This window comes from Kitasatospora sp. NPDC002543 (assembly GCF_053594915.1).
Map to the genome: position 1 here is coordinate 57,672 of NZ_JBSFWR010000002.1, position 55,141 is coordinate 112,812.

General features: G+C 74.7%; 56 protein-coding genes (2 of these 56 only partly in view). 28 read left to right on the top strand and 28 right to left on the bottom strand.

Annotation, left to right across the window (positions count from 1 at the left end; all coding sequences use genetic code 11):
- The 4 genes from ACWD4P_RS01335 to ACWD4P_RS01350 form a co-directional block, all read left to right on the top strand.
- Window positions 1-468 carry the 3' portion of an ABC transporter permease gene (locus ACWD4P_RS01335; RefSeq protein WP_359823949.1) on the top strand. 447 nt of this gene lie to the left of the window's left edge, so only the last 468 of its 915 coding nucleotides appear in the window; its start codon lies off the left edge, out of view; it ends in the stop codon at window positions 466-468.
- A gap of 16 nt (window positions 469-484) precedes the next feature.
- Window positions 485-1,537 carry an ABC transporter ATP-binding protein gene (locus ACWD4P_RS01340; RefSeq protein WP_359823937.1) on the top strand — a complete coding sequence of 351 codons (1,053 nt, stop codon included), beginning with the start codon at window positions 485-487 and terminating at the stop codon, window positions 1,535-1,537.
- Complete coding sequence (locus ACWD4P_RS01345; protein WP_449778177.1) at window positions 1,527-2,759, top strand: ABC transporter ATP-binding protein; 1,233 nt, start codon at window positions 1,527-1,529, stop codon at window positions 2,757-2,759. The genes ACWD4P_RS01340 and ACWD4P_RS01345 overlap by 11 nt, the downstream gene beginning before the upstream one ends.
- 155 nt (window positions 2,760-2,914) lie before the next feature.
- On the top strand, window positions 2,915-3,964 hold the full coding sequence (locus ACWD4P_RS01350; protein ID WP_449778178.1) for an ABC transporter ATP-binding protein: 1,050 nt from the start codon (window positions 2,915-2,917) through the stop codon (window positions 3,962-3,964).
- Between the two features lie 58 nt (window positions 3,965-4,022).
- On the opposite strand, the gene ACWD4P_RS01355 is transcribed toward ACWD4P_RS01350, so the two are convergent.
- The 5 genes from ACWD4P_RS01355 to ACWD4P_RS01375 form a co-directional block, all read right to left on the bottom strand.
- Entirely contained in the window at window positions 4,023-5,738 is a 1,716-nt protein-coding gene (locus ACWD4P_RS01355) for an ABC transporter family substrate-binding protein (RefSeq protein WP_449778179.1), read from the bottom strand.
- 138 nt (window positions 5,739-5,876) lie between these two features.
- On the bottom strand, window positions 5,877-8,333 hold the full coding sequence (locus ACWD4P_RS01360) for a hypothetical protein (protein ID WP_449778180.1): 2,457 nt from the start codon (window positions 8,331-8,333) through the stop codon (window positions 5,877-5,879).
- 244 nt (window positions 8,334-8,577) lie between these two features.
- Window positions 8,578-9,036, bottom strand: a complete 459-nt coding sequence (locus tag ACWD4P_RS01365; protein ID WP_359822948.1) for a DUF6113 family protein — start codon at window positions 9,034-9,036, stop codon at window positions 8,578-8,580.
- Window positions 9,033-9,941: an N-acetyl-1-D-myo-inositol-2-amino-2-deoxy-alpha-D-glucopyranoside deacetylase gene (mshB, locus tag ACWD4P_RS01370; RefSeq protein ID WP_449778181.1), complete on the bottom strand. Its 909-nt coding sequence runs from the start codon at window positions 9,939-9,941 to the stop codon at window positions 9,033-9,035. Before mshB ends, ACWD4P_RS01365 begins: the two co-directional genes overlap by 4 nt.
- Window positions 9,942-9,998: 57 nt before the next feature.
- Window positions 9,999-10,193, bottom strand: coding sequence for a DUF2304 family protein (locus tag ACWD4P_RS01375; RefSeq protein WP_049658010.1), 195 nt, complete (start codon window positions 10,191-10,193; stop codon window positions 9,999-10,001).
- Between the two features lie 315 nt (window positions 10,194-10,508).
- Here ACWD4P_RS01375 and ACWD4P_RS01380 point away from each other — a divergent pair, with 315 nt between their 5' ends.
- The 4 genes from ACWD4P_RS01380 (at window position 10,509) to ACWD4P_RS01395 (ending at window position 15,871) form a co-directional block, all read left to right on the top strand.
- Entirely contained in the window at window positions 10,509-12,710 is a 2,202-nt protein-coding gene (locus tag ACWD4P_RS01380; RefSeq protein WP_449778182.1) for a prolyl oligopeptidase family serine peptidase, read from the top strand.
- Between the two features lie 196 nt (window positions 12,711-12,906).
- A complete protein-coding gene (locus ACWD4P_RS01385) occupies window positions 12,907-13,881 on the top strand; it encodes an ABC transporter ATP-binding protein (protein WP_449778183.1) in 975 nt (324 codons plus the stop codon).
- On the top strand, window positions 13,878-14,600 hold the full coding sequence (locus ACWD4P_RS01390; protein ID WP_449778184.1) for an ABC transporter permease: 723 nt from the start codon (window positions 13,878-13,880) through the stop codon (window positions 14,598-14,600). The genes ACWD4P_RS01385 and ACWD4P_RS01390 overlap by 4 nt, the downstream gene beginning before the upstream one ends.
- 8 nt (window positions 14,601-14,608) lie before the next feature.
- Window positions 14,609-15,871 (top strand): sensor histidine kinase, encoded by a 1,263-nt coding sequence (locus ACWD4P_RS01395; protein WP_359822936.1) that lies wholly within the window; start codon window positions 14,609-14,611, stop codon window positions 15,869-15,871.
- A 43-nt stretch (window positions 15,872-15,914) separates the two neighbouring features.
- Here the strand turns inward: ACWD4P_RS01395 and ACWD4P_RS01400 are convergent, their stop codons facing one another.
- On the bottom strand, window positions 15,915-16,439 hold the full coding sequence (locus tag ACWD4P_RS01400) for a sensor histidine kinase (RefSeq protein WP_449778185.1): 525 nt from the start codon (window positions 16,437-16,439) through the stop codon (window positions 15,915-15,917).
- Window positions 16,440-16,460: 21 nt separating this feature from the next.
- Between ACWD4P_RS01400 and ACWD4P_RS01405 the strand changes: the two genes are divergently transcribed.
- The gene (locus ACWD4P_RS01405) at window positions 16,461-16,793 is read left to right on the top strand and encodes a hypothetical protein (protein WP_449778186.1); all 333 of its coding nucleotides are present in this window, start codon (window positions 16,461-16,463) and stop codon (window positions 16,791-16,793) included.
- A gap of 13 nt (window positions 16,794-16,806) precedes the next feature.
- Window positions 16,807-17,163, top strand: coding sequence for a hypothetical protein (locus ACWD4P_RS01410; protein WP_359822924.1), 357 nt, complete (start codon window positions 16,807-16,809; stop codon window positions 17,161-17,163).
- A 32-nt stretch (window positions 17,164-17,195) separates the two neighbouring features.
- Here the strand turns inward: ACWD4P_RS01410 and ACWD4P_RS01415 are convergent, their stop codons facing one another.
- Window positions 17,196-17,696 carry a GNAT family N-acetyltransferase gene (locus ACWD4P_RS01415; protein ID WP_449778187.1) on the bottom strand — a complete coding sequence of 167 codons (501 nt, stop codon included), beginning with the start codon at window positions 17,694-17,696 and terminating at the stop codon, window positions 17,196-17,198.
- Window positions 17,696-18,634, bottom strand: coding sequence for a MerR family transcriptional regulator (locus ACWD4P_RS01420; RefSeq protein WP_359822919.1), 939 nt, complete (start codon window positions 18,632-18,634; stop codon window positions 17,696-17,698). The genes ACWD4P_RS01415 and ACWD4P_RS01420 overlap by 1 nt, the downstream gene beginning before the upstream one ends.
- Window positions 18,635-18,695: 61 nt before the next feature.
- Between ACWD4P_RS01420 and ACWD4P_RS01425 the strand changes: the two genes are divergently transcribed.
- A complete protein-coding gene (locus ACWD4P_RS01425; RefSeq protein WP_359822917.1) occupies window positions 18,696-19,325 on the top strand; it encodes a response regulator transcription factor in 630 nt (209 codons plus the stop codon).
- Window positions 19,326-19,393: 68 nt separating this feature from the next.
- Here the strand turns inward: ACWD4P_RS01425 and ACWD4P_RS01430 are convergent, their stop codons facing one another.
- Both ACWD4P_RS01430 and ACWD4P_RS01435 read right to left on the bottom strand, forming a co-directional pair.
- On the bottom strand, window positions 19,394-20,266 hold the full coding sequence (locus ACWD4P_RS01430; RefSeq protein WP_359822915.1) for a transglutaminase-like domain-containing protein: 873 nt from the start codon (window positions 20,264-20,266) through the stop codon (window positions 19,394-19,396).
- Window positions 20,267-20,389: 123 nt separating this feature from the next.
- Entirely contained in the window at window positions 20,390-21,403 is a 1,014-nt protein-coding gene (locus tag ACWD4P_RS01435; RefSeq protein ID WP_449778188.1) for a GNAT family N-acetyltransferase, read from the bottom strand.
- Between the two features lie 130 nt (window positions 21,404-21,533).
- Between ACWD4P_RS01435 and fdxA the strand changes: the two genes are divergently transcribed.
- Entirely contained in the window at window positions 21,534-21,860 is a 327-nt protein-coding gene (fdxA, locus tag ACWD4P_RS01440; protein WP_030061559.1) for a ferredoxin, read from the top strand.
- A gap of 20 nt (window positions 21,861-21,880) precedes the next feature.
- On the top strand, window positions 21,881-23,029 hold the full coding sequence (gene dapC / locus ACWD4P_RS01445) for a succinyldiaminopimelate transaminase (RefSeq protein ID WP_449778189.1): 1,149 nt from the start codon (window positions 21,881-21,883) through the stop codon (window positions 23,027-23,029).
- Window positions 23,030-23,116: 87 nt separating this feature from the next.
- Here the strand turns inward: dapC and ACWD4P_RS01450 are convergent, their stop codons facing one another.
- Both ACWD4P_RS01450 and ACWD4P_RS01455 read right to left on the bottom strand, forming a co-directional pair.
- The gene (locus ACWD4P_RS01450) at window positions 23,117-23,920 is read right to left on the bottom strand and encodes a hypothetical protein (RefSeq protein WP_449778190.1); all 804 of its coding nucleotides are present in this window, start codon (window positions 23,918-23,920) and stop codon (window positions 23,117-23,119) included.
- A 302-nt stretch (window positions 23,921-24,222) separates the two neighbouring features.
- Window positions 24,223-25,224, bottom strand: a complete 1,002-nt coding sequence (locus ACWD4P_RS01455; protein ID WP_449778248.1) for a hypothetical protein — start codon at window positions 25,222-25,224, stop codon at window positions 24,223-24,225.
- Window positions 25,225-25,469: 245 nt separating this feature from the next.
- Between ACWD4P_RS01455 and dapE the strand changes: the two genes are divergently transcribed.
- Complete coding sequence (dapE, locus tag ACWD4P_RS01460; protein WP_359822901.1) at window positions 25,470-26,546, top strand: succinyl-diaminopimelate desuccinylase; 1,077 nt, start codon at window positions 25,470-25,472, stop codon at window positions 26,544-26,546.
- 111 nt (window positions 26,547-26,657) lie between these two features.
- Window positions 26,658-27,467, top strand: a complete 810-nt coding sequence (locus ACWD4P_RS01465; RefSeq protein ID WP_359822899.1) for an LOG family protein — start codon at window positions 26,658-26,660, stop codon at window positions 27,465-27,467.
- Window positions 27,468-27,469: 2 nt separating this feature from the next.
- Here the strand turns inward: ACWD4P_RS01465 and folP are convergent, their stop codons facing one another.
- Window positions 27,470-28,282: a dihydropteroate synthase gene (gene folP / locus ACWD4P_RS01470; RefSeq protein WP_359822956.1), complete on the bottom strand. Its 813-nt coding sequence runs from the start codon at window positions 28,280-28,282 to the stop codon at window positions 27,470-27,472.
- 181 nt (window positions 28,283-28,463) lie between these two features.
- Between folP and ACWD4P_RS01475 the strand changes: the two genes are divergently transcribed.
- Window positions 28,464-28,904, top strand: a complete 441-nt coding sequence (locus ACWD4P_RS01475; RefSeq protein ID WP_359822897.1) for a DivIVA domain-containing protein — start codon at window positions 28,464-28,466, stop codon at window positions 28,902-28,904.
- Window positions 28,901-29,500: a DNA-3-methyladenine glycosylase I gene (locus ACWD4P_RS01480; RefSeq protein WP_449778191.1), complete on the top strand. Its 600-nt coding sequence runs from the start codon at window positions 28,901-28,903 to the stop codon at window positions 29,498-29,500. The genes ACWD4P_RS01475 and ACWD4P_RS01480 overlap by 4 nt, the downstream gene beginning before the upstream one ends.
- Here the strand turns inward: ACWD4P_RS01480 and ACWD4P_RS01485 are convergent.
- Window positions 29,497-30,297: an enoyl-CoA hydratase-related protein gene (locus ACWD4P_RS01485; protein WP_359822892.1), complete on the bottom strand. Its 801-nt coding sequence runs from the start codon at window positions 30,295-30,297 to the stop codon at window positions 29,497-29,499. The two genes, ACWD4P_RS01480 and ACWD4P_RS01485, sit on opposite strands and share 4 nt — an antisense overlap.
- A gap of 297 nt (window positions 30,298-30,594) precedes the next feature.
- Here ACWD4P_RS01485 and ACWD4P_RS01490 point away from each other — a divergent pair, with 297 nt between their 5' ends.
- Window positions 30,595-30,762: a DUF3117 domain-containing protein gene (locus tag ACWD4P_RS01490; RefSeq protein ID WP_074001376.1), complete on the top strand. Its 168-nt coding sequence runs from the start codon at window positions 30,595-30,597 to the stop codon at window positions 30,760-30,762.
- 150 nt (window positions 30,763-30,912) lie between these two features.
- On the opposite strand, the gene ACWD4P_RS01495 is transcribed toward ACWD4P_RS01490, so the two are convergent.
- Window positions 30,913-31,545 carry an O-methyltransferase gene (locus tag ACWD4P_RS01495; protein ID WP_359822953.1) on the bottom strand — a complete coding sequence of 211 codons (633 nt, stop codon included), beginning with the start codon at window positions 31,543-31,545 and terminating at the stop codon, window positions 30,913-30,915.
- Window positions 31,546-31,833: 288 nt separating this feature from the next.
- Here ACWD4P_RS01495 and sigE point away from each other — a divergent pair, with 288 nt between their 5' ends.
- From sigE to ACWD4P_RS01515, 4 genes are all read left to right on the top strand, one after another.
- Window positions 31,834-32,565: an RNA polymerase sigma factor SigE gene (gene sigE / locus ACWD4P_RS01500; RefSeq protein WP_449778249.1), complete on the top strand. Its 732-nt coding sequence runs from the start codon at window positions 31,834-31,836 to the stop codon at window positions 32,563-32,565.
- Window positions 32,566-32,687: 122 nt separating this feature from the next.
- Window positions 32,688-33,569: a zf-HC2 domain-containing protein gene (locus ACWD4P_RS01505; RefSeq protein WP_449778192.1), complete on the top strand. Its 882-nt coding sequence runs from the start codon at window positions 32,688-32,690 to the stop codon at window positions 33,567-33,569.
- Window positions 33,570-33,717: 148 nt separating this feature from the next.
- Complete coding sequence (locus ACWD4P_RS01510) at window positions 33,718-34,152, top strand: sec-independent translocase (protein ID WP_359828650.1); 435 nt, start codon at window positions 33,718-33,720, stop codon at window positions 34,150-34,152.
- Between the two features lie 245 nt (window positions 34,153-34,397).
- Entirely contained in the window at window positions 34,398-35,066 is a 669-nt protein-coding gene (locus ACWD4P_RS01515) for a hypothetical protein (RefSeq protein ID WP_449778193.1), read from the top strand.
- A gap of 148 nt (window positions 35,067-35,214) precedes the next feature.
- Here ACWD4P_RS01515 and ACWD4P_RS01520 read toward each other — a convergent pair whose 3' ends face one another.
- From ACWD4P_RS01520 to ACWD4P_RS01535, 4 genes are all read right to left on the bottom strand, one after another.
- Window positions 35,215-36,375 (bottom strand): Mrp/NBP35 family ATP-binding protein, encoded by a 1,161-nt coding sequence (locus ACWD4P_RS01520; RefSeq protein WP_030061543.1) that lies wholly within the window; start codon window positions 36,373-36,375, stop codon window positions 35,215-35,217.
- Window positions 36,376-36,431: 56 nt separating this feature from the next.
- Window positions 36,432-36,980, bottom strand: coding sequence for a DUF1003 domain-containing protein (locus ACWD4P_RS01525; protein ID WP_449778250.1), 549 nt, complete (start codon window positions 36,978-36,980; stop codon window positions 36,432-36,434).
- A 76-nt stretch (window positions 36,981-37,056) separates the two neighbouring features.
- The gene (locus tag ACWD4P_RS01530) at window positions 37,057-38,352 is read right to left on the bottom strand and encodes a magnesium transporter MgtE N-terminal domain-containing protein (protein WP_359828652.1); all 1,296 of its coding nucleotides are present in this window, start codon (window positions 38,350-38,352) and stop codon (window positions 37,057-37,059) included.
- A gap of 128 nt (window positions 38,353-38,480) precedes the next feature.
- Window positions 38,481-39,020, bottom strand: coding sequence for a hypothetical protein (locus tag ACWD4P_RS01535; protein ID WP_449778194.1), 540 nt, complete (start codon window positions 39,018-39,020; stop codon window positions 38,481-38,483).
- A 149-nt stretch (window positions 39,021-39,169) separates the two neighbouring features.
- Here ACWD4P_RS01535 and ACWD4P_RS01540 point away from each other — a divergent pair, with 149 nt between their 5' ends.
- Window positions 39,170-40,117, top strand: coding sequence for a DMT family transporter (locus ACWD4P_RS01540; RefSeq protein ID WP_449778195.1), 948 nt, complete (start codon window positions 39,170-39,172; stop codon window positions 40,115-40,117).
- Between the two features lie 13 nt (window positions 40,118-40,130).
- On the opposite strand, the gene corA is transcribed toward ACWD4P_RS01540, so the two are convergent.
- Window positions 40,131-41,252 (bottom strand): magnesium/cobalt transporter CorA, encoded by a 1,122-nt coding sequence (corA, locus tag ACWD4P_RS01545; RefSeq protein WP_359828654.1) that lies wholly within the window; start codon window positions 41,250-41,252, stop codon window positions 40,131-40,133.
- A 451-nt stretch (window positions 41,253-41,703) separates the two neighbouring features.
- Between corA and ACWD4P_RS01550 the strand changes: the two genes are divergently transcribed.
- Entirely contained in the window at window positions 41,704-42,345 is a 642-nt protein-coding gene (locus tag ACWD4P_RS01550; RefSeq protein ID WP_359828655.1) for a suppressor of fused domain protein, read from the top strand.
- Window positions 42,346-42,457: 112 nt separating this feature from the next.
- Here the strand turns inward: ACWD4P_RS01550 and ACWD4P_RS01555 are convergent, their stop codons facing one another.
- From ACWD4P_RS01555 to ACWD4P_RS01575, 5 genes are all read right to left on the bottom strand, one after another.
- On the bottom strand, window positions 42,458-43,318 hold the full coding sequence (locus ACWD4P_RS01555) for a PHP domain-containing protein (protein WP_359828656.1): 861 nt from the start codon (window positions 43,316-43,318) through the stop codon (window positions 42,458-42,460).
- Between the two features lie 49 nt (window positions 43,319-43,367).
- Complete coding sequence (locus ACWD4P_RS01560) at window positions 43,368-44,006, bottom strand: DUF6758 family protein (protein ID WP_355257481.1); 639 nt, start codon at window positions 44,004-44,006, stop codon at window positions 43,368-43,370.
- A 308-nt stretch (window positions 44,007-44,314) separates the two neighbouring features.
- Entirely contained in the window at window positions 44,315-44,473 is a 159-nt protein-coding gene (locus ACWD4P_RS01565) for a hypothetical protein (protein WP_359828661.1), read from the bottom strand.
- 410 nt (window positions 44,474-44,883) lie between these two features.
- Entirely contained in the window at window positions 44,884-45,762 is an 879-nt protein-coding gene (locus ACWD4P_RS01570; RefSeq protein WP_449778196.1) for an alpha/beta fold hydrolase, read from the bottom strand.
- Window positions 45,763-46,042: 280 nt separating this feature from the next.
- The gene (locus ACWD4P_RS01575; protein WP_449778197.1) at window positions 46,043-48,148 is read right to left on the bottom strand and encodes a DEAD/DEAH box helicase; all 2,106 of its coding nucleotides are present in this window, start codon (window positions 48,146-48,148) and stop codon (window positions 46,043-46,045) included.
- 690 nt (window positions 48,149-48,838) lie between these two features.
- On the opposite strand from ACWD4P_RS01575, the gene ACWD4P_RS01580 reads away from it, so the two are divergent.
- Window positions 48,839-49,567: a ferritin-like fold-containing protein gene (locus tag ACWD4P_RS01580; RefSeq protein ID WP_449778198.1), complete on the top strand. Its 729-nt coding sequence runs from the start codon at window positions 48,839-48,841 to the stop codon at window positions 49,565-49,567.
- A gap of 42 nt (window positions 49,568-49,609) precedes the next feature.
- Here ACWD4P_RS01580 and ACWD4P_RS01585 read toward each other — a convergent pair whose 3' ends face one another.
- From ACWD4P_RS01585 to ACWD4P_RS01595, 3 genes are all read right to left on the bottom strand, one after another.
- Window positions 49,610-49,936 carry a hypothetical protein gene (locus tag ACWD4P_RS01585; RefSeq protein WP_449778199.1) on the bottom strand — a complete coding sequence of 109 codons (327 nt, stop codon included), beginning with the start codon at window positions 49,934-49,936 and terminating at the stop codon, window positions 49,610-49,612.
- 165 nt (window positions 49,937-50,101) lie between these two features.
- The gene (locus ACWD4P_RS01590; protein WP_359830036.1) at window positions 50,102-50,329 is read right to left on the bottom strand and encodes a DUF3107 domain-containing protein; all 228 of its coding nucleotides are present in this window, start codon (window positions 50,327-50,329) and stop codon (window positions 50,102-50,104) included.
- A 131-nt stretch (window positions 50,330-50,460) separates the two neighbouring features.
- Window positions 50,461-51,123 carry a TetR/AcrR family transcriptional regulator gene (locus tag ACWD4P_RS01595; protein WP_359830037.1) on the bottom strand — a complete coding sequence of 221 codons (663 nt, stop codon included), beginning with the start codon at window positions 51,121-51,123 and terminating at the stop codon, window positions 50,461-50,463.
- 221 nt (window positions 51,124-51,344) lie between these two features.
- Here ACWD4P_RS01595 and ACWD4P_RS01600 point away from each other — a divergent pair, with 221 nt between their 5' ends.
- The 3 genes from ACWD4P_RS01600 to ACWD4P_RS01610 form a co-directional block, all read left to right on the top strand.
- The gene (locus tag ACWD4P_RS01600; protein WP_449778200.1) at window positions 51,345-52,259 is read left to right on the top strand and encodes an alpha/beta fold hydrolase; all 915 of its coding nucleotides are present in this window, start codon (window positions 51,345-51,347) and stop codon (window positions 52,257-52,259) included.
- Between the two features lie 500 nt (window positions 52,260-52,759).
- Entirely contained in the window at window positions 52,760-54,274 is a 1,515-nt protein-coding gene (locus ACWD4P_RS01605) for a glycosyltransferase (protein ID WP_449778201.1), read from the top strand.
- On the top strand, window positions 54,274-55,141 hold the 5' portion of the coding sequence (locus ACWD4P_RS01610) for a hypothetical protein (protein ID WP_449778202.1). Its footprint extends 203 nt past the window's final position; the window shows 868 of its 1,071 coding nt (coding positions 1-868); the start codon lies at window positions 54,274-54,276; its stop codon lies off the right edge, out of view. The genes ACWD4P_RS01605 and ACWD4P_RS01610 overlap by 1 nt, the downstream gene beginning before the upstream one ends.

The window sequence follows — 55,141 nt, forward strand, 5'->3', positions numbered from 1 at the left end:
CTGCTGCTGGGCGCGCTGGTGCTGCTGAACGCCTTCGCCACCCGCACGGTGTGGAGCGTGGTCGTCGCGCTGGGCGTGCTCGGCTGGACCCAGATCGCCCGCGTGATGCGCGGCGCGGTGCTGACCGTCAAACAGTCCGACTACGTGGTGGCGGGCCGGGCGCTGGGCGCCGGGACGGGCCGGCTGATGTTCCGGCACATCCTGCCGAACGCGATCGCCCCGGTGATCGTGGTGGCGACGATCGCGCTCGGCGGCTACATCGCCACCGAGGCGACGCTGAGCTTCCTCGGCATCGGCCTGCAGGACCCGACCATCTCCTGGGGCATCGACATCTCCTCCGCCCAGAAGGTGATCCGGACGGCGCCGTACGTGCTGTTCTTCCCGGCCGCGGCGCTCTCGATCACCGTGCTGGCCTTCATCATGCTGGGCGACGCGGTGCGCGACGCCCTCGATCCGAAGCTTCGCTGAGCGAGGGGAGCGCATCGTGAGTACAGCGGTGGACACCACCGGGCGCGAGCGGGAGGCACCGTACCAGGGACCGCTGCTCGACGTCCGGGACCTGCACGTCGAGTTCGTCACCCGGGACGGTGTGGCCAGGGCCGTGAACGGGGTGAGCTACTCGGTCGCGGCGGGGGAGACGCTGGCGGTGTTGGGGGAGTCCGGTTCGGGCAAGTCGGTGACGGCGCAGGCCGTCATGGGGATCCTGGACATGCCGCCGGCCCGGATCCCGCGCGGCCAGATCCTCTACCGGGGCCAGGACATGCTCAGGATGAGCAAGGAGGAGCGGCGCAAGATCCGCGGCCAGAAGATCGCGATGATCTTCCAGGACGCGCTGTCGGCGCTGAACCCGGTGCTCAGCGTGGGCTACCAGCTGGGGGAGATGTTCCGGGCGCACCGGGGGGTGTCCCGCAAGGAGGCCCGGGCGAAGGCCGTCGAGCTGATGGAGCGGGTGCGCATCCCGGCCGCCAAGGAGCGGGTGAACGACTACCCGCACCAGTTCTCCGGCGGGATGCGGCAGCGGATCATGATCGCGATGGCGTTGGCGCTGGAGCCGGACCTGATCATCGCGGACGAGCCCACCACCGCGCTGGACGTGACGGTGCAGGCGCAGGTGATGGACCTGCTCGCGGAGCTGCAGGCCGAGTACAACATGGGGCTGATCCTGATCACCCACGACCTCGGCGTGGTCGCCGACGTCGCGGACAAGATCGCCGTGATGTACGCGGGCCGGATCGTCGAGACCGCCCCCGTGCACGGGCTGTACGCCCGGCCCGCGCACCCGTACACCCGGGGCCTGCTGGACTCCATCCCCCGGCTCGACCAGAAGGGCCAGGAGCTCTACGCCATCAAGGGGCTGCCGCCCAACCTGCTGCGCATCCCCAGGGGCTGCGCCTTCAACCCGCGTTGCCCGCGCGCCCAGGACGTCTGCCGGACCGAGGTGCCGGAGCTGTTCCCGGTCACCGAGGAGGACGGGACGCCGCTGGAGGGGCGCGGCAGCGCCTGCTTCTTCTGGAAGGAGACCCTCCATGACCGCTAACGGGGCCAGTGCGCTGGGCGTGGCGCTGCCGGAGGAGGTCGCCTTCGCCCAGGAGGTGTCGCGCGGCGAGCCGATCCTCGAAGTCCGGGACCTGGTCAAGCACTTCCCGCTCACCAAGGGCATCCTCCTCAAACGGCAGGTCGGCGCGGTGAAGGCGGTCGACGGGGTCACCTTCGACCTGATGCAGGGCGAGACGCTCGGCGTCGTCGGCGAGTCCGGCTGCGGGAAGTCCACGCTGGCCAAGGTGCTGATGAACCTGGAGCCGGCCACCTCGGGATCGGTCCGCTACAAGGGGGAGGAGATCTCCCGGCTCTCCGGGGCGGGGCTGCGGGCCGTCCGGCGGAACATCCAGATGGTCTTCCAGGACCCGTACACCTCGCTCAACCCGCGGATGACGGTCGGCGACATCATCGGCGAGCCGTTCCAGATCCACCCCGAGGTGGCACCCAAGGGGGACCGCCGCAAGGCCGTCCAGGACCTGCTCGACGTGGTCGGGCTGAACCCCGAGTACATCAACCGCTATCCGCACCAGTTCTCCGGCGGGCAGCGCCAGCGCATCGGCATCGCACGGGGACTGGCGCTCAAGCCGGAGATCATCATCTGCGACGAGCCGGTCTCCGCGCTGGACGTCTCGGTGCAGGCGCAGGTGATCAACCTGCTGGAGCAGCTCCAGGGCGAGTTCAACCTGTCGTACATGTTCATCGCGCACGACCTGTCGATCGTCCGGCACATCTCGGACCGGGTCGGGGTGATGTACCTGGGGAAGATGGTCGAGATCGGCTCGGACGCGGAGATCTACGACCACGCCACCCACCCGTACACCCAGGCGCTGCTCTCCGCGGTGCCGGTGCCGGACCCGACGGCGCGGGAGAGCCGGGACCGGATCGTGCTCACCGGCGACGTGCCCTCGCCGGCCAACCCGCCCTCCGGCTGCCGCTTCCGCACCCGCTGCTGGAAGGCGCAGCAGCGGTGCGAGGTCGAGGAGCCCCTGCTGGCCGCGCCGTCCTGGCTGGACGGGGCGGCGCGGCACGACTCGGCTTGTCACTTCGCGGCGGAGCGCGAGATCGGGCAGAGTGCGGCGGAGCGCGAGATCGGGCAGAGCGCGGCGGAGCGCGAGACGGGGTCGGGTGCGGCGGAGCGCGAGCCCGGGCCGGGTGCGGCCGGGCGCGAGGACGGTTCGGGCGGGGCCGGGCCGGGTGGGGTGGGGCCCGGCGGGGGCTGAGGGGCCCAGTACCAGGGCGCGTCCCCGCAGGTGGGGGCGCGCCCTCTCCCGTGACGGAAAAGAGATCTGCCGCGGGCTCGCCAAGTCCCGCTCGGTCCTTGATAGTTGCTCTGCGCCCAGCGGCGGGTGCCGCGGTGCGGAGGAGGGCTGCCCGGATGGACGCGGTGGAGCTGATCGACGGCGGTCGGGGGATCGTGGAGCCCGGGACGCCGCTGCTGGAGGTCGACGACCTGCACGTGGAGTTTCACACCCGGGACGGTGTGGCCAGGGCCGTGAACGGGGTGAGCTACTCGGTCGCGGCGGGGGAGACGCTGGCGGTGCTGGGGGAGTCCGGTTCGGGCAAGTCGGTGACGGCGCAGGCCGTCATGGGGATCCTGGACATGCCGCCGGGGCGGATCACCTCGGGGCGGATCCTGTTCCGCGGCGAGGACCTCCTGACCATGGGCGCGGGCGCCCGGCGGTCCATCCGGGGCGGGCACATCGCGATGATCTTCCAGGACGCGCTGTCGGCGCTGAACCCGGTGCTCAGCGTGGGCTACCAGCTGGGGGAGATGTTCCGGGTACACCGGGGGGTGTCCCGCAAGGAGGCCCGGGCGAAGGCCGTCGAGCTGATGGAGCGGGTGCGCATCCCGGCCGCCAAGCAGCGCGTCGGGGACTACCCGCACCAGTTCTCCGGCGGGATGCGGCAGCGGATCATGATCGCGATGGCGTTGGCCCTGGAGCCGGACCTGATCATCGCGGACGAGCCCACCACCGCGCTGGACGTGACGGTGCAGGCGCAGGTGATGGACCTGCTCGCGGAGCTGCAGGCCGAGTACAACATGGGGCTGATCCTGATCACCCACGACCTCGGCGTGGTCGCCGACGTCGCGGACAAGATCGCCGTGATGTACGCGGGCCGGATCGTCGAGACCGCCCCCGTACGGGAGTTGTACGCCCGGCCCGCGCACCCGTACACCCGCGGCCTGCTGGACTCCATCCCCCGGCTCGACCAGAAGGGCCAGAACCTGCACGCCATCAAGGGCCTGCCGCCGAGCCTGCTGAGCCTCCCGGAGGGCTGTGCCTTCAGCCCCCGCTGCGACCGGGCGCAGGACCGCTGCCGCACCGAGTCCCCGGCGCTGTCCCCGGTGGCCAGCGAGTACGGGACGGAGCTGGCCGGCCGGCGCAGCGCCTGCCACTACTGGCGCGAGACGCTGCACGGCTGAGCCCGCCCGGGAACCGGGACGGCGCGCCGACCGGCCGCGCGCCACCCGCCCGCGCCCGCTACTTCGCGAAGCCGACGTTCTCCCAGACGATGTCGGACAGCCCCTGCGCGCCGATGTTGGCGAGGTCGGCGCGGGCCCCGTACAGCTGCGGGCGCTGGTAGAGCGGCAGGACGCCCGCCACCTTCCAGAGCTCGCCGTCGGCCTGGTTGATCGCCTCGGAGGCGGTGCCCGCGTCGGCCGCGGCGGCGGCCCGGTCGAGCGCGGCGTCCACCGCCGGACTGCCCGCGCCGACGTGGTTGGTGCCGCCGCTCTGGACGAAGTTGGCGCGGTTGCCGCTGGCCGGGAAGGGCGTGCCGATCAGCGAGTAGGCGGCGATGTCGAAGTCGTTGCGGTTGACGTACTTGTCGAAGAACTCGTTGGCGGGGGCGGTCACCGTGGTGACCTTGATGCCGACGTCCTTGAGCATCTTCGTGGCGTTGGCGGCCTCGCTCTGGGCCGGGGTGACCCCGGCCGGGACGACCATCCGCAGCTCCAGCTCGCGGCCGTCCTTCCTCCGTACGTCGCCGTCCAGCTTCCAGCCGGCCGAGTCCAGTTTGCGGGCGGCCTCGGCGGGGTCGTAGCGGGCCAGGCCGAGGGAGTTGTCGCGGTAGCCGTTCTGGTTGGTCACCAGCAGGTGGTTGTTGAGCGGGACGGCGGGCCAGTCCAGGCCGTTGAGGTCGGCGCGGATCACCACGTCCCGGTTGATCGCCTGGAAGACGGCCTGGCGGACGGTCGCGTCGCCGAGCGCGGGGGTGCGGGCGTTCAGGGTGAGCTGGCGGAAGTCCGGGCCGCCGGCCCGGCGCACCGCGGCGCCCTTGACGTTCTTGACGACCTGGTAACCGGCCACGTCGGGGCCGACGTTGACGAGGTCGATCTGCCCCTTGGCGAAGGCGGCGGGCATCGCGTCGGGCAGCATCGCGTGGAAGACGATCCGGTCCAGCAGGGGCTTGTCGCCCCACCAGGACGGGTCGGCGACCAGGGTGACGGTCTGGGCGGCGCGGTCCAGCTGCTCGACCCTGAACGGGCCCGCGGTGACCGGGAACCCGTCCAGGTAGGCGGTGTTGAACAGCTCCGGGGTGGCGATCCGGCTCGCGGGCAGCAGCGGGGCGTTGCCGGCGCTGTTGAACATCGACTGCCACTCGGAGAACGGGCGGTCGAAGGTCATCACGGCCTGGTAGTCGTCCTTGCCGCGCTCGACCGCGGAGACCAGCTCGAAGCCGGTGCTGCTGGAGGATTTGTAGGCCGGGTCCTTCCCGTTCAGGGCACGCCAGTTGGCCTCGATGTCGCGCCAGGTGATCGGGGTGCCGTCGGACCAGTGGGCCTTCGGGTTGAGCGTCCAGGTGACGACCTGCCGGCCGTCCCTGAACTCGGCGTGCGCCTCCTGGAGGAAGGCGGGGTTGGGGGTCTGGGTGCCGGCCGCGTCCGAGCGGAAGAAGGTCGGCAGCAGCGGCTTGCTGACCATGACGGTCGAGGACTCGCTGCCGTCGGTGTGGATCGGCGACCACTGGCGGGAGAACTGGGCGATGGCCAGGTTCAGGGTGCCGCCCTGGCGCAGCCGGCCGCGGTCGTGGGGGTTGATGTCGATCGAGGTCAGCTTGAGCGCGGCGGGGCCGGACGGCAGGGCGTCGGCGGCGCCGCCCTGGCCGGAGGTGCAGGAGCACAGTGCCAGCGAGAGCGTGAGGGCGGTGAGACCGGCGAGCAGGGCCGTCCCGTGGTGCTGGAGGCGGCGGCGCATCGGCGTGCTCCCCGGGGTGGATGTGGCGGATGGTGTGGCGTCACATCTTGCTGACCGGGCGGGGCGTTGTCGAGGGGCGGGCCCGGATGCGGGCCCGCCCCCCGTGGGCACGGTTCGTCGGACGCGGAGGCGTCCGGGTCAGAGGGCGAACTTGAAGGTGCGGTCCTTGTCGCCGGTCTTGTCGAACACCGAGGTGATGCCGTCCGCGACGTCCTGCGGGGTGATCGCGGCGAGCTGGCCGTTCTTCTTGACCTTCACCTTGTCGAACGCGGTGCCCAGCTGGGCGTTGAGCGCGTCCAGGTCCCACTTGGGCACGATCTTGCCGGATGCGTCCGGGACGAGGGTGAGCGCCTTGGCGGCGGTCTTCGGGCCGAAGTCCCACGTCTTGGCGCCGGCCACGACGTGCACCTTGCCGGCGGCCACCTGCTTGCCGAGGCTGTCGGCGGCGGCCTGGAGGGCCTGGGTGGAGATCTTCGGCTGGGCGGCCGTGACGGCGAGGGCGATCGGCTGCTCGGGCTTGCCGTCCGCGCGGTCGCGGTAGGCCTGCTCGATCACGTCCAGGGCACTCCCCGAGTCCACCGCCTGACCGGCCCGGCCGGGCACGACGAGCGGCTCGCCGTTGACGTCGCCGAACTTGACGTAGCCCTCCTGGAGGCCCTGGCCGGAGCCGGCGGCGAGGGTGTCGAGGGCGGCCTTGAGCTTGGCCTTGTCGATCCTGACCTCGGGGGCGACGGTCTTGGTGCCGCCCTTGAGCGACTTGAAGACGTCGACCGGGTTGTAGCTGTGCTGGGCCAGGCCGTCCACGGTGGCCGTGGTGTCGAAGCTCAGGCCGGCGACCGTGGGGTCGAGGTCCACGGCCTGGTCGCCGATCTTCAGCTTCAGCGGCTGCCGGCCGGCCTTGCCGACCGACTCGTCCAGCTGGTGGATCGCCTGGTCGCGGCTGCTGCCGCCGATCTCGGCGCCGAGCACCACGGTGCCCTTGGGGACGTCGGACTGGTTGAGCATCAGGCCGGTGCCGTAGGCGGCCGCGCCGAGGAAGAACACCGCGCCGATGCCGTAGACGCCCAGCTTGACGAGCTTCTTGCCGGCTCCGCCCTTGGACTTGGAGTTGCCCTTGCCCTTGGCGGGGGCGGCGGGTTCGGCCTTCACCGGGGCGGGGGCCGGAGCGGGAGCGGGGGCCGGAGCCGGGGCGGGCGCCGCGGCCTTGTCGCCCTTGGCGTTCTTGGGGTTCTTGGGGTTCTTGCCGCCCTTGCCGCCGTTGGCGGTCCGGGTGCCCTGGGCGCCCTCGGGCCGGGGGCCGGGGGCCGGGGCGGGCAGCGGGGTGACCGCGGTGGCCTCCGGGTCGCCGCCGGGCTGCGGGGAGGTCCCGGGGGCGCCCGGGAAGAGCGCGCCGGGGCCCGCCGGGGCGGCGAGGGCGTCCTGACCGGGGGCGGTCGGGCGCTGGGTGGCGAACGGGTCGGTGCCGGTCGGGGCCGAGGCGAACAGGCCGGGCTGCGGACGGCCGCCGGCGTGCTGGGTGTCCTGGGGGACACCGTTGTGGGCGCCGTTGCGGGGCAGGCCGGGTATCGCGGCGGATGGCGGTGCGGTGTCGCGGATCGGCGCGAAGCCGTCGACCGAGGTGTCCTCGGGGTTCGGTTCGGCGGCCGGGCCGGCCTGGGGGTGCGCCGCGGGCGCCGCGTGGCCGTTGGGCTGGAAGCCGTTCCGCGGGCCGGGCTGCTGCGGGCCGCCCTCGCGGCCCTTGCGCTGCCCGCCGTTCTGCTGCTGCCCGTTCTGCCTGCCGCGGTCGCGCTGCGGCAGGCCCTGCGCACCGGCCTCGGGCACGGAGGTGCCGAACGGGTCGGCGGTCGGCGCGAACGGGTCGGCGGCCTCGTACACGCCGGGCTCCTCCACCGGGGCCTCGGCACGGAACGGCGCGGCGGGCGCGGCCGGGTTCGGCCGCGTGCCCTGGGCGGGCACCGGGCGGCCGTTCGGGGCGCCGTTGGCGCGGGCGGCCTGGCCCGCGGCCGGGAGGGCGCCCTGAGGGTGCGGCTCGGCGGCGGTGCGGGGCGCGGCCGGGGACTCCGCCACGCCCGCGGCGCCGACCGGCACGGCGGCCGGGGCGGGCTCCGCGGCGGGGGCCTTCTTCTGGCGCGGCCGGAACCAGGCGCCGGTGGACTCCGACTCGGAGGTGGCCGGCGGGATCGGCGGGATCTGCCACTCCGGCGGCAGGTTCGGCGGGGAGACCTGGTGGCCGCCGTCGTCCATCACGCCGAGGACGGGCGAGGCCGGCGCGGAGCGGTGCCGCGGGCTGCCCGGGTCGGCGACGGCGGCCTGGGCGTCCTCGCCCGGGCCGTCCTCGTTCTTGACGGTGCTGCGGACGACGACCGGCGGGATCGGACGCGAGCCGGGGATGTTGATCCGGACCCGGGTGGTCAGGGTGGTCTCGGTCTTCGGACCGTCGTCCTCGCCGCCCGACGCGGTGCCCGGTCCGGTGCCGGCCGCGGCCCGGTCGACGCCGGGCCCCGGTGTGCCGTAGGGCGGGGTGCCCGACGGGTAGGCGTCCGGGCCCGTACGCCGGGGCGTCGGGTGGGCGTTGTCAGATTCGCGGCTGCTCAATGCTGCTCTGCTCCGGGTTCGCGGGCGGGCCGTGCGGCGCGACCGCGGTTCGTGGTCGCCGGGCCTTGGCTGGGGCGGGCGGCGGTCGGGTACGGCGTTCTGCGGGACCACCATACTGGGAAGAACTGAGCGGCGAACGGCTTCGGACAGATCCTGATACGTCCGGTTCCTCCGGTATGAGAGTAAGGCCGCGCGCTCCTGACTGCTCGTCGTACGCGGTACGGTACGCCGCGCACGACCCGAGTCAGCGCGGGGGGCCGGGCACCCCGGGGAACCAGCTGCCGCGGGTGGGCAGGGTGGCGCAGATCACGCCCAGCACCGAACCGGCGAACAGCCAGGCCAGCGAGGTGGCGTTGGACCACAGCACGTTGTCGCCCTCGGGCCGGGGCACGATCAGCAGCAGCATCGCCAGGAACCAGCCGGCCGCCGGCGCGGCCGCGCCGAGCCGGGTGCCGGTGACCCGCAGGCCGCCGTAGAAGGTGGCGGCCGTCGCGGCGAGCGCCAGCAGGACCCCCACCGGCGGCCACAGGGCCTGCACAAAGGATCCGCAGACCGACACCACGGCGCCCAGCAGGAAGAACAGCACGTAGGCCGCGATCCGGGCCGGGCGCGGGGGCTGGGACTCGGCCAGCCGCTCCTCGCGGGTGCCGAGGAGGACGGCGGCGACCGGGCGGCGGGCCGGCCCGGGGGCGGGCTTGCTCATCGGGTGCCCTCCTCGGCGTGCGCGTCGGCGGGCAGGAGGCCGGCGAACAGGTCGTCCTCCGGCTCGCCCGGCCCGGCCTGGCCGCGCACCAACTGGTAGTACTCGGTGGCGAACAGCGGCTGGGCCAGGCCGTTGGAGAGCGCGAAGAAGTCGCCGTCCACGGTGATCTGGGTGGCGTGGGCGGCCATCGCGGCGGCCTTGCGACCCGCGTGCGCGGCGCCGTCCAGCACGGTGGTGACCACCCCCTCGTCGACCACGCCGGGGACGTCGGCGGGCCGGGCGACGCCCGGGAAGGACGCCTTGACGGCGGCCTCGGCGAGCCCGGCCTCGATCACCGGGCGGGGCATCCGGTTCCAGTACACCTTGGCGATCCGCCAGGCCGGGCCCAGCTCCGGCCGGTGCGCCGGGTCGGCGGCCAGCTCGTACGCGCGCATCGCGACCCGGTGGGCCTGGATGTGGTCCGGGTGCCCGTAGCCGCCGTCCGGGTCGTAGGTGACCAGCACCTGGGGGCGCGTCTCGCGGATCACCGCGACCAGGTGTCCGGCCGCCTCGTCGACGTCCGCCCGCCAGAAGCAGCCGGGCGCGTCGTTCTCGGGCACGCCCATCATCCCGGAGTCGCGGTAGCGCCCCGGACCGCCGAGGAAGCGGAAGTCGGTCACGCCGAGGGCGCCCATCGCCCCGGTCAGCTCGCCGATCCGGTACGCGCCGAGGGTGTCCTCCCGATCGGCCGTCAGGTGGGCCAGCTCCGGGGGGATCACCTCGCCGCCCTCGCCGAGGGTGCAGGTCACCAGCGTGACCCGGGCGCCCTCGGCGGCGTACCGGGCCATGGTGGCGCCGTTGCCGATCGACTCGTCGTCGGGGTGCGCGTGCACCAGGAGGAGGCGGCGGCCGGTAGTCGCGGTCATGGGAGGAAGCCTAGGGCCTGCCGCCGGACTCCCGTCGTCCGCTCCTCCGGGCGGCCGTCAGAGCCTCAGGCCGTTGATCATTCCGGCGAGGTTGCTGGTGACCTGGCTGATCGACGGGGCGATCGAGCTGGAGGCCAGGTAGAAGCCGAGCAGCGCGCAGACGATCGCGTGCGCCAGCTTCAGGCCGGACCGGCGGATCAGGATCACCACGATGACCAGCATCAGCACGGCGGCGGAGATGTTCATGGCCATGTCGGCTCACACCCCTTCTCGGGCACGCCGCCTCCGGGGAGGGCGGCGAGGGACGGTGCGGGACTGGGGGCTGCGGGGGACCGCGGGTCCGGGACGGCGCCGGGCGGCCACTCGCGCGACAAGTCATACCCGATGGGTAAGGGTGTCATTACCCTCGGTGAGTCCACGCACGCCGGGGCATCGTGGCATCCGAGGGGCGCATGGGCCGGTCGGAGGCGGTTTGGACCCCTTTGGGGCGTACTTGGTGACGATGCTCCGAACGAGTGATCAGCGTGCGCCCGGCGTCACTGGTCCGGCGTCATAGGGTCTGGTGCCATGACCTCCCACACCTCTGCCGACACCTTCCCCCGGCAGTACGCGCGGACCCTGCGCTACACCGTCGGTGCGCCCCGCTCCTTCTCCGTCGCGCCGGACGGCTCGCGGGTCGTCTTCCTCCGCTCGCGATCCGGGCACGACCGGGCCAACCTGCTCTGGACCCTCGACACCGCCACCGGCGAGGAGCGGATCGCCGCCGACCCGGCCGTGCTGCTCGGCGGCGGCGAGGAGGACCTCTCGCCGGCCGAGAAGGCCCGCCGCGAGCGCAGCCGCGAGGGCTCGGCCGGCATCGTCGGCTACGCCCTGGACGCGGCCGGCGGGCTGGCGGTCTTCGCCCTCTCCGGTCGGCTGTTCACCGCTGACCTGGCCACCGGCGCCACCGCCGAACTGCCCGCCGAGGGGCCGCTGCTGGACCCGCGCCCGTCCCCCGACGGCACCTACGTCGCGTACGCCAACACCGTCGGCGAGCTCCGGCTGACCCGCACCGACGGCAGCGGCGACCGGGTGCTCGCCGAGCCGGACGGCCCGAACGTCACCTGGGGCCAGGCCGAGTTCATCGCCCAGGAGGAGATGGACCGCGACCGCGGCTTCTGGTGGTCCCCGGCGGGCGACCGGCTGCTGGTCGAGCGCGCCGACGACAGCCCGGTGCGCCGCTGGTGGATCGCCGACCCGGCGAACCCGGACCGCGAGCCCGCCGAGGTCGCCTACCCGGCGGCCGGCGGCGCCAACGCCGAGGTCGGGCTCTGGCTGCTCGACCTGCACGGCGGGCGCACCGAGGTGGTCTGGGACCGCGAGACCCACCCGTACCTCGGCCGGGTGCACTGGTCGAAGGGCGGCGTGCCGCTGCTCCTGGTCCAGACCCGCGACCAGCGCGGCCAGCGGATCCTCGGCCTGGACGTCAACACCGGCGCCACCGAGGTGCTGCACGAGGAGAAGGACAGCGTCTGGCTGGAGCTGTTCGGCGGCGTACCGGCCTGGACCCCGGACGGCAAGCTGGTCCGGATCTCCGACATCGAGGAGGTGCGCGAAGCGCCTCAGAAGGGTGGCGGCGGGCGACGGGAGGGCGGGGTGCGGGCGCTGGTGATCGGCGACCGCGCCGTGACCGGGGCCGACCTGCACGTCCGCTCGGTCGTCGCCGTCACCGAGCAGGAGGTGTTCTTCAGCGCCGCCGGCGGCGCCGAGGAGACCGACCCCGAGCCGGGCTGGATCGGCGTCGGCCGGATCAGCCACGACGGCACCCGGCTGGCCTGGGAGTCCGCCAACGGGCGCCCGTTCACCTCCGTCACCAGCGCGGTGCACGGCGGCGGGGTCACCGTCCGGGCCACCGCCGAGCCCGACCTGCCCGGCACCCTGGTGCAGGTCGCCCGGGACCTGCCCGAGGGCCTGGCGGTCGACGACGTCGCCACCATCGCCTCGTACGCCGAGGCCCCGGTCATCACCGCCCGCCCGGTCTTCCGCTTCGCCGGCGAGCGCCGCATCCCGGCCGCCGTCTTCCTGCCCACCGGCTACGACCGCGAGCGGGACGGCCTGCTGCCCGTCCTGATGGACCCGTACGGCGGCCCGCACGGCCAGCGCGTGCTCCAGGCGCACAACCCGCACCTCAACTCGCAGTGGTTCGCCGACCAGGGCTTCGCGGTGGTCGTCGCCGACGGGCGCGGCACCCCAGGGCGCGGCCCGGCCTGGGAGAAGTCGATCGCCTTCGACTTCGCCGGGGCCACCCTGGACGACCAGGTGGAGGCGCTGCGGGCGCTCGCCGGGGAGTTCCCGCTGGACCTCGACCGGGTCGCCATCCGCGGCTGGTCGTACGGCGGCTACCTCGCGGCACTCGCCGTGCTGCGCCGCCCGGACGTCTTCCACGCGGCGGTGGCCGGGGCGCCGGTCACCGACTGGGAGCTGTACGACACCCACTACACCGAGCGCTACCTGGGCGACCCGGCCGAGCGGCCCGAGGTGTACGCCGCCAACTCGCTGAGCGGGTACGCGGCCGGGCTGGAGCGCCCGCTGATGATCATCCACGGGCTGGCGGACGACAACGTGGTGGCCGCGCACACCCTGCGGCTGTCCTCGGCGCTGCTCGCCGCCGGCCGCCCGCACACCGTGCTGCCGCTGTCCGGCGTCACCCACATGACCCCGCAGGAGGAGGTCGCGGAGAACCTGCTGCTGCTCCAGGTCGACTTCGTGAAGCGCTCGCTGGGCCTGTGACACCCGCCTGACCGGCACCTACGGCGGCCGGTGCCCCTGACGGGGGTACCGGCCGCCGGCATGACATCCGTCATGCCGAAGGCACGACGGCGGACACTGCCGCCCCCACCCGCCCGCGCGGGACTCTGAGGTGGTGCGAACAGCACCCGGCCGTGACACCACGGGCGTGACACCACCAGGGAAGAGGACAGCGGCGATGAGTACCGAGGTGGCCGCCTTCCGCGGCGTCGGCAAGAGCTACGGGCGGGTGCGCGCCGTGGACGGACTGGACCTCGTGCTGCGGCCGGGCGAGACCGTCGCCCTGCTCGGGCCGAACGGCGCCGGGAAGTCCACCAGCCTGGACCTGCTGCTCGGCCTGCGCGAGCCCGACCGGGGCAGCGTGACCCTGTTCGGCGGCACCCCGCGGGCGGCGATCGCGGCCGGCCGGGTCGGCGCGATGCTGCAGAGCGGCGGACTGATGACGGACGTCAAGGTGCGCGAGCTGGTGCAGCTCGCCTGCGACGTGCACCCGCGCGGCCGGTCGGCCACGGAGGTGCTGACCGACGCCGGGATCGCCGAGCTGGCGGAACGGCGGGTCGACAAGCTGTCCGGCGGCCAGGAGCAGCGGGTCCGCTTCGCCCTGGCCATCGCCGGCGACAACGACCTGATCGTGCTGGACGAGCCCACCACCGGCATGGACGTCAGCGTGCGGCAGTCGTTCTGGGCGAGCATGCGCGCCCAGGCCGACGCCGGGCGCACGGTGCTGTTCGCCACCCACTACCTGGAGGAGGCCGACTCGATCGCCGACCGCGTGCTGGTGCTCTACCGCGGGCGGCTGATCGCCGACGGCAGCTCGGCGGAGATCAAGGCACGGGCCGGCGCCCGCCGGATCGCCTTCGAACTCCACGACGCGGACGGCGGGTTCGAGGAGTCCGTACTGCGCACCCTGCCCGGGGTGCAGGCGCTGGACGTCACCGCGCGGGTCCCGGGGGTGCGCACGGTGCGGATCCGGACCGCGGACGCCGACGCCAGCGTGGCCGGGATCTACCGGGCGGGCCTCTACCCGCGCGGGCTGGAGGTCGCCGGCGTGGGCCTGGAGCAGGCCTTCCTGACCATCACCGGGGAGTTCGACCGCGAGGGCGGCAGCGAGGGCGCCGACGACGCGGCCGCCGAGAAGGAGAGCGTGCGATGACCACCCTGATCCGGCTGGAGATCCTGCGGACCCTGCGCAACCGGCGCTACCTGCTCTTCACCATCGCCTACCCGGCGCTGATGTACTTCTTCTTCATCAACGCCTACGGCTCCGCCCGGCTCGCCGGCGGACTGCCGGTGAAGACCTACTTCATGGTCTCGATGGCCACCTTCGGCGCGGTCGGCGCGGTGCTGACCGGCAGCGCGCAGCGGATCTCGCTGGAGCGCAAGAGCGGCTGGGTGCGCCAGCTGCGGCTGACCGCGCTGCCCGGCCGGGCGTACACCCTCGGCAAGATCGCGGCGACTGCGGTCACCACCCTGCCGGCGATCCTGGTGGTCTTCGCGGTCGGCGCGAGCCAGGGCGTCTCGCTCACGGCGGCGCAGTGGGCCGGGCTGACGGCCGCGCTCTGGCTGGGCAGCTTCGTGTTCGCCGCGCTCGGGGTGGCGCTCGGGTACGCGGCGGCACCGGACGCGGTGCAGCCGATCGTGATGATCACCTACATGGCGATGGCCCTGCTCGGCGGCACCTGGTTCCCGGTGAGCGGCTCGTTGGAGAAGTTCGCCCGGTTCAACCCGGTGTACCTGTACAACCAGCTGGCGACCTTCACCCGGCCCGGGCACTCCCTGGACGTCGTCGCGGTCGCCGGGCTGGCCGGCTTCCTGGTGGTGTTCGCCGCCGCCGCGGCGGCGCTGTACCGCCGCGACACCCGCCAGGCATGATGACCGACATGAACGACGCGCGCCAGGCCCACCGTCCCGAGGAACCCCCGGGGGCGGGCGTGGCGCGCGCGTCCTTCATGAACGTGCCCGGCTCCCCGGTGGAGAGCAGGCGGCAGCTGCTGGTCAAGGTCGCCTGGATGCTGCTGTGGATGCTCTACCTGGCCTACCCGGCGGGCGACCTGCTGAACGGCGGCCACAGCACGGCCGGGACGGTGTTCGGCTGGTGCTGCCTGGCCGGGTTCATGGCCGCCTACGTGCTGCTGGTGATCTTCCGCTCGCAGGCCGGGATGCGGCCGCGGGCCTGCCTGGCGATCGTCACGACCATGGTCGGGCTCGCCGTCGCCGCCTCGGTCGTCCTCGGCCCCGCCTTCCTGACGCTGTTCATCTACGCCTCGGTGTGCGTCGCGATCATCGTTCCGGCCCGGTACGCGCTGCGCGGGCTGGTCGCCATGGGGGTGCTCACCGCGGCGGTCGGGGTGGGCATCGGCGCCGGCATCGACAACGTCTCCACCTTCGCGCTCAGCGCCTTCCTCTCCGGCGTCGCGATGACCGGACTGCAGCGGCTGGTCGCCGCCATGAAGGAGCTGCGCGAGGCCCGGGCCGCCGTCGCGCACCTGGCCGCCTCCGAGGAGCGGCTGCGGCTGGCCCGCGACCTGCACGACCTGCTCGGGCACTCGCTGTCGCTGATCACCCTGAAGAGCGAGCTGGCCGGGCGGTTCATGGACGCCGGCAAGGACGAGGCGGCGCGGGCACAGGTCGCCGACATCGAACAGGTCGCCCGGCAGTCGCTGATCGACGTCCGGGAGGCGGTGACCGGCTTCCGCCGCCCGACCCTGCCGGTCGAACTGGCCGCCGCCCGCACCGCGCTGGCCGCCGCGCAGATCCGGCTGGAGGCCGCGCCCGAACTGGCGGACGCCTGGCCGACGCTGGCCGAGGAGGAGACCGGGGCGCTGGCCTGGGCACTGCGCGAGGCCGTGACCAACGTCGTGCGGCACGGCGAGGGCGCCACCGTCTGCACGGTGACGGCGGACGAGAGCTGGGAGGCGAGCGGCGAGCGCTACGCCGTCCTGGAGGTCGCCGACGACGGGCGCGGGCCGGGCAAGTCCCAGCCGGGCAACGGCCTGTCCGGGCTCGAGGAGCGGCTGGCGCTGGTCGGCGGGCGGCTGGAGACCGGGCCGGGGGAGCGCGGCCGGGGCTTCCGGCTGCGGGCCTCGGTGCCGCTGCGGCCGGCGGCCGCGCCGGCTCCGGCTCCGGTCCCCGAGTCGCGTTAGCCCCGCAACCCGCGTTCAGGCCCCGCGCCCTGCGGCCGAGGCCTCAGCCGGACGGCAGTTCCAGCACGAAGCGGGCGCCGCGCGGGGCGTGGGCGACCCGCAGGGTGCCGCCGTGCCGGGTGGCGATGTCCGCCGCGATGGCCAGGCCCAGGCCGCTGCCGCCGGCGTCCCGGCTGCGGGCCTCGTCGAGCCGGGTGAACGGCTCGAAGATCCGCTCGCGGTCCTCCGGCGGCACGCCCGGGCCGTCGTCCCGGACCTCCAGGACGCAGCCGTGCGCGGTCTGCCGTACGGACAGCACCACCTCGGCGGACGCGTGCCGCCGGGCGTTGTCCAGCAGGTTGCGCACCAGCCGGTGCAGCCGGATGCGGCTGCCGCGCACCAGCACCGCCTCGCCCGCCTCCACCCGCAGTGCGATCCCGGCGCCGAGCGCCGGGCGGTACTGGTCGGCGAGCTCGCGCAGTACGGCGGACAGGTCGACGGGGGCGAACTGGCCGGCCGCCGCCGTCCTCGCCGCCGGGTACCTCCTGCTCGCCCGCCTCCTCCGGATCGAAGAACTGTCCGTCCTCACCGCACGATTGGGCCGCCGCTGATGACTCTCCTGCCCGCCTCGCTCCCCGCCGACGTCGCCCGCGTCCTCCACGCCCTCCTCCCCGAGGGCCACCCCCTGCGCGCCCAGGTCCCGGACCTGCGCGTGGAGTCCCGCTGCCGGTGCGGCTGCAGCACGGCGCTGTTCGCGGGCGTCGCGGACGGCGCCCGCTCGGAGGTGGTGGCCGAGGCGGCCATCGGCTCCGACGGCGAGATCCTCCTCTTCGCCGAGGACGGCCGGCTCTCCTGGCTGGAGGTCTGCTCCTGGAGCGACCCCAAGCTCACCCTCGCGGACGCGGCCCGCTTCCTCGACGGGGAACCCGTGCGGCCGCGGTAGCGTCCTTCCGGGCATGCCTACCGTTCTCGTCCTCGGTTTCGACCCGCACCGCGTCCCCGGCATGGACGGCGACGCCGTGACGGCCGTGCTCGACGCCGAACTCGCCCGCTTCGCCGAGCACGGCATCGACGCCACCGCGGCCCTGGTCGCGCCCGACGACACGGCCGAACCCGCCGTCGTGGCGGCCCTCTCCGACCGGGACTGGGACGTCGTCGTCATCGGGGGCGGCATCCGCAAGCCCGAACCGGCGCTGCCCTTCTTCGAGCTGGTGGTCAACCTGGTCCGCCGCCACGCCCCCGGGGCCGCCCTCGCCTTCAACACCCGCATCGCCGACAGCGTCGAGGCCGCCCGGCGCTGGCTGCCGGCGTAGCGCCCGTCCGGGCAGCGGGCCCGGCCGGCCGCCTACGCCTGAGCGGCGGGGCCGGCGAGGACACGGCGGTAGGCGAGGGCGGGGCGGTCGTCGAAGAGGAACTCGTACCGGCACTTGAAGCCGTTGCGGACCAGGACGGCCCGGGAGGCGGGGTTGTCCACCGTCGTCATGGCGGTGAGCGCGCGCAGGCCGTACGCGGTGACGGCGAGGCGGCAGACCTCGGCCACGGCGGCGGTGGCGAGGCCCCGGCCGGCGGCGGACTCGGCGATCCGGTAGCCGAGTTCGGCACTGCCGTCGGCGAGGTCGACGAGGTTGACGCGGCCGACCAGGTGGCCGGCCGCGTCGCGGACGATGTGGAACCGGCAGACGCCCTCGGCCTGTTCGGTGAGGAGGGCGGCGTGGCGCTCCGCGAACTCGGCGAAGTAGGCGTCGCCGCGGTCCGGGACGCTGCGGGCGAAGTACGCGCGGTTGGCGCGTTCGAAGGCCAGCAGGGCTTCGGCGTGGTCGGGGCGCAGCGGTTCCAGGACGGGCATCACGCCAGTCTGGCGCGCAGGGCCTCGGTGAACCACCGGAATACCTCGGTCAGGCTCTCCGGGACGGGCCAGCCGTTGATGACCGACAGCAGGTGCCAGTAGCGCTCGGCGCGCGGGTCGGCGGCGGTCTCCAGGCGGGCCAGGAGCCAGCGGCGCAGTTCCTCGTCGTCGGGCCGGCCGAAGGTCTCGGCATAGGCGGCGGTGAGGGTGTCGACGACGGGGCCGGCGGCGGGGGAGGCGGGGTCGGTGCCGACTTCGACGGCGCCGCCGACCAGCGACCGCACGGCCTCGGTGAGGGCGTGGTGCAGCCCGCCCCGGTCGCCCTCGGCCCGCTCGGCGGCCTGCTGTTCGGCCATCCTGCGCACCGAGGCGCGGAAGTCCGGGTCCTGGACGAGTTCACCCAGTTCGACCCAGGCCTCGACCTGCTCCGCCCGTGGCTCGTCGGGCAGTTCGGGCATCGCGGAGCGCATCATGGCGACGAACTCCGGGTTGGCGTCCAGGCCGCCGAAGGCCTCGTCGATGAAGTCGTGGACCAGGCGCCGCCGTTCGGCGTCGGAGAGCTTGGCGAGCTTGTGCATGAGTCTCATCTCCTCGGGTGTGGAACCGCGTTGGGCGACGGCGAGCAGCACCGCCCGGCGCAGCCGGAGCGTGCGGATCTGCACCTCCAGCGCCTCGGCGTGCGCGGCGGCGACCTCCCGCAGCGGGGCCTGCCGCTCCAGCACCCGGCGGATCGCCGGCAGGTCGAGCCCGAGCTCGCGCAGGGTGCGGACGAGGTCCAGCCGGGCGAGCGCGTGGACGTCGTAGCGCCGGTAGCCCGCGGCGGTGCGGTCGGTGGGCGGCACCAGGCCGGTGTCGGCGTAGAACCGGATGGTCTTGACGGTGAGTCCGGTGCGCCGGGCCAGGTCGCCGATCGAGTAGAGGGTGTCGCTGCCGTCCATGCGGTCCAGCTTGGCGTCTCCCCCTACGGGAGACTCAACCCCGCCCTCTAAGGTCGTGGCCATGAACGACACTGACAACGGGGCCTCGATCCGCGTCCTGCTCGCCGAGGACCAGGGCATGGTCCGGGAGGCGCTGGCCGCGCTGCTCGGGCTGGAGGGGGACATCGACGTCGTGGCGCAGGTCGGCCGCGGCGACGAGGTGGTGGCGGCGGTGCTCGCGAACGACGTGCAGGTCGCCGTGCTGGACATCGAGATGCCGGGGATGACGGGCATCGAGGCGGCGGCCGAGCTGAGCCGCCGGGCGCCCCGGACCAAGGTGGTCATCGCGACGACCTTCGGCCGGCCCGGGTACCTGCGCCGGGCGATGGAGTCGGGCGCGGACGCCTTCCTGGTGAAGGACGCGCCGGCCGCCGAGCTGGCGGAGGCGATCCGCCGGGTGCTGCGCGGCGAGCGGGTGATCGACCCGGCGTTGGCCGCCGCCGCGCTGGCCGAGGGCGCCAATCCGCTGACCCAGCGCGAGCGGGACGTGCTGGGCGCGGCCGCCGACGGCGCGGTGAACGCGGACATCGCCGGGCGGCTGCACCTGTCCGAGGGGACGGTGCGCAACTACCTGTCGATGGCGATCCAGAAGACCGAGGCCCGCAACCGCACCGAGGCGGTCCGGATCGCCCGGGAGAAGGGCTGGCTGTAGCCGGGACGCGCCCTGGGGCGCGTCTGACAATTCCCGCCGGGCGTGCGACGCCAATTGTCAGACGCGCCCTAGTTGAGCCGGTGCCGGGCCGCCCGGGCCTCCTGCCGGACCTTGGCGGCGGTGTCCGGGTCGAAGGCGTCCAGGATCTGCGCGTAGGCGTCCATCTCCGCCGATCCGCCGAGGAAGTCGCCGGTGCGGACGAGGAGTTCGGCCCGTTCCAGGCGCAGCTGGGCGGGGTGCCGGGGCAGCAGCAGGGCGAGTTCGGTGGCCCAGAGCTGGGTGCGGGCGTGCTCGGGGCGGTCGGCGGCCCAGACCCGGATGTTGCCGAGCACCCGCAGCACGATCTCCAGCGGCTGGGCCGGGGTGAGCAGCGCGGGGGTGAACTCCTGCCCGGCGGCGGCGACCAGCCGCTCGACGTCCTCCGGGTCGAGCAGCCGGCCGCCGTGGAACGGGTCGGCCAGGACGTACTCCTCGCCGCCCGCCGGGCCGCCGACCGCGACGATGAAGTGGCCGGGCAGCGCGATGCCGTGGACGGTCAGCCCGGCCCGCCGTGCGACCGCCATCCAGACCAGGGAGAGCGTGATCGGCAGGCCTCGCCGTCGCCGCAGCACCTCGGGCAGCAGCGAGGACTCCAGCCGCCGGTAGTCGGACTGCCGTCCGTGGAAGCGCTCCCGGCCGCCGAGCACGGCGGCGAGCAGGGCGGCGGTCTCCTCCGGTCCGGTGGGCGCCCGTTCGGCGACCGCCACCCGGACCGCCGCCGCGTGCCGCTCCAGCGCGGCCTCGCAGGCGGCGAGCAGCGCGTCCACGCCCGGCGGCTCGCCGGGGTCGCCGGGGTCGGGCACCATGCCGTGCTCGGCGGCGGCGAGCAGGCACAGCAGCACCGGGTCGGGCTGCTCGGCGCGGGCGGCGGTCCGGAAGCGGTCTCTGCTCTGCTCGGTCACGGTGACGGCGACGGCTTTCGTACGGCGGACGGACAAGGCGGCGGGCGATCGGACGGGCGGGTGGATCGGTCGGCTCCGGACGGGTCGGGCGGGCGGGTCCGGACGGACGGTACGGCCCGGCGGCTACCCCTGGGGAAGCAGGGCGTAGTGGTAAGTGTGACTGGTCGTGAAGCCGAGCCCGTCATAGAGCGCGATCGCCCCGGCGTTCTCCGCCTCGACCTGGAGGTACCCGCCGCCGGCGCCCTCCTCGGCCGCGCGCGAGGCGAGCACCGCCATGACCGCCGTCGCCAGTCCGGCCCGCCGGGCGTACGGCTGGACCTCGATCGCGCCGAAGCAGGCCCAGGCTCCCTCGATGACGCAGCGTCCGATCGCCAGCGGGGGCTGTCCGGGGGCGCCCGGCACGGTGGCGAACCAGACCGAGGGCCCGCCGTGCAGCACCTGCCGGGCCGCCTCCTCCACCGCCGGGTCGCCGCTCACCCGCCGGTACAGCGACAGCCACCCGTCGTCCGCGGTCCGCGCCAGCCGCACCTTCCCGTGCCCGGCGCCGGCCCGGGCGAGCCCGGTCAGCGGGGCGGTGCGGACGAGGGTGGGCGCGTACCCGGCCCCGAGCCGGTCGAGTTCGGCGAGCAGCGGCCCGGGCGAGCCGGGGGTGACCACCTCGACGTACGCGGGCAGTCCGCGCGCCGCGTACCAGGCGCGGACGGCCTCCAGGGCCTGAGGCAGCGGCAGCCCCGGGTCCCCGAGGGCCTGGACGGAGTTGGCCCGCCGGGTGAACCCGGCCGCGGCGCGCAGCGTCCACTCGCCGAGCGGTTCCTGCTCGACGGCCGGCCAGCCGCGTCCCGCGATCCGCTGCAGTTCGACCGGCCCGGCGGCCGGCAGGGGCGCGCGCCGGGCCGGAAACGGCGGCACGACCTTGCCCGCGACCAGCAACTTCTCCGGCAAGAAGACCGGATCGCCGGAGCGCGGGACGATCGTCAACCCAAGATCGTCCCACGATGTGAGCACGCCGATCGAATCCCGGAACACCGGCCGGTCGTCCACGAACTCCGAGAGGCGCCGGACGGACACGCGTCGTCCCACGTCAGAGCGATCTATCCGGACCTCCGGACGGCCGCCGACCGGGTTGTCCGTCGCCATCTGGCCACCTCCTGTGCATTCGCGGTCTCCGACCCGCGATACTAGGGGCGGGCATCGACGACGCCGCGCTCACCGCGCACGGCAGCAGAACAGAACGGGCCACCAGGCCCTTCCGAGGAGGAACGACAGCGTGACCTACGTCATCGCGCAGCCTTGTGTCGACGTGAAGGACAAGGCGTGCATCGAAGAGTGCCCGGTTGACTGCATCTACGAGGGCGAGCGATCGCTCTACATCCACCCGGATGAGTGTGTCGACTGTGGCGCGTGCGAGCCGGTCTGCCCGGTCGAGGCGATCTTCTACGAGGACGACACTCCGGAGGAGTGGAAGGACTACTACAAGGCGAACGTCGAGTTCTTCGACGACCTGGGTTCGCCCGGCGGCGCCTCGAAGCTCGGCCTGATCGAGCGTGACCACCCGTTCATCGCCGCTCTGCCGCCGCAGAACGCCGACCACTGACGATCGGTGGCACATCAGCTGTGAGCACCAACAGCACGCGCGCGCCGTTCCCGGGCCACCCGGGGGCGGCGCGCCGCGTTTCCGACAGCCTCCCGGTCTTCCCCTGGGACAAGCTGGAGCCGTACAAGAAGACCGCGCTGGCCCACCCCGGCGGGCTCTGCGACTTCTCCGTCGGCACCCCGGTGGACCCGGTCCCCGAGGTGATCCAGAAGGCGCTGGCGGCGCACACCGACACCCCCGGCTACCCGACCGTCTGGGGCCCGCTGGAGCTGCGCGAGGCGATCGCCGGCTGGCTGCACCGCCGCCTCGGCGCGCGGGTCGGCCCGCAGGCCGTGCTGCCGACCGTCGGCTCCAAGGAGCTGGTGGCCTGGCTGCCGACCCAGCTCGGCCTCGGCCCCGGCGACCAGGTCGCCTACCCGCGCCTGGCGTACCCGACCTACGAGGTGGGTGCCCGGCTGTGCGGCGCCGAGCCGGTCGAGTACGACTCGGTGGAGGAGCTGGACGGCTCCCGGGTGCGCCTGCTCTGGGTGAACTCGCCGTCCAACCCGACCGGCCGGGTGCTGGGCGCGGAGGAGCTGCGCCGCGCCGTCGAGTGGGCCCGGGAGCACCGGGTGCTGCTGGTCGGCGACGAGTGCTACCTGGAGCTGGGCTGGGAGGCCGAGCCGGTCTCCGTCCTGCACCCGGACGTCTGCGGCGACGACCACGAGGGCCTGCTGGCCGTCCACTCGCTCTCCAAGCGCTCCAACCTGGCCGGCTACCGGGCTTCCTTCGTGGCGGGCGACGCGGTGGTGGTCAGGGAGCTGCTGGAGGTGCGCAAGCACGGCGGCATGATCGTGCCGTCGCCGGTCCAGGCGGCGACGGTCGCCGCGCTCGCGGACGACGCGCACGTGGCCGAGCAGCGCGAGCGGTACGCGGCCCGGCGCTCGGCGCTGCGGGCGGCGCTGGAGGCGTACGGCTTCCGGATCGAGCACTCCGAGGCCAGCCTCTACCTGTGGGCGACCCAGGACCGCCCGTGCTGGGAGACGGTGGCCGAACTGGCCGGGCTGGGCATCCTGGTGGCGCCCGGCGACTTCTACGGGCCGGCCGGCGACCGCTTCGTGCGGGTCGCGTTCACGGCGACCGACGAGCGGGTCGCCGCGGCCGTGGAGCGGCTGGGCGCGGCGCGCTGACCGCACTCGGGGAGCGTACGGCGGAGGGGGCCGGTGTCCGTGACACCGGCCCCCTCCGGGTTCTCCGCATCCTGTGCGCGGACGGTCCTACAGCGGCAGGCCGCCGAGGCCGCCGCCGTTGAGGCCGCCCAGCAGGCCGCCGAGCGGGCCGAGCGCGCCGGTGAGGCCGCCCAGCGGGTTGTTCTGGCCGAGGTCGGCACCGCCGAGGCGGTTGGCCGAGCCGTGCTCGGCCAGGCCGAGCACGTCGGTGGCGGGCAGGTCGGACGGCAGGGCCCGCTCGACCGAGCCGAGCGGCAGGGCGCGCTGCACCGCGCCGACCGGCAGCGCGTCGGCGACGGCGGTGCCGCCGGGGACGGCGCCGGTGACGCTCTCGGTGCCCGGCAGGGCCTGGGTGACCGAGCCGGCCTGGGTCAGCCCGCCGAGCGGGCCGGTGCCGGCGGTGGCGCTGCGGGTGTCCGCGGCCTTGCCGGTGACGGCCTCGCCGAGCTTGCCGGCCAGCGCCGAGGCGACCTTCGGGGTGACCGAGGAGAGCTGGCCCGCGGTCGCCGCGGTCTGGTCGACCGGGGCGGTCAGCGAGCCGGCCTTCTCGTTGGCCTCGGGCAGCTGCTGGGCGACGATGTTGCCCGCGGCGTCGGCGGAGGCCGGCACGCCGGCGGCGACGGTGGCCGCGCCGGTGGTGCCGGCGGCCTGGCCGAGCTCGTGGGTCGTGTGCTGGAGGGTGGAGCCGGCGTCGGAGTTGGTCAGCTGGCCCAGCGGTGCCGCGAGGTCGCTCTTGGGCAGCAGGGCGTCCCCGCCCAGGGCGGACGCGGAGCCGGCCGCGAGCAGCGGGGTCGCTCCTGCGGCCACGACGAGCGCGGCCTGGGCGATCCGGCGCGTGAGGGGGTGAGACATGGGGCTCCTCGAAGGGGTCTGGGTCCGTCCGTCCGCCCAGGGACCGGGCGTGGCCGACCGGGCGGACGACGTTGTTACCGCTTGAGAAGCCAGAAGGTTTCGGCCGGTGCAAGGAAGATTCCTGGCCGACCATCGGATCGTACGACTGCAGTGGGGGTGTCCGCGGGGTCCGGTCGGACGCCCTCGAACCGGCCCCGGCCAAGGGGAGTGACGGTTCTCCAGCCCGGTTCGCCGGAACGGGCGGTCGGTCCACCACGGTTGACCGGAATCACCCGTCCGGCGGCAACCCGAACACCCATGCGTCAGCTCTTGTCGGCCGGGGCCAGAGTGACCTGGACGAGCTTGGTCGAGGTGCCCGAGGTCTGGGTCTGCCAGCCGTCCTCGGACTTGGACTTGCGCCAGATCTTCCCGTCGTAGGCGACCGTCGCGATGCCCAGCTGCTGCGCCTGGGCGACCGCCCAGTGGGCGACCTCCCAGCCGCTCGCCCGCTCGGCGCTCACCCCGCCGTCCGCCTCCGCGTCCGGGGCGGAGGTCAGCGCGGCCGTGGCCGGGTCCGGGGTCAGCGAGACGGCGTTCTCGGCGCCCTTGATGGTCGAGGCGTAGCCGGTCGCCGGGGTCACCGTGCGGCCGAACTCCCGGCGCACCCGGTCGGACAGCACCTGGGCCCGGTCCGGCGCCGCGGCCGGGGTGGCGCCGGCGCCCGGGGTGGCGCCCGGGGTGGCGCCCGCCGCGCCGGAGGCGGAGTCCGCCGGGTCCGGCTTGGCGTAGTCGTGCACCACGCAGGAGAAGGAGGCGGGCTCCCGGCCGGCCAGCGCCGAGGTGAGCAGGGTCGCCTTGGTCTCGTGCTTGGCGTACGCCTGCGGGTAGCCGCTCTTCTGCACGGTCTGCGCGGCGTCGGTCAGCGGCATCCGGGTGTAGCCGGGGACCTTGACCAGGCCGTCCAGGAACTTGTTGGTCGCGTACACCGGGTCCGCGATCTGCGCCGGGGTGCCCCAGCCCATCGACGGCCGCTGCTGGAAGAGGCCGATCGAGTCCCGGTCGCCGCCCGCGAGGTTGCGCAGCTTGGACTCCTGCATGGCGGTCGCCAGCGAGATCGTGGTGGCCCGGTCCGGCAACCCGCGCGAGCGCGCCACCGCGGCGATCGTCGCGGCGTTGGCGGCCTGCGGCAGCTCCAGCGTCCCGCTGCCCGCCGCGGTCTTCACCGTGCACTCCTCGGACGCGCCCGGCTTGAAGCCGAACCACCAGATCCCGACCACGGCCAGGCCGGCGACCAGGGCCAGGCCGAGCAGCCCGACGATGACCATCAGCAGGGCGCGCAGCGGCCCGCGGCGGCGGGTGGGCTCCTCTTCGTCGCCCGGTTCCCCGCTGCTCCTTCTCCTGGCCACCCTCGCCCCTCTCGTGCCTGCACCTTGATCCGACACCGTACCCACTCGGACGGATGTGCGGCGCCCTCCGGTTGCCGCCACCCGCCCACTCGCCCCCGCGGCCCGTGCCGGCGGGCCCGGCGCGCGGCACCGGACGGACCGGGCCGCGGACTAGGCTGGCGCCCATGAGCAGCCCGAACCCGACGCCCCTGGACCTCACTCTCGACGGCGGCACGCTGACCGCCCGACTCGTCGACTTCCCCTCGGTGAGCGGCGACGAGCAGGCGCTCGCCGACGCCGTGGAGACCGCGCTGCGCGGCTACCCGCACCTCACCGTCGACCGCCACGGCAACAACGTCGTCGCCCGCACGAACCTGGGCCGGGCCGAGCGCGTCGTCCTGGCCGGCCACCTGGACACCGTGCCGATCGCCGACAACCTCCCCTCGTACGTCGAGGGAGACCTGCTCTACGGCTGCGGCACCTCGGACATGAAGTCCGGCGTGGCCGTCCAGCTGCGCCTCGCCGCCACCCTCGCCGAGCCCAACCGCGACCTCACCTACGTCTTCTACGACTGCGAGGAGGTGGAGGCCCACCGCAACGGCCTCGGCCACCTCGCCAGTGAGCACCCGGACTGGCTGGCGGGCGACTTCGCGGTGCTGATGGAGCCCAGCGGCGCCATGGTCGAGGGCGGCTGCCAGGGCACCCTGCGGGCGCAGGTGCGGCTCACCGGCGTGCGCGCCCACGCGGCCCGCAGCTGGCTCGGCGACAACGCCATCCACCACGCCGCCGAGGTGCTCGGCCGGCTCGACCGGTACCAGCCGCGCCGGGTGGAGATCGACGGCCTGGAGTACCGCGAGGGCCTGAACGCCGTCCGGATCGACGGCGGCGTGGCCGGCAACGTGATCCCGGACGAGTGCGTCGTCACGGTCAACTTCCGCTACGCGCCGGACCGCAGCGAGGCGGACGCGGAGAAGCACGTGCGCGAGGTCTTCGACGGCTTCGAACTGACCGTCACCGACTTCGCCCCGGGCGCCCTGCCCGGGCTCTCCCAGCCGGCCGCCCAGGCCTTCCTGGCGGCCACCGGCGGCCAGGCCCGGGCCAAGTTCGGCTGGACGGACGTCGCCCGGTTCAGCGCGCTCGGCGTCCCGGCCGTCAACTACGGTCCCGGCGACCCGAACCTGGCCCACAAGCGCGAGGAGCACTGCTCTCTGAGCGCCATCGCCGAGGTCGAGGAGCGGCTGCGCGCCTGGCTGACCAGCTGAGCCGTGCCCGGCGCCGCCCGTCCGCCCGGCGGTCGAACGCCACCTTCCGGATGCCCAACCGACCTTCCCCCGTTGCCTGAAAACGGGGGAGGGCGGGCGTAGGGTTTCGTCATGACAGGCACAGGAGACGAGAAGCAGTACGGCCACGGTCCCGAGCAGGTCGGGGTGCCGCGGAAGAAGAAGGCCTGGCCCGAGAAGCAGAAGGGCCCGGTGCTGGTGCGCCGGGACCAGGTCGGCACGAGCACCACGGACCAGCGCCTGCTGGACACCACCGGTCCCACCGACTGGCTGCACACCGACCCGTGGCGGGTGCTGCGGATCACCTCCGAGTTCGTCGAGGGCTTCGGCGCCCTCGCCGAACTGCCGACCGCGATCAGCGTCTTCGGCTCCGCCCGGACGCCCGTCGGCTCGCCCGAGTACGAGGCGGGCGTGGCCATCGGCCGGGCCCTCGCCGAGGCCGGCTACGCGGTGATCACCGGTGGCGGCCCGGGGGCGATGGAGGCCGCCAACCGCGGCGCCTCCGAGGCGGGCGGCCTCAGCGTCGGGCTCGGCATCGAGCTGCCCTTCGAACAGGGCCTCAACGAGTTCGTCGACCTCGGACTGAACTTCCGCTACTTCTTCGTCCGCAAGACGATGTTCGTGAAGTACTCGCAGGGCTTCGTGGTCCTGCCCGGCGGCCTCGGCACGCTGGACGAGCTGTTCGAGGCGCTCACCCTGGTGCAGACGAAGAAGGTCACCCGCTTCCCGGTGATCCTCTACGGCAGCGCCTACTGGGGCGGCCTCCACGAGTGGCTGAAGAACACCCTGGTCGAGCAGGGCAAGGCGGCCCCGCACGACCTGGAGCTGTTCCACATCACCGACGAGATCGACGAGGTCATGAAGATCCTCGCCGACGCCCGTCGGCCCGCCGGCGAGATCTAGGGTCAGGCGAGACCCCGGCGGGCGACCGCCGGGGGGCGGGTGCCCCGGATCGAGGCGACCATGTCCAGCACCTGGCGGGTCTCCTCGACCTGGTGCACCCGGTAGACCCGCGCGCCCAGCCAGGCCGAGACGGCGGTGGTGGCCAGGGTGCCGAGCAGCCGCTCGTTCACCGGCCGGTCCAGGGTCTCGCCGACGAAGTCCTTGTTGGAGAGCGAGACCAGCACCGGGAAGCCGGTCGCGGTCATCTCCGGCAGTCGCCGGGTGGCCTCCAGCGAGTGCCGGGTGTTCTTGCCGAAGTCGTGCCCCGGGTCGATGATCACCGCGTCCCGCCGCACGCCCAGCTCCACCGCGCGCTCGGCGAGCCCCACGGTCACCCGCAGGATGTCCGCCATCACGTCCTCGTACCCGATCCGGTGCGGCCGGGTGCGGGGCTCGGCGCCGCCCGCGTGGGTGCAGACCAGCCCGGCGTCGTACCGGGCGGCCACCTCGGCGAGCTTCGGGTCGACCCCGCCCCAGGCGTCGTTCAGCAGGTCCGCGCCCGCCTCGCAGACCGCCTCGCCGACCTCGTGCCGCCAGGTGTCGACGCTGATCACCGCCTCGGGGTGGCGCTTGCGCAGCTCGGCCACGAAGGGCACGGTGCGCCGCAGCTCCTCCTCGACCGTGACCTCGTCGCCCGGCCCGGCCTTCACCCCGCCGATGTCCAGGATCGCGGCGCCCTCGGCCATCGCCCGGTCCGCCGCGGCGAACGCGGCCTCGTCGGCGAAGGTCGCGCCCTTGTCGAAGAACGAGTCCGGCGTCCGGTTGACGATCGCCATGATCACCAGCTCGTCGTCACCGAATTCCCGCGGTCCCAGGCGCAGTGCCACCGATGTCTCCTCCACAGCTCCTGCGGGTGCGATGATGGCCCCCGGCCTCACTAAGGGACCATGCTGTCATGATCAGTGTGGTTACCTGCCACCACATAGCGGACCGGCCGGGAGTTCGGGAGGACAGCTCGTGTTCTGGGTGATCGTGGTCGCCATGGCCGTGGTGGTCGGAGGCGCCGCCCTGGTGGCGCTCGGCGGGGGCGGCTCGATGCCGGATGCGGTACCGGACCGGATCTCCGCGCGACTTCCGCAGGACCGCCCGCTGGGCAAGGCGGACGTGGACGAGCTGCGCCTGCCGATGGCGCTGCGCGGCTACCGGATGGACGAGGTGGACGACGTCCTGGACCGCCTCGGCGCCGAACTCGCCTACCGCGACGCGCGGATCGCCGAGCTGGAGGCCGCCGCCCACCTGCGCGGCGCGGTCGAGGCGACCGACGCCCCCGACCCGGCGGCCGAGCCGCTGCCCGGCCTGGAGCAGTTCGCCCAGGTGGTCGAGCCGGCCGTGGTGCTCGCCAAGCAGTCGGCCGGGGAGCCGGCCCCCGAGGACGCCAAGCCGGGGACGGACACGTGACGGCCGCGGCCGAGGGCGCGGTGCTCGGAGCGGACGGCCTGCGCCGCTGCGGCTGGGGCGACTCCACCGACGACTACCGGATTTACCACGACACCGAGTGGGGCCGCCCGGTGCACGGCGACGACCCGCTGTTCGAGCGGGTCTGCCTGGAGGCCTTCCAGTCCGGCCTGTCCTGGCTGACCATCCTGCGCCGCCGCGAGGGCTTCCGGGCCGCGTTCGCGGGCTTCGAGATCGCCAGGGTCGCCGAGTTCGGCGAGGCGGACAAGGAGCGCCTGCTCGCCGACACCGGCATCATCCGCAACCGGGCCAAGATCGAGGCGGCGATCGCCAACGCGCGGGTCGCCCGCGACCTGGAGGGCGGCCTGGACGCGCTGGTCTGGCAGTTCGCCGGGGACCCGGACCGGCCGGCCCCCCGCTCGCTGGGCGAGGTGCCGGCCGTCACACCGGAGTCGACGGCGCTGGCGAAGGCGCTGAAGAAGGCGGGTTTCCGTTTCGTCGGCCCGACCACCGCCTACGCGCTGATGCAGGCCTGCGGACTGGTCGACGACCACCTGGCGGACTGCCACGTCCGCACCGGCGCCGGGAGGAAGTCCTAGCGGCCCAGGTACTTCGGCTTCTCCTTGGCGATGAAGGCGCGCACCGCGATCCGGTGGTCCTCGCTCTCGCCCGCCAGTGTCTGCAACTCGTCCTCCTTGTCGAGGAGTTCGTCCAGCGAGTGGGAGGCGCCGTACGCCAGCGACTCCTTGATGGCGCCGTAGGCGACGGTCGGGCCCTCGGCCAGCTCGCGGGCGAAGGCCCGTGCGGTGGCCGCGAGTTCCTCGGCCGGCACCACCCTGGTGGCCAGGCCCAGCTCCATCGCCTCGGCGGCCTTGACCGTCCGGGGCAGCATCAGCAGCTCGGTGGCCCGGGCGTGCCCGACCAGCCGGGGCAGCGTCCAGGAGGCGCCGGAGTCGGCGGTCAGCGCGATCCCGGCGAAGGCGGTGTTGAAGCCGGCCCGGTCGGACAGGATCCGGAAGTCGCAGGCGAAGGCGAGCGAGGCGCCCGCGCCGGCCGCCACCCCGCCGACCGCGGCGACGGTCGGCTTGCGCATCCCGGCCAGTGCCCGGGTCAGCGGGTTGTAGTGCTCGGCGACGGTGCGCAGCGCGCCCTCGCCGGTCTCCTCGAAGCGCTTGAGCAGGGCCAGGTGCTCGTTCAGGTCCTGCCCGACGCAGAACGCCCGCTCGCCCGCCCCGGTGAGCAGGACGGCCCGCACCGCCGGGTCCGCGGACGCGGCGGACACGGCGTCGCGCAGCGCGATCTTGGTGGCGACGTCGAGCGCGTTCATCGCCTCCGGGCGGTTGATGGTGATGACGGCCAGGCCGCCGTCCAGCTCGTACAGCACGGAATCGGACATGGGTGAGGGCTCCCGGGATCGTGGCGGTGTCAGTCGTGTGTGTCAGGATGCCGGAGCACACGGGGGCCTGGGGAGTGTGAGGTATCGCACCTTCCAGTGGTGTCCGTACCGCCGCCACGCCGGGGCTTATGGCGTGGTTTGCGGCGGTTGGGGGCGGTCCGGCCGTGGTTGCACCGAGAGTGATGTTGGTCATCAGCCCGTGGCATGCGGGATAATGGCTTCCGATCAATGCGTTCGATACCGGCGGTGGACGGACTGCCGGTGCGTAGCTGAGCGGTTGCAGGAAGGGGAACGAGCATGGCGGCCATGAAGCCGCGGACGGGTGACGGCCCGCTCGAAGTCACCAAAGAGGGGCGGGGCATCATCATGCGCGTTCCGCTCGAAGGCGGCGGACGCCTCGTGGTGGAGCTCACGCCTGACGAGGCTCAGGCCCTCGGCGAGGCCCTGAAGAAGGCCTGCGGCTGACCGCAGCAGGTGCTCGCCATCTCCTGGAGATGTGCTGCCGGGCCCGGGTACGACGTCATGTCGGCCCGGGTCCGCACGTTTTCCTGAGCCCGTGAGCCCGTGAGCCCGTGGGGCCGCGGCCCCCGGGGCCCGTCGCCCCGGGCCCCCGGCTCAGCGCTTGACGGCGCAGAGCAGCCCGTCCGACACGGGCAGCAGCGCGGGCAGCAGCGCCTCGCTCTCCCGCACGTCCCGGACCAGGTCCCGGACCGCTCCGGTCTGCGGGTCCTGGAGCTCCGGCTCGGCCAGTCGGCCCTCCTGGAAGACGCCCTCGAAGCAGACCATCCCGCCCGGCCGCAGCAGCCGCAGCGCCTCCCGCAGGTACTCGCAGGACTCGGCCGGATCGCCGTCGCAGAACACCAGGTCGTACTGGCCGTCGGCGAGCCGGGGCAGCACCTCCAGCGCCCGGCCCGGTATGAACCGGGAGCGGTTGGTCGCGAACCCGGCCGCCTGGTACGCCTCGCGGGCCAGTTGCTGGCGCACCGGCTCCGTGTCGACCGTGGTGAGCACGCCGTCCGGCCGCATTCCGCGCAGCAGGTAGACCCCGGACACCCCGGTGCCGGTGCCGATCTCGGCCACCGCCTTGGCGTCCAGTGCGGCGGCCAGCAGCCGCAGGCAGGCCCCTCCGCTCGGTCCGATCGCCCGTATCCCGGTTCGCGCGGACTGCGCCCGGGCGTAGGTCAGCACCGCGTCCTCGCCCACGTAGGTGTCGGCGAGGGCCGCGCGCGCGGGCCCGAACTCGCTGATGGCTGCCTCTTTCGGAGCCCCGGGTGGCGGCCCGGTGCCGGGGGATGTCGATATTTCCTGGCACAGATTACTGGCCGACCGGGAACCGCGTACGGCGGCGGGCCGTTGTCATGTCGGACCGGGTGCGGAAGACCGCCCGGGCACTTTTATCCGGGCTTGACGGGTGAGGTGGATATGGTGGTGGCCCTGCTGGGCAGAAGAGCCGACCGAGGAGGTGTGGCCGAGGGCGACGTCCCTGTGCGGCGGCACTCCCGCGGCACCGCGTCGGCCCGTACGCCGAAGCCCGTGATGAACCAGTCTGCGCACTCCGACCTGGACAAGTCCGTGGCCGCGACGCCGGCCGGCGGTGCCAACGAGGCCCCCGCCCTCGCGACCTTCACCGAGGGTCCCGACGCGCAGACCTGGACTCCGCCCACCTGGGAGGAGATCGTCGAGGCGCACAGCGCCCGGGTCTACCGCCTCGCCTACCGCCTGACGGGCAACCAGCACGACGCCGAGGACCTCACCCAGGAGGTCTTCGTCCGGGTGTTCCGCTCGCTGTCCACCTACACCCCCGGCACGTTCGAGGGCTGGCTGCACCGGATCACCACCAACCTCTTCCTGGACATGGTCCGCCGCCGCCAGCGCATCCGCTTCGACGCGCTCGGCGAGGACGCGGCCGAGCGGCTGGCCTCCCGCGAGCCCAGCCCGGCCCAGCACTTCAGCGACACCCACTTCGACGCCGACGTGCAGCACGCCCTGGACACCCTCGCGCCGGAGTTCCGCGCCGCCGTGGTGCTCTGTGACATCGAGGGCCTGTCCTACGAGGAGATCGCCGCCACGCTGGGCGTCAAGCTCGGCACCGTCCGCAGCCGCATCCACCGCGGCCGCTCGCACCTGCGCGCCGCGCTCAAGCACCGCGCCCCCGGCTCGGCCCCCGGCCGTGAGCGCCGCGGCGGCTCGGAGGAGCCGGTGCCGGTCGGCGTCGGCGCGGTCGAGGCCGCGGTCGCGCCCGGTGGGCGCGGACGGAGGCGATCGTGAGCGGAACCAGCCGGTCCGGCTCGGACCGGTCGGACGCGTCCGACCGGTCTCCGAGCCGACGGGGCTGGGCCCTGCCGGGCCGTCGCGGAGGCGACGAACCCGGTGAGCCCGTGCTGCCCGCGGTGTCCCTGCCCGCGGACACGGCGCTGCGCGCGCTGCCCGTCCGCCCCGCCGCACCCACCGAGGACCACCACCTCGGCGAGCGCCTCTCCGCCTTCCTGGACGGCGAGCTCGGCCACGACTCGCGCGACCGGGTCCAGGCCCACCTGGCGACCTGCCCCCAGTGCCTCGCCGAGGCCGACGAGGGCCGCGCTGTCAAGCACATGCTGACCCGCACCGGCACGCCCGGCCCGTCCTCCGCGCTGATGGCCCGCCTGATGGCCGTCGGCAACCTCCCCGAGGACGCCCCGGCGGACGGCGACTGGCCGGCCGGGCGCGGGCGCCGCGATGACGACGACGACCTGCCCGGCGGCGGGGTCGCCGCCACCGGCACGCTCGGCGGCAGCCGGCTCGACGGCGGCTCCTTCGGCCGCGGTGCCGGGGCCTCCTTCGGCGCCGGCGCGCTCGGCGCCGACACCCCGCTGCCCGGGGTCGACCCGCGCGCCTTCGGGCGCGGCGCGGTGCTGCGGCCGCTGATGGGCCGGCGCTCCGCCCGCCCCGAGCCCTCCGCCGCCCCGGCCCGTCCGCAGGCCTCCGCGGCCGTCGTCCGCTCCTCCGCGCGGGGGCGCCGGCTGGTCTTCGCCGCCGCGGGCGCCTTCTCCGTCGCCGCGGTGACGCTCGGCGGCGTCGGCGGGCTCAGCGCGCAGGGCGAGCAGAACCACGGCACCACCGTCAGCCCGCCCGGCACGGGCAGCGGGCGCGGCGGCGGACTCGTCCCGATGAACGCGCAGGTCCCGGTGGACTTCCCCGGCCGCCCGGTCGCCGCGACCCGCGAGGCGACCCCGCAGGGCTCCCCGGAGCGCAACCCCGGGGGCGTCGCGGCGCTGCGCCAGCAGACCCGCTAGAGCGGCCCTCGAAGAACACCGCCGTTCCGCTCCGGACGGCCTCGGCCACCGGCAGGTCTTTACCACGGCTTCATCCCAGCGTGGACCAGGGACTCGCCGGTGGCCATTACCCTGTAGGAACCGTCGTCCGACGAGCTAGGGAGCAAAGGTGTTCAGCGACGTAGGTGGGCTGGAGCTCCTCACGCTCGTGGTGATGGCGATCATCATCTTCGGCCCGGACAAGCTGCCGAAGCTGATCCAGGACACCATGGGCTTCATCCGGAAGGTCCGCTCCTTCGCCGACACCGCGAAGGAGGACATCCGCAGCGAGCTGGGCCCCGACTTCCAGGACTTCGAGTTCGAGGACCTGAACCCCAAGACCTTCGTGCGCAAGCAGCTCATGGGCGGCCAGGAGGACCCGCTGGGCCTCAAGGAGATGAAGGACTCGCTGGACATCCGCTCCGTCCTGGACGACAAGCCCGCGGCGCCCGTCAACGGCCGCAGCGGCAGCGTCAGCTTCGAGAAGTCGGCGCCGGCCCCGGCCTCCGCCGGTGCCCCGCTGGCACCCGGCGAGCGGCCCCCGTTCGACCCCGACGCCACCTGATCCGCGCCCCGTACGCCACCTGATCCGCGCCCCGTACGGCGCCCCGGCTCCGCGCCACCGCCCCGCCCGGCCACCCGGCTGAGCGGGGCGGCGGCGTGTGCGCCGCTATTGTGCTGATTGTTCTCGCTGAGCCGTCCGTCACACCGCGCCCCGTCGCGGACCAGGAACGGCCCCGGGGAGCGCCGAGGTACGCCACCATGGGAGCGCGCCACGGCAGGCAAACGTGTGTTTGAGGAGGCCCGGGGATGGACGCGACGAGTCAGGCGGGAGGGGCGACGGCCACGGCCGGAGCCCCGGTGGTCGGCGGGCAGGCCGGCCCGGCGGATCCGCTGGTGCCCTACCTGTCCGCCGACTTCCCCTGGTACGGGCTGGACGAGGGCTGGACCGGCCGCCGCTTCCTGGTGCAGGCCGGCGCCGGCCCCCGCACCGCGGGCAGCGTGGACTACGGCTCGCTCGGCCACGGCGAGGAGCCGGCCAAGCAGTACGAGCCGCGCGACGTACGGAAGTTCGCCGTCGTGGTCACCGTGGCCCGCCGGGACAGCCGCCGCAGCGCCGACAACACCGGCACCCTGGAGGCGACCTCCGCCTCCTCCGCCGCGTGGCTGGCCGGCTCCGGCCTGCTCGCCGCGACCTGGCCCGGGCAGCTGGACCGGGCGCTGCGCCAGGACTGGATGGACCAGCAGAGCAGCCTGGCCTGGGACCTCGCCGACGATCTGGCCGGCCCCGGCTGGTCCACCCTCAGCCTGCCGGTCAACGGCCTGCCGCAGCCCTTCCGCTACCGCGAGTCCGAGTACGGCTGGGTGCTGGCCGGCGAGGCCCCCGGGGTCCTGCTCGGCGCCTACGGGCGCGGGGTCAGCGCCTACGGCATCGGCTTCTCCACCGTCCCGGACCTGGCCGCCTACACCCGGCCGTAGGACGGCCCGGAGAGACGGCCCGGGCAACGTTCTTCCCAGGCCGTCTCCGGGCCGTCCGCGGGTCCTGCGAGGCCGACCGGCGCCGGCGGTGTGCCCGCCGGTCAGCGGGTCGAGGGGGAGTCCGCCCGCGGACCGGCGGGTCGCCGGATCAGAACTTGTTCTTGGGCGTCAGACCCAGCGACATCCCGGACAGTCCGCGCTGGCGGCCGCCGAGCTTGCCGGCCACCGCGCGCAGGGCGGCGCCGGCCGGGGAGTCGGGCGCGGCGAGCACGACCGGGCGGCCGTCGTCGCCGCCCTCGCGCAGCCGCACGTCGATCGGGATCGAGCCGAGCACCGGGACGGTCGCCCCGACGGTGCGGGTGAGCGCGTCCGCGACGGTCTGGCCGCCGCCGGTGCCGAAGACGTCGATCATCTCGTCGCAGTGCGGGCACGGCATGCCGGACATGTTCTCGATCACGCCGACGATCTTCTGGTGGGTCTGCACCGCGATGGTGCCGGCCCGCTCGGCCACCTCGGCGGCGGCCATCTGCGGGGTGGTGACGATCAGGATCTCCGCGTTGGGGACCAGCTGGGCCACCGAGATCGCGATGTCGCCGGTGCCGGGCGGCAGGTCCAGCAGCAGCACGTCCAGGTCGCCCCAGTAGACGTCGGCGAGGAACTGCTGGAGCGCGCGGTGCAGCATCGGGCCGCGCCAGACCACCGGGGCGTTGCCCGGGGTGAACATGCCGATCGAGATGACCTTCACGCCGTTCGCCTGCGGCGGCATGATCATGTCCTGGACCTGGGTCGGCCGGCCCTCGACGCCGAGCATGCGCGGCACGCTGTGGCCGTAGATGTCGGCGTCCACCACGGCGACCTTCAGCCCGTCGGCGGCCATCGCGGCCGCCAGGTTGACGGTCACCGAGGACTTGCCGACACCGCCCTTGCCGGACGCGACGGCGTAGACCCGGGTCAGCGTGCCTGGCTTGGCGAACGGGATCTCCCGCTCGGGGGCGCCGCCGCGCAGCAGCTGGGACAGCTCCTTGCGCTGCTCGTCGCTCATCACGTCGAGCTCGACCTCGACGCCGGTCACACCGGGGACCTTCCCGACCGCCTCGCGCACCCGGGTGACGATGGTGTCGCGCATCGGGCAGCCGGAGACCGTCAGGTAGACCGCGACGCGCACCGCGCCGCCCTCGGCGATCTCGACGGATTTCACCATGCCGATCTCGGTGATCGGACGGTTGATCTCCGGGTCGTTGACGGTCGCCAGCGCCTGGCGTACGGACTCCTCCGTGACGCCGGCCGCGACCTCTGTCTCGTTGGCCATGCCTTGATGGTACGGCGCTCGGCGGGGTCCTTAACCGGTCGGTAGCGTGCCGCGGGTCACAGCGGTTCGGGGGTGTCCCGGCGCTCGTCGATCTCCTTGAGCAGGGACTGGAGTTCGGATCGGATGAAGTCCCGGGTGGCGACCTCGCCGAGCCCGTGCCGCAGGGCCGCGACCTCGCGGGTCAGGTACTCGGTGTCGGCGATGTTGCGGTCGCTGCGGGCCCGGTCCTGCTCCATGTTGACCCGGTCCCGGTTGTCCTGGCGGTTCTGCGCCAGCAGGATCAGCGGGGCCGCGTACGAGGCCTGCAGGGACAGCGCCAGGGTCAGGAAGATGAACGGGTACTCGTCGAAGCGCACGCTCGTCGGCAGCAGGGTGTTCCACGCTATCCAGACGACGACCACGACCGTCATCCAGACGATGAACCGACCGGTGCCGAGGAAGCGGGCGATCCGCTCGGACAGGACGCCGAAGGCCTCCGGGTCGTAGGAGGGCAGCGAGAGCAGACCGGGGCGCGCGGTGCGCGGCTGGTCGAGCCGGGTGCGGCCGGTGCCGGTGATCGGCGCGGTCTCCGCGCGCCGGTCCCGGGCGCCCTCGCGGGTGCGCAGCTCGCGCAGCTGCCGCAGCCGGCGCAGTTCGCCCTGGAGGCGCCGGCGTGCGGAGTCGTCCGGCCGTCCGTTGCGGTCACCGTCCACCGGTCACTCCCTCCCTCTCGTCCTGGTGGACGTCGTCCGGGTGCGGCGCGGCGTCGCGCCAGTCCTCCGGCAGCAGGTGGTCGAGCACGTCGTCGACGGTCACCGCGCCGAGCAGGTGGTCCGCCTCGTCCACGACCGGGGCGGCGACCAGGTTGTAGGTCGCCAGGTAGCTGGTGATCAGCGACAGCGGGGTGTCCGGCGGCAGCGGGTCCAGGTCGTCGTCCACCAGCGAGCCGACCAGGACGTACGGGGGCTCGCGCAGCAGCCGCTGGAAGTGCACGGTGCCCAGGTAGCGGCCGGTCGGGGTCTCGTTCGGCGGGCGGCAGACGAAGACCTGCGCGGCCAGCGCGGGCTTGTGGTCGCTGACCCGGACCCGGGCCAGCGCCTCGGCGACCGTCGCGTCCGGCTCCAGCACGATCGGCTCGGTGGTCATCAGACCGCCGGCGGTGTCCTCCTCGTACGTCAGCAGGCGGCGCACCGGCGCGGCCTCGTCCGGCTCCATCAGCTGGAGCAGCCGCTCGGCCTCGTCGCCGGGCAGCTCGGAGAGCAGGTCGGCGGCGTCGTCCGGGTCCATCGCCTCCAGGACGTCGGCGGCGCGCTCCTCCTGGAGCTTGCCGATGATCTCGACCTGGTCGTCCTCGGGCAGCTCCTCCAGGACGTCGGCCAGCCGCTCGTCGTCCAGGGCGGCGGCCACCTCGGCCCGGCGCTTGGCGGACAGGTGGTGCAGCACGCTGGCGAGGTCGGCGGGGCGCAGCTGCTCGAAGGTGGCGAGCAGGTTGGCCGCGCCCTGGTCCTGCTCGGGGAGCGAGAAGCCGGTGACGTCCTGCCAGTCGAGGGTGAGCCGCTCGCCCCGGCCCTTGCGCAGCCGGCCGGCCCGGCCGACCTGGACGAAGACCTTGCTGACCTCCCATTCGCGCAGCCGGGTCTGCACCATGCCGACGTCCAGCACGGTGACCTCCTCACCGGTCTTGGACCAGGTGACGGTGCGGTCCAGCAGCTCGGCGAGCACCAGGGTCTCGGACGGGCGCTGCTCGAAGCGGCGCAGGTTGATCACGCCGGTGGTGAGCACCTGGCCGGACTCCAGGCTGGTCACCCGGGTCATCGGCAGGAAGATCCGGCGCCGGCCGACCACCTCGACCACCAGGCCGAGCACGCGCGGCGGGCGGCCGCCGAGCCGCAGCGACACGACCACGTCCCGGACCCGCCCGACCTGGTCGCCGTTCGGGTCGAAGACCGCGATGGCGGACAGATGGGAGATGAAGACCCGGGTACCTGGCCCTGCCATGGACTCCCTCGACTCGCTCGACGCCGTACCGGATGCGCCGGGGGCGCACTCGCGGCCAAGGCTACCCGCGTGTTCCGGGCCCGGCCGGGAGGCACGGTAGCGGCCGGACGAGTCCTGGGCATGAACCTTTAACGGCGCTTGAACAGCAGTTTGGGCAGGCCGGCCGGGATCGGCAGCCGGGTGGTGGCCGGGGTGGGCATCGGCTGCGCGGCGTGCGAGCCGTCCGGCATCGCCCCGGGGTGCTCGGTGAGCGGGCCGGCCGGCTCCAGCCGCAGCACCCGGCACTCGCGGGCCCAGCGGACGGTGATGGCGTCGGTGTCGGGCGCGTTCAGCCGCTTGCCCTTGAGTTCCTCGACGGCGCCCAGCCAGGCCTCGCCGTCCGGGGCGAGTTCGACCACCCGGGCGTTCCAGCCGGTCAGCCGGCCGCCCTTGTCCTTGCTGCGGACGGTGACCACGGCCCCGGTGCCGGGCTCCAGGCCGTGCAGCGGCTGCTCGGCGCCTCCGCCGACCACGACGACCGCGCCGTCGTGCCAGGCGTGCCACAGCGGCCGGGCGTGCTCCTGCCCGTCCGCGCGCACCCAGAGCAGACCGGACTTCTTCGCGGCCTCCTCCAGCAGGGCCTGGTCGAGGAAGTCGTCGGCGGTCGCGGCGGCGGGCGTACGGTCCATGGCCGACAGCGTACGGCTTCCGCCGCCGGCCGGGTGTCTCAGCTTCCGGGCGACAGTTCCATTGCGCCGCCACGGGCCTTACCGTATGACCGCCCCCGTACGGCCACGCCCGTACGACCGCCCCGCCCCCGCGACCAGCAAGGAGCGCCGTGCCCGCCGCCCGGCCCGCGACCGCCCCCTCCGGCGCCCCCGCGACCGCCCCCTCCGCGACCGCCGGCCCCGGCCCGGCGCACCCGCTCCCCACCCTCGACCTGCTGCTGCTCGCCGTCTCGATCGGCGGCATCTCGCTGTCCGGCCCGCTGATCAGCGCCACCGCCGCGCCCGCGCTGGCGATCGCCCTCTGGCGCAACGTCATGTCGGTCGGCGTCCTCGGCCCGTACGCGCTGCTGCGCCACCGCGCCGAGCTGCGCGGGATCGGCCGGCGGGCGCTGCTGCTCGCGGTGGCCGCCGGGACGCTGCTCGCCGTGCACTTCGCGCTCTGGATGCCCAGCCTGCGGATGACCTCGGTGGCCTCGGCCACCGCGCTGGTCACCACCACCCCGCTGTGGACCATCCTGCTGATGCGGCTGATGGGCGTCCGGGCGCCGCGGACGGTCTGGCTCGGCACGGTCGTCGCCTTCGCCGGCGTGCTGGTGCTCACCGGCGTGGACCTCTCACTCTCCCCGCGCGCGCTGCTCGGCGACGCGCTCGCGCTCGCCGCCGGACTGGCCGCGGCCGGGTACATGCTGCTGGGCGCCGAGGTCCGCAGGACCGTCAGCACCACCGCGTACACCCTGGTCTGCTACGCCACCACGGCGGTGGTGCTGCTGGGGATCTGCCTGGCCGCCGGAACGCCGCTGGCCGGGTGGCCGGCCGGGGTGTGGTGGCAGATCGTGCTGCTGATGGTCGCCGCCCAGCTGCTCGGCCACTCGCTGAGCAACCGGGTGGTGCGCAGCCTCGGGCCGTCGATCACCTCCACCGCGATCCTGCTGGAGACCCCGGGCGCGGCGCTGATCGCCGCCCTCTGGCTGGGCCAGTGGCCGCCGGCGGCCGCCTACCCGGCGGTGGTGCTGATCCTGCTCGGCCTGGTCCTGGTCGCCCGCGGCGGACGGCGCTGAGCGCGGGCGGCCGTCAGAGCCAGCCGTTGCGGCGGAAGCCCCGGTACATCCCGAAGCAGATCAGCACGATCGCGCCGAGCACCGTCGGATAGCCGTACTTGTGGTGCAGCTCCGGCATGTATTCGAAGTTCATGCCGTAGACGCCGGTGATCATGGTGGGCACCGCGAAGATCGCCGCCCAGGCGGTGATCTTGCGCATGTCCTCGTTCTGCGCCACCGAGACCTGCGCCAGGTTCGCCTGCAGCAGCGAGTTCAGCAGCTCGTCGAAGCCGTGCACCTGCTCGGCGACCCGGGCCAGGTGGTCGGCGACGTCCCGGAAGTACTTCTGGATGTCCGGGTCGACCAGCCGCTGGAGCGGCTCGGACAGCTGCTGCATCGGACGCAGCAGCGGCACCACGGCACGCTTGAACTCCAGGACCTCGCGCTTGAGTTGGTAGACCCGTCCGACGTCGGCGCTGCGCCCGCCCTTGGCCGAGAAGACGCCGTACTCGATCTCGTCCACGTCGTTCTGGAGCCGCTCGGCGACCAGCAGGTAGTTGTCCACCACGTGGTCGGCGATCGCGTGCAGCACCGCCGCCGGGCCCTTGGCGAGCAGCCCCGCCTCGTCCGCGTCGGCCTCCAGCCGGTGGCGCAGCTCCTGCAGCGAGCCGTGGCCGCCGTGCCGGACGGTGATCACGAAGTCCCGGCCGGCGAAGACCATCAGCTCGCCCGTCTCCACCACCTCGCTGGTGGGCGTGAGCTGGTCGTGCTCGACGTAGCGGATGGTCTTGAAGACGGCGAACAGCACGTCGTCGTAGCGCTCGACCTTGGGCCGCTGGTGCGCGTGCACCGCGTCCTCGACCGCGAGCGGGTGCAGGCCGAAGCGCTGGGCGATCCCCTCGAACTCGGCCTCGGTCGGCTCGTGCAGCCCGATCCAGCTGAACGAGCCCTCGCCCTCGGGGAGTTGGTGGGCGGCCTTGACCCGGCGGGCGGCCTCGCGCGGGCTGCACGTCTCGCCCCTGCGCTTGCCGTGCTGGTAGACCGCGCAGTCCACGACCGCCGAACCGGCGTCCTCGGGCAGGGCGTCGTAGACACCGGCCGCACCGCGGCGGCGGTTGGTGCGGACGGCGGCGCGCAGGCTGTTGATCATCGACATGGCAGGCTCCCAGAGGCAGGAACCGTCGCGCGGCGGCACGGAGGAAGAACGTTCGGCCGCGGTACGACGGCGGAGAACACCGGTGAAACGGGGGATGAAAGTGCTCTCCCGGCCGGTCCGTCCGCCGTGGGGCCTGCGCCCGGGGCTACCGCGGCTGATTCAGCCGGTTGGGCCTGCGGGGCGCGGGGTACGGGGAAGTCGGGGCCGGGCAGAGCTGCCGGTACTGCATGGTCGGCCGGTATCCACCGCAACCACCTCCTTCGCGCCGCCGCCCCGGGACGAAACGATCCCGGTGGCCAGTCGCTCACCCTAACATCTGACCGGGCGTCGAGCCCGAGGGGTTCCCGGAGGTTTCCGAAGGCTTTACGGGATCCTTGTACGGCCCCTACCCGGGGCCTGCTCGGCCCGCCCGCACGCGGCCCGCGAACCCCGGGGGGTTACGCTCACCGGCATGGCGCACGACTTCCCGCTCTTCGGCGACCCCCACGGCGGCAGCTCCCCGGAGCTCTCCCGGGAGGCGGTGCTGGCCGCCGTCGAGGCCCGGCTGATCTCCACCTTCGGCGAGCCGAGCGGCCGCGCCGCGGTCACCTTCCTCGGTGCCGACCGGATCGAGGTGCTGCGCTTCGGCCCGGACGCCGAGGGCCTGGTGCGGTACGCGACGCTCGGCATGTCCGCCGCGCCGATGGCCGACCCGACCGCGCCGGTCGCCGACCAACTGCGCGGCCCACGCGTCGAACTGGTGCTGACCGTCCGGGGCGGGCACGACAGCGTGCTGCGCACCCTGGCCACCTTCGCCGCCACCCCGCAGGTCGAGGGCCTGGTGCTGGCCCCGGGCGGCTCGCTGGACCTCGGCTCCCCGCTATGGGACGGCGCCCCCTTCACCTCGGTGCTCGCGGCCGAACCGGGCGGCCTGGTCGAGGACCTGGAACTGGCCGACCCGGCCGACCCGGTCCGCTTCCTGCCGCTGCTGCCGATGACGCCCAACGAGGCGGGCTGGAAGCGGGTGCACGGCGCGGCCGCGCTCCAGGAGCGCTGGCTCGACCAGGGCGCCGACCTGCGCGACCCGGACCGGCGCGGCGTCCGGCTGGACTGAACCGGCGCCCGGTCGGGCGGGCCGGGTGCGCGGCTGCGTCGGCGTCGGGATCGGGACCAGGGGACGCTGAGTCCCCTGGTCCGCGGTTCGCTGGTTCGCGGTCCGCGTCCGCTCAGCGCTCGATCGGCCGCGCGCCGGTGGCCTGCGCGAGCAGCGCCCCGTACACCTCCGGGTCGGTGGTGTGCTCGCCGAGCCGCACCGTCTTGCGGCTGCCGTGGTAGTCGCTGGAGCCGGTGACCAGCAGGCCGAGCTCGCCGGCCAGGCCGCGCAGCCGCACCCTGGTCTCCTCGTCGTGGTCGGTGTGGTCGACCTCCAGCCCGGCCAGCCCGGCCGCCGCGAGGTCGGCGATCACCTGGTCGGAGACCGTCCGGCCGCGCTTGACGGCGCCCGGGTGGGCGAACACCGGCACCCCGCCGGCCGCCCGCACCAGCCGCACCGCCACGACCGGGTCGGTCTCGTGCTTGCGGACGTCCGCCCGCCCGCCGTTGGCCAGCCAGTCGGCGGTGAAGGCGTCCGAGACGGTGGCCACCACGCCCGCCTCGACCAGCGCGCTGGCGATGTGCGGCCGGCCGACCGAGCCGGCCCCGGCGATCCGCCGCACCTGCTCCCAGCTGATGTCCGCGCCGAGCTCCCGGCAACGTTCCACGATCGCCCGCCCGCGCCGGAACCGGTCGGTGCGCACCAGGTCCCGCTCGCGGGCGAACTCCGGCTCCTCGGGGTCGAACAGGTACGCCAGCAGGTGCATGCTGATGCCGTCCACGGCGCAGGACAGCTCGGCGCCGGGCACGACGGTCAGCCGGGTGCCCGCGGGCAGGGCGCGCACCGCCCCGGCGGCCTCGGCGTGGCCGGCCACGGTGTCGTGGTCGGTCAGCGCCACCACGTCGAGGCCCGCGGCGGCGGCCGCCGCGACCAGCTCGGCCGGGCTGTCGGTGCCGTCGGAGGCGTTGCTGTGGGCGTGCAGGTCGATGCGCACGGATCTGGCTCCCGGGTGCTCGTGGGTGCGGCCCAGGATAGGCCGGCGGTCAGCCGAGCAGCCGGGGGGAGAGCGCCCCGCAGGGGAGCAGATCCAGTTCGGCGCCGGCCTCGCGCAGGTCGGTGAGCACCAGTTCGTCGTACATGACCAGGGCGGACTGCTCGGGCCAGGCGACGGCCCAGAGCCAGAGCCCGCGGGCCTCGCCGACGAACACCGCGCGGTCGGCCGGGGCGTCCGGGACGTGGAACATCGGGGTGGGCCGACCGGCGGCCATCAGCTTGGCGTCGGCGGGCTTGTAGAGGCCGACGGAGTCGCCCGGGTCGGGGCCGGGCAGTCCGGCGTACCGGGCGCCGAGACCGACCCCCAGTTCCTCGGCGACGAGCACCAGCTCGCCGAAGCCGCCGAGCGGGGCCGGCCCCGAGCAGGCGACGGCGGTGGCCCGGGCGCCCGAGACGTCGTCGCCGACGTGGGCGATGCCGGTGTAGAGCCAGCCGACCGGCAGCGGCCAGGGCAGCCAGACCGGGACCTGGGAGCGGGCGACGGCGACGCCGAGGGCCTCCACGCTCGGCGGCAGTACGGGCTGCATCGGGTGCACGGCTCCGTGCCGGTCGCACTGCCAGGTGTCTGAGAACAGACCGGGGGCGCGGACCCGACCGGCGCACCTCGGGCAGCTTGGCTCGCCCCTCATAGCCGTCAACGCTCCTCCCTCCGGACCGCCGCGTCAAGGACGATCACCCGTACGGAGGGCTCGGCGGCACCTGTCGGTGGCGGGCGCCCGAACCGGCGCTGGGTGGGCGCGGCGCGGGCGGTTCCCGTTGGGGGATGTCCCGTCCCGGGCGGTGGCAAACGTCCGGGGACCCGACCCCGGAAACACTGACGCCCCGTCATCGGCGAATGCGGTGACGGGGCGTCAGTCGGGTATCGGAACGTCCGGATCGGACGCCCCCGGTTCGTCGGCGGCGGGTGCGGGCTCGTGCCCGGAGTCGCCGCGCCTGGTCAGACGGTCGGGCACGGACGGATGAGCAGGCGCTCGCCGGTGCGGGCGGCGGCGTCGACGACCTCGCGCACGGTGGCGGCGTCGGCGATCAGGCGGTCGGCGGCGGAGCCGTTGGCATCGTCGAGTCGGACGATCTCGAAGCGCATGGTCTTCGTCATGGGCGTCTCCTTTCCTGGCCCCGCGGGGCGGGGCGGTCGCGGCTGAGTCGGTATCAGCCCTTTCGGGGTCCTGCGGATCCGGCGGTGAGGCCGGACCGGGCGGGTCGTGGTCGCGGATGGGGCGGTCTGCTGCGGCAAGGGCCCCCCTTGCTTGCCTGGTGCGTCCAGTGCCTCGTGAGCCACGGTGACGTGGCGATGCTTCCGGGCCGTTGCCCGTCCGTGAAGTCCGGGTTTCGGGTGAGGGTGCCGAGCGGAAGGCCGGCGATGATTCCCGGACAGAATCAAAGATTACCGTAACTAACGACTTTTGTCCTGTGGTGAAGCTGATCGAAATTGGAGAAGTGGTACAGACCACTTTCGGCGGGCCGGGGGAACCGGGCCGGGGCGACGCGCGTCCGTGCGGTCCGGTCTCAGGCCCAGAACGCGGTCAGCGCCTCGGCCGTGGCGGCCGGCCGCTCGGCGTTGGGGGAGTGGCCGGCGTCCGCCACCAGCACCCGGCGGGCGCCCAGACGCTCGGCCATCGCGGTCTGCTCCGGAACCGGCCAGGCGTAGTCCCGCACCCCGGACAGCACCAGCATCGGCAGCCCGGAGGCGGCGTCGGCCAGCTCCGCCACCCGGTCCGGCGCGGCCACCAGGTGACCGCCGGTGACGGACAGCGCCCGCGGCACGTTGGCCAGCCAGCGGCGGTGCAGGAACTCCGCGACGGCCGGCTCCAGGCTCGGCCGCGGTCTCCCGCTCTCCGCCTCCAGCTGCCGCATGACCTGCCAGATCTGCTCCAGGTCCATGCCCCGCAGGGCGTCCAGCAGCAGCCGGGTGCGGGCCGCCTCCGCCGGGTCGATCGCGCCCGGGCCGGTGGACATCAGGGTCAGCGACCGCCAGGGCAGCGGGCCGCCCCCGGCGGCCGCGGCGAGCACCGCCTCGCGCACCACCTGGCCGCCGAAGGAGTGCCCCAGCAGGTGCAGGGGCGTGCCGTCGGCCGCCAGCGCCCCGGTGAGCGCCCGCACGTCCGCGCCGAGCGCCTCGACGCCGTACGCGGCCGGGTCGTCCGGGCCGCCGGTCTGGTACTGCCCGCGCTGGTCCACGGCCGTCACCCGGTACCCGGCGGCCGCCAGCGGCTCCAGCAGCCCGATGAAGTCCTCCTTGCTGCCGGTGAACCCCGGTACCAGCAGCGCCGAGCCGCGCACCGGCCCGGCCGGCTCCGCCCGCAGCGCCGCGAACTCCCCGCGCCCGGTCACCACCCGTTCGGCCCGGGCGCACCCGGGCAGGGTCAGAAACGGCGGCGTGCTCATGGGCGGCTCTCCCTGCTGTCCCACCGGTGACCTGCTGTCCTGCCGGCGACTCCCCGACGCCCCGACGCCCCGAGCTTAGGGCGTCCCGCCGATCGTTCCCGGGTGCGCGACGGCTCCCCCAGCCTCCGGCCGGGAGGTGCCCCGCCTCCGGCCTGCGGGCGCGCACCCCGCCGCCGCGCCCGCTCTCCGGGCGGACGACGGACCCAGGGGCCGGGAACGCCCGAGGGGGCGGGCCGGGCCGGGTGGCCTGGCACGCCCCCTCGGGGGAGACACGGAGGTGTCAGCTCTCCGGGGTGGTCTCCGCGGGCGCGGCGGCCTTGCGGGTGCGGGTGCGCTTGCGCGGAGCCGGGACCTCGGCGGCGGCCTCGGCGGCCGGGGCCTCCGGGGCGGTCTCGGCGACGGCCTTCGGCTTGCGGGCGCGGGTGGCCTTCTTGGCCGGGGCGGGGGCCTCGGCGGCGTCGGCGGCGGCCTCGGCGACCGGAGCCGCCTCGACGGCCTCGGCCTTCGGCTTGCGGGCGCGGGTGGCCTTCTTCGCCGGGGCCGGAGCCTCGGTGGCCTCGGTCACCGGAGCCTCCGCGGCGGCCTCGACGGCCTCCGCCTTCGGCTTCCGGGTCCGGGCGCGGGTGGCCTTCTTGGCCGGGGCGGGGGCCTCGGCGGCGTCGGCGACCGCCTCCGCGGCGACCGGAGCCTCCACGACGGCCTCGGCGACCGGGGCGGCGGCCTCGACGGCCTCCGCCTTCGGCTTCCGGGTCCGGGCGCGGGTGGCCTTCTTCACCGGGGCCGGAGCCTCGGTGGCCTCGGCGACCGCCTCCGCGGCGGCCTCGACGACCGCGACGGCCTCGGCCACGACGGCCTCGGCGGCCGGGGTCGCCTCGATCGCCGCGGCAGCCTCGGCCGCACCGGCACCGGCACCGCCGCGCGAGCGGCGACGGCGACGGCGGGGCGCGGCCTCGCCCTCGGTGCCCTCGACGGCCGGAGCCGCGGCGGCGGCCTCGGTCACGGCGGCCTCGCCCTCGGCGCCGATCGCGGCGCCGCGGCGGGTGCGGCGACGCTCACGGTTGCGGCGCGGCTTCTGCTCCTCGGCCTCGGCCGCGTTGGCACCGGCGCCGGCGCCCGGACGGCCGGAGCCGCCCTGGCCGCCCTGGCCGCCGCGCGCACCGCGACCGCCGCGGCCCGGGCGGGCACCGCGTCCACCGGTCTCGCCGAGGTCCTCGACCTCCTCCGCGTTGAGCCCGGCGCGAGTGCGCTCCGAGCGCGGCAGGATGCCCTTGGTGCCCGGCGCGATCTTCAGCAGCTCGTACAGGTGCGCCGAGGTGGAGTAGGTCTCCTCCGGGTCGTTGAACGGCAGGTCCAGCGCCTTGTTGATCAGCTGCCAGCGCGGGATGTCGTCCCAGTCGACCAGGGTGACGGCGGTGCCGGAGGCTCCGGCCCGGCCGGTGCGGCCGATCCGGTGGAGGTAGGTCTTCTCGTCCTCGGGGCACTGGTAGTTGATGACGTGGGTGACGCCCTCGACGTCGATGCCGCGGGCCGCCACGTCGGTGCAGACCAGCACGTCGACCTTGCCGTTGCGGAAGGCCCGCAGGGCCTGCTCGCGGGCGCCCTGGCCGAGGTCGCCGTGGACCGCGCCGGCCGCGAAGCCGCGCTGGGTCAGCTGGTCGGAGACGTCGGCGGCGGTGCGCTTGGTGCGGCAGAAGATCATCGCCAGCCCGCGGCCGTCGGCCTGCAGGATGCGCGAGACCATCTCGACCTTGTCGAGCGAGTGCGCACGGAAGATGTGCTGCTCGATGTTGGCGACGGTCGTGCCGGTGTCGTCCGGGGCGGTGGCCCGGATGTGGGTCGGCTGGCTCATGTACCGGCGGGCGAGGCTGATGACCTGGCCCGGCATGGTGGCCGAGAACAGCAGGGTCTGCCGCTTGGCCGGCAGCATGGTGATGATCTTCTCGACGTCGGGCAGGAAGCCCAGGTCGAGCATCTCGTCGGCCTCGTCCAGGACCAGCGAGCGGACCCTGGACAGGTTCAGCTTCTTCTGCCCGGCGAGGTCCAGCAGACGGCCCGGGGTGCCGACCACGATGTCGACGCCCTTGGTGAGCGCCTCCACCTGCGGCTCGTACGCCCGGCCGCCGTAGACGGCGAGGACGCGCACGTTGCGCACCTTGCCGGCGGTCTGGAGGTCGTTGGTGACCTGGGTGCACAGCTCGCGGGTCGGGACGACGATCAGCGCCTGCGGGAAGTCGGTGAGCTGCTCGTCGGTGGCCCGGCCGGCGTCCACGTCGGCGCGCACGACGACCCGCTCGATCAGCGGGAGGCCGAAGCCGAGGGTCTTGCCGGTGCCGGTCTTGGCCTGGCCGATGACGTCGTGGCCGGTCAGCGCGACCGGGAGGGTCATCTCCTGGATGGGGAAGGGGTGGACGATGCCGACGGACTCGAGGGCCTCGGCGGTCTCCGGGAGGATCCCCAGTTCCCGGAACGTCGTCTTGATGGGTTCAGCGGTGGTGGACAGGGTGCTGCCTCTTCCGTTTTCGGAGGGGCCGAGAGCGAGCGGCGGGCGGGCAGCCGCGCGGCTGCGTACGGGCCTGGCGGCCCTGATGACAGCTGCGCGGACGCACAACCGCGCCGGTCCCTGCGGCCGGCCGGTGCGCGCTGCCCTGGTACGGGGCGCGTCGCCGGCGGCGTCGGGGAGGATTCCCGTGAGGGACCTGCGCGGGACCTCCGCCTCGGGGCGTGGTCTCGGCGGCCCTCGCTCGGCCACTGATGCGGTGCCAAGGCTTGAAGTCCAAGCCATGGTCGGAGCCGATCGGCTCTCCGACCGGGCATCCGCGTACGTGAGTACCCGTGCCTCCGGTGCGGACACGTCCGGTTGGACGGCGCCGCCACGGAGGGTTCGCGCGGGGCACCGAGACGGCGGTGACTCCATGCGAACACGACGGGCTCCGTACCACCATACAGTCAGGCGACGACTCGAACACGTGACGCGTCTGACATTGCCCCCGGCAACTGCCACCGGGGCGCGCGGTCCGGCCGGTCACCGGGGCGCGCCCGGGCGGCAGGCGGCGGGGCGGGACTAAGGTTGCGGGTCATGGACACCAGTGGTGAGACGCAGGACGGGGCGGCCGGCTCGATCGGGGACTGGGCCGCGTGCTCGGCCGACCCCGGCTACCGGGCGGCGGTGCTGGACCTGCTCGGCGCGCTCGCGTACGGCGAGCTGAGCGCCTTCGAGCGGCTCGCCGAGGACGCCAAGCTGGCGCCCGACCTCGCCGACAAGGCGGCGCTGGCCCGGATGGCCTCCGCGGAGTTCCAGCACTACCAGCGGCTGCACGACCGGCTCGCCGAGATCGGCGCCGACCCGCAGGAGGCGATGCGGCCGTTCGTCGAGCCGCTGGAGCTGTTCCACCGGATGACGGCGCCCTCGGACTGGCTGGAGGGCCTGGTCAAGGCCTACGTCGGCGACGCCATCGCGACCGACTTCTACCGCGAGGTGGCCGTCCGGCTGGACGACGACACCCGCGACCTGGTGCTGAGCGTGATGTCCGACACCGGCCACGCCCAGTTCGCGGTCGACAAGGTCCGCCAGGCGATCGAGGCCGACCCGCGGGCCGGCGGCCGGCTCGCACTGTGGGGCCGGCGGCTGATGGGCGAGGCGCTCAGCCAGGCCCAGCGGGTGGTCGCCGAGCGCGACGCGCTGTCCAACCTGCTGGTCGGCGGCGTCCGGGTACAGGGCTTCGACCTGGTCGAGGTCGGCAAGATGTTCAACCGGATCACCGAGGCGCACACCCGGCGGATGGCCGTTCTCGGCCTCGCCTCCTGACCGTCCCGGCTGACCGTTCCGGCCCGGGGCGCTCCCCGGGGCTCAGGCCGCCCGGTGCCGCCGTGCCGCGCGGTGGGTGCCGTGCCGGTGCGGGTGGTGCCGGTGCGCCGGGGAGCGCCCGGCGGCGAGGTCCGGCCGGGCCAGCAGCGAGGTGAGCACGCCCGCGGCCACCGCGGCGGCCGCGACGGACACCGCCGGCTGGCGCCCGTCCACGCTGAAGTGCGCGACCAGCCCGCCGACCAGGGCCGCCGCCAGCGCGGTGCCGAGCGTCAGGGCCGGGGCGGCCCGGAAGTACCCGGGCAGAGCCAGCAGGGCGGCGGCGCCCGTGACCAGGCCGACGAGGGCGAAGGCGATCGACTCGACCAGCAAGGCTGCCTCCCGGGGGAACGGGCGTGCGGCACCGGCGCCGCACCCTCGCCGTACCCCGCCCCGCCGGGCCGTACACACCCGGGCCGCGCGCACGAGGCCGTACACACGACGGTGCCCCGCTCCCTCACGGGAACGGGGCACCGGACGATCCTGTGCGGCGACGCCTCAGGCGGTGCCGAAGCCGACCTTGCGGGCGGCCGGCTCGCCGATCTCCACGTACGCCAGGCGCTCGGCCGGGACGATGATGCGACGGCCGTGCTCGTCGGACAGCGCGAAGATCTTCTCCGGGCCCTCCAGCGCCTTCGCGACCGCGCTCTGGACCTCATCGGCAGTCTGCGAGCTCTCGACCACGATCTCGCGCGGCGCGTTCTGCACGCCGATCTTGACCTCCACGGCTTCCGTCCCTCCGGGGTTGCAGCCTCCACGCACGGGCACCGGACCGCCTGGGACAAGCGTTCGCGGCGACCGCGCCGTACGGCTTCACCATAGAGCACCGGATCCCCGGCCCGGCGAAGGACGGTGGATCAGCCCTGGTGGGCGGTGCCCTCGGCGCCCGGCTCGCCCGCGTGCATCGGGAAGCCCTTCAGACCGCGCCAGGACAGGCTGGCGACCAGCCGGACCGCCTCGTCGCGGGGGATCTCCAGGCCCTGGGAGAGCCAGTACCGGGCGGTGATCTGGGCCAGGCCGCAGACCCCGGCGGCGAGCAGCTTGGACTCCGCCTCGGGCAGGTCGGTGTCCTCCTGGATGACCTTGCTGACCAGCGTGGCGCTAGCCTCGGAGGCCCGCTCGACCCGCTCGCGCACGGCCGGCTCGTTGGTCAGGTCCGACTCGAAGACCAGCCGGAAGGCGCCGGACTCGCTGGAGACGTAGTTGAAGTACGCCTCCATCGTGTTGGCCACCCGCTGCTTGTTGTCGGTCGTCGCCGACAGCGCCTCGCGGGTCGACTCGACCAGGGCGTCGCAGTGCTTGTCCAGCAGGGCCAGGTAGAGCTCCAGCTTCCCGGGGAAGTGCTGGTAGAGCACCGGCTTGCTCACCCCGGCGCGGTCGGCGATGTCGTCCATGGCGGCCGAGTGGTAGCCCTGCGCGACGAACACCTCCTGGGCGGCACCGAGCAGCTGTTCACGGCGGGCGCTTCGCGGCAGGCGGGCACCGCGCGGGCGCTCCTGCGCCTCCTGGATGGCCGTCACGGCGCTCCTCACTTCGGGGTCTGTTCGCGGCTGGCGAGATGGCCGATTCTACTTTTCGGTAACCGCGCCCGCGTTCGGCGAAGGCGAGAAAAGACGATCGGCCTGTTGTCAGGAGCCCACAATACGGCGCTGACCTCGGCCTCGGCAGTGCCGGGACGGAGGCGGCCGACGGCCGGACCGCCCCGGTGCTCCCGGGGCGGGGCTCACTACCATCGTCCACCATGAGCAGCGCTGAGCAGCAGGTACGTACGGTCGAGGTCCCCGGCGCGGTGCTCGCGGTGCACCGCCCCGCCGCCGGCTGCGCCGCAGACGGCGACGCCGACGTTCGTGAGCCCGGGCTCTTCGTGCACGGCCTGGGCGGCTCGGCCGCCAACTGGGAGGCCCTGATGGAGCGGCTCTCCGGGCAGATCGACGGCGAGGCCGTGGACCTGCCCGGCTTCGGCCGCTCCCACCCGCCGACCGACGGCAACCTCACCGTCTCCGGCCACGTCCGCGCGGTGATCGGCTACCTGGAGGCCTCCGGCCGGGGCCCGGTCCACCTGTTCGGCAACTCGCTGGGCGGCGCGGTCTCCGTCCGCCTGGCGGCCCTGCGCCCCGACCTGGTGCGCAGCCTCACCCTCGTCTCCCCGGCGCTGCCCGAGCTGCCCCCGCAGCGCTCCGCCTGGCCGACCGGCCTGCTCGCGGTGCCCGGGGTGCCCGCGGTGCTGCGCCGGCTGTCCGCGGGCGGCCGCGACGCCGAGGCGGCCACTGCCGACCTGCTGCGGCTGGTCTACGGAGACCCGGAGGGCCTGAGCCCGCAGGCCCGGGCCCAGGCGGTGGCCGAGTACCGGCGCCGGCTGGAGGTGCCGCACGCGATGCAGGCGCTGGTCGGCTCGGCCCGCGGCATCGTCTCGGCGTACACCGAGCGCGGCGACCAGGCGCTGTGGCGGCAGGCCGAGCGGGTCGCGGCGCCGGTGCTGCTGGTGTACGGGCTGCGCGACAAGCTGGTCGCCTACCGCTCGGCCCGCCGCGCCTGCGCGGCGTTCGCGGACGCCCGGCTGCTGGTGCTGCCGGAGTCCGGGCACGTGGCGATGATGGAGCACCCCGAGGAGGTCGCCCGCGCGGTGCGGGAGCTGATCGCGCGCACCGCCCGCTGAGCGCGCACCGCCCGCTGAGCGCGCACCGCCCGCTGAGCGCGCGGCCTCGGCCGGTCGCGCGGGCGGCCGCGCATACCGCCCGGTAACGGTCCCGTTCGGGTCGAGGTCACTGCGGTTCACTCGATCAGGTGGCAGGCAGGCATGTGACCGATGGATCGGCGGGGGCCGGTCCTACCTTTCTGCTGTCGGACCGAACAGGTGTGGGGGAGTCGCGGCCGCCGGAGGAACCGGGGCGGCCGCGGCCGAGGAGTCCCGGCGGGTCGGGCCCGACCGCCGGAGCGGGCGGGTGCCCGGGGGAACGGAACGCGGCGCGTCCGCGACCGGGCCGCCGGTGGGCCGCACCGAGGCACCGCGGCGCCCCGGGCCCGGCCGGTCCCCCGGCCCCGACCGTCCCCGCCGCCGTGCGGGGAGCGCCCCGGGCGACCGTCCGGGCCGCCCGGAAACCCGTCGATCCGTCCGCGATCCCGCCCAGCGAATCCGCTCTGCCCTGGAGGTCTCCCGTGCGCGTTGCCCTGCTCACCGAGGGTGCCCGGCCGCATCCCCAGCGTGGTACCGGAGACTGGTGCGACCGGCTGGCCGAGGGCCTGCCGGAACACGACTTCGAGCGGTACCCGCTCACCGGCCCGGACGGCCCGGACGGCCCGGACGGCCTGGTCCGTGCCGGACGGCGCCCCGGCGCGCTGCGCAGACGCGGGTACGCCGGGGCGTACGAACACCTGCTGCGGGCACTGGTGCTGCCCGGGGAGCGGGCCGGCTTCGGGCCCGGGCTGTACCGGCTGGCGGCGCTCGCCCGGGAGGACGGCGCGCTGCCCGCCTTCCTCTCCTCCTCGCACGCCCGCCGGGTGCTGGAACGGACCTGGCGGCTGCCCGGCGCGGACACCCCGGCCGGGCGGCCGCTGGTGTGCGACGTGCTGGCCGCGGCGGACGGGCTGGAGCGGTGCCTGCGCCCGCTGTCCGCGCCCTGGTACGGCACCGGCCCCGGCGGCCTCGGCGCGGCCGACCTGTGCCACGTGGTCGGCGGCGGACCGGCCGCGCTGCCCGCCCTGGTGGCCCGGCAGCTGCACGGGGTGCCGTTCGTGGTCACCGAACACGGCCCGCACCTGCGCGAGCGGTACCTCGGCCACGGCGGGGCGCCGGACCGGTGGCCGGCGCGCGCCCTGCTGCTGTCCTTCTTCCGCGCGCTCACCGAGGAGACCTACCGGCAGGCCGCGATACTCACCCCCGGCAGTGCCCACGACCAGCAGTGGCAGCGCCGCTGCGGCGCCGATCCGGCCCGGACCCGGGTGGTGCACGAGGGCACGCCGGCGGTGCTCCGCCCGGCCGCCGGGCCGGAGCCCGCGGCGCCGACCCTGGTGTGGGTGGGCGCGCTGGAGCCGGGCCGGGACCTGCGGCTCGCCCTGCACGCCTTCGCCCGGGTCCGCGCCGAACTGCCCGGCGCCCGGCTGCTGGTGTACGGCGAGGAGGCGGCGCCCGGCCACCGGGCGGCCTGCGCGGCGGTGGCCGAGCGGTTGGCCGTGGCCCCGGCGGTGGACTTCGCCGGGCGGCCCGAATCGCTCGCCGCGGCCTGGGAGTCGGGCACGGTGGCGGTCTTCCCGGGGCTCTCCCAGCGCAGCCCCCGGCTGCTCGTGGACGCGCTGCTCAGCGGCCGGGCAGTGGTCTCCACCGATGTCGGGGTGGCCCGCGAGGTGGTCGGGCCGGCCGGGCTGCTGGTGCCCGCCCGCGACCCGCGCGCCCTGGCCGGCGCCTGCCTGGCGCTGCTGCGCGACGAGGAGCGGCGCGGCCGGCTCGGACTGGCCGGGCGGCTGCGCGCGCAGGAACGCTTCGGCGTGGAGCCGGTGATCGACGCCTTCCGGGACATCTACCTCGAACTGGTCTCGCAGTACCCGGCCTTTCCCGGTGGCGGCGGGGGCGGGCCGGCGCCGCGCCCCTTCGCCCGCCCCGCCGAGTACTGGCTGGCCGGCGGCGTGCGCGAGCCGGCCGGGCGGCGGCCGGCCGAGCTCGCGGAGGCCCGCTGATGCCCGGCGCGGACCCGGTGCGCGAGGTGATGGCGGAGCACCGGGAGCTGTGCGAGCGCGCCGTCGACCCGCTGGAGATCGCCGCCGGACTGGAGGAGGCCGGGCTCGGCCCGGACGCCGCCGCCCGCTGCCGGCACGCCGACCTGTTCGCGCTGGCCGAGGAGCTGTACGCCAGGGTGCCCCGCCGCCCGCCGGCGCCCGGCCGGGAGGAGCCGCCGTCCGGCCGGGCCGCCGCCCGGGCCGCGCTGACCGCCGCCGCGCTGGCCGCGTTGCCTTGCGCGGGGGCGGCCGCGCTCGGCCCGCGCTGGCCGGTGCTGCTGTGCGCCGCCGTCCCGCTGGTGCTGCTGCCCGCGCTGACCGCACCGCCCCCGGCCGGGCCCGGCCCGCGGTGCGCCGCGGCCGTCCGCCCGCCGTGCGGCCCGGGGCCGGAGCCGGCGCCCCGACCGCGCCCCGGCTCCCGGCCGCGCCCGGCGGCGCTGGGCCACGGGCTGGGCCTGGCCGCGCTGCTGCTGCTCGCGCCGGCCGCGTCGGGCGGGGACCGTCCGACGCGCGTCGCGCTGGTGCTGGCGGCGGCGGTGTCGGTGGGGGCGGCCGAGGGGGCGGCCCGCTGGTACCGGCGGGCCGCCCGGGGCCACCTGGGCGCGGCGGGCACCCTGGCCGAGTTCCGGGCCCGGATGCGCCCGGTGCTGCCGGTCGCGCTGGCCCTGCACCTGGCGGTGCTCGGGGGGTTGAGCTTCGCCGCGCTGGCGGTGCTGGCCGTGGTCGCCCCGCGCCCCGGGCCGGGCCACGGCGGCGGGCTGCTGCACCTGGCGGCCGAGCGGGCCGGACCCGCCGCGTGGGCGGCGCAGGGCGTGCTGGGCCTGCTGC

Coding starts and splice junctions, on each gene's coding strand:
- ACWD4P_RS01345 (WP_449778177.1), top strand. CDS start 1,527: ATGACCGCTAACGGGGCCAGTGCGCTGGGCGTGGCGCTGCCGGAGGAG.
- ACWD4P_RS01350 (WP_449778178.1), top strand. CDS start 2,915: ATGGACGCGGTGGAGCTGATCGACGGCGGTCGGGGGATCGTGGAGCCC.
- ACWD4P_RS01355 (WP_449778179.1), bottom strand. CDS start 5,738: ATGCGCCGCCGCCTCCAGCACCACGGGACGGCCCTGCTCGCCGGTCTC.
- ACWD4P_RS01365 (WP_359822948.1), bottom strand. CDS start 9,036: ATGAGCAAGCCCGCCCCCGGGCCGGCCCGCCGCCCGGTCGCCGCCGTC.
- mshB (WP_449778181.1), bottom strand. CDS start 9,941: ATGACCGCGACTACCGGCCGCCGCCTCCTCCTGGTGCACGCGCACCCC.
- ACWD4P_RS01375 (WP_049658010.1), bottom strand. CDS start 10,193: ATGGCCATGAACATCTCCGCCGCCGTGCTGATGCTGGTCATCGTGGTG.
- ACWD4P_RS01380 (WP_449778182.1), top strand. CDS start 10,509: ATGACCTCCCACACCTCTGCCGACACCTTCCCCCGGCAGTACGCGCGG.
- ACWD4P_RS01385 (WP_449778183.1), top strand. CDS start 12,907: ATGAGTACCGAGGTGGCCGCCTTCCGCGGCGTCGGCAAGAGCTACGGG.
- ACWD4P_RS01390 (WP_449778184.1), top strand. CDS start 13,878: ATGACCACCCTGATCCGGCTGGAGATCCTGCGGACCCTGCGCAACCGG.
- ACWD4P_RS01395 (WP_359822936.1), top strand. CDS start 14,609: ATGAACGACGCGCGCCAGGCCCACCGTCCCGAGGAACCCCCGGGGGCG.
- ACWD4P_RS01405 (WP_449778186.1), top strand. CDS start 16,461: ATGACTCTCCTGCCCGCCTCGCTCCCCGCCGACGTCGCCCGCGTCCTC.
- ACWD4P_RS01410 (WP_359822924.1), top strand. CDS start 16,807: ATGCCTACCGTTCTCGTCCTCGGTTTCGACCCGCACCGCGTCCCCGGC.
- ACWD4P_RS01415 (WP_449778187.1), bottom strand. CDS start 17,696: ATGCCCGTCCTGGAACCGCTGCGCCCCGACCACGCCGAAGCCCTGCTG.
- ACWD4P_RS01420 (WP_359822919.1), bottom strand. CDS start 18,634: ATGGACGGCAGCGACACCCTCTACTCGATCGGCGACCTGGCCCGGCGC.
- ACWD4P_RS01425 (WP_359822917.1), top strand. CDS start 18,696: ATGAACGACACTGACAACGGGGCCTCGATCCGCGTCCTGCTCGCCGAG.
- ACWD4P_RS01435 (WP_449778188.1), bottom strand. CDS start 21,403: ATGGCGACGGACAACCCGGTCGGCGGCCGTCCGGAGGTCCGGATAGAT.
- ACWD4P_RS01450 (WP_449778190.1), bottom strand. CDS start 23,920: ATGTCTCACCCCCTCACGCGCCGGATCGCCCAGGCCGCGCTCGTCGTG.
- ACWD4P_RS01455 (WP_449778248.1), bottom strand. CDS start 25,224: ATGGTCATCGTCGGGCTGCTCGGCCTGGCCCTGGTCGCCGGCCTGGCC.
- dapE (WP_359822901.1), top strand. CDS start 25,470: ATGAGCAGCCCGAACCCGACGCCCCTGGACCTCACTCTCGACGGCGGC.
- ACWD4P_RS01465 (WP_359822899.1), top strand. CDS start 26,658: ATGACAGGCACAGGAGACGAGAAGCAGTACGGCCACGGTCCCGAGCAG.
- folP (WP_359822956.1), bottom strand. CDS start 28,282: ATGGCGATCGTCAACCGGACGCCGGACTCGTTCTTCGACAAGGGCGCG.
- ACWD4P_RS01485 (WP_359822892.1), bottom strand. CDS start 30,297: ATGTCCGATTCCGTGCTGTACGAGCTGGACGGCGGCCTGGCCGTCATC.
- ACWD4P_RS01490 (WP_074001376.1), top strand. CDS start 30,595: ATGGCGGCCATGAAGCCGCGGACGGGTGACGGCCCGCTCGAAGTCACC.
- sigE (WP_449778249.1), top strand. CDS start 31,834: ATGAACCAGTCTGCGCACTCCGACCTGGACAAGTCCGTGGCCGCGACG.
- ACWD4P_RS01515 (WP_449778193.1), top strand. CDS start 34,398: ATGGACGCGACGAGTCAGGCGGGAGGGGCGACGGCCACGGCCGGAGCC.
- ACWD4P_RS01520 (WP_030061543.1), bottom strand. CDS start 36,375: ATGGCCAACGAGACAGAGGTCGCGGCCGGCGTCACGGAGGAGTCCGTA.
- ACWD4P_RS01530 (WP_359828652.1), bottom strand. CDS start 38,352: ATGGCAGGGCCAGGTACCCGGGTCTTCATCTCCCATCTGTCCGCCATC.
- ACWD4P_RS01535 (WP_449778194.1), bottom strand. CDS start 39,020: ATGGACCGTACGCCCGCCGCCGCGACCGCCGACGACTTCCTCGACCAG.
- corA (WP_359828654.1), bottom strand. CDS start 41,252: ATGTCGATGATCAACAGCCTGCGCGCCGCCGTCCGCACCAACCGCCGC.
- ACWD4P_RS01550 (WP_359828655.1), top strand. CDS start 41,704: ATGGCGCACGACTTCCCGCTCTTCGGCGACCCCCACGGCGGCAGCTCC.
- ACWD4P_RS01560 (WP_355257481.1), bottom strand. CDS start 44,006: ATGAGGGGCGAGCCAAGCTGCCCGAGGTGCGCCGGTCGGGTCCGCGCC.
- ACWD4P_RS01565 (WP_359828661.1), bottom strand. CDS start 44,473: ATGACGAAGACCATGCGCTTCGAGATCGTCCGACTCGACGATGCCAAC.
- ACWD4P_RS01570 (WP_449778196.1), bottom strand. CDS start 45,762: ATGAGCACGCCGCCGTTTCTGACCCTGCCCGGGTGCGCCCGGGCCGAA.
- ACWD4P_RS01575 (WP_449778197.1), bottom strand. CDS start 48,148: ATGACCCTCCCGGTCGCGCTGACCGGCCACGACGTCATCGGCCAGGCC.
- ACWD4P_RS01580 (WP_449778198.1), top strand. CDS start 48,839: ATGGACACCAGTGGTGAGACGCAGGACGGGGCGGCCGGCTCGATCGGG.
- ACWD4P_RS01600 (WP_449778200.1), top strand. CDS start 51,345: ATGAGCAGCGCTGAGCAGCAGGTACGTACGGTCGAGGTCCCCGGCGCG.